62 protein-coding genes and 1 pseudogene (1 of these 63 running past the window's edge) are annotated in these 56621 nt (G+C 41.9%); 25 read left to right on the top strand and 38 right to left on the bottom strand.

Features of this window, described 5'->3' with window-relative positions; translation table 11 throughout:
- On the bottom strand, positions 1–418 hold the start of the coding sequence (locus PSH50_RS18280; protein WP_273587859.1) for a M14 metallopeptidase family protein. 2138 nt of this gene lie to the left of the window's left edge; the window shows 418 of its 2556 coding nt (coding positions 1–418); it begins with the start codon at positions 416–418; the stop codon falls past the left edge of the window.
- Between the two features lie 146 nt (positions 419–564).
- On the opposite strand from PSH50_RS18280, the gene nfuA reads away from it, so the two are divergent.
- Together nfuA and PSH50_RS18270 are read left to right on the top strand one after the other, a co-directional pair.
- Complete coding sequence (nfuA, locus tag PSH50_RS18275) at positions 565–1140, top strand: Fe-S biogenesis protein NfuA (RefSeq protein ID WP_096042447.1); 576 nt, start codon at positions 565–567, stop codon at positions 1138–1140.
- 6 nt (positions 1141–1146) lie between these two features.
- Entirely contained in the window at positions 1147–1416 is a 270-nt protein-coding gene (locus tag PSH50_RS18270; protein WP_273587836.1) for a hypothetical protein, read from the top strand.
- 9 nt (positions 1417–1425) lie between these two features.
- Here the strand turns inward: PSH50_RS18270 and PSH50_RS18265 are convergent, their stop codons facing one another.
- Positions 1426–2697, bottom strand: a complete 1272-nt coding sequence (locus tag PSH50_RS18265) for an MATE family efflux transporter (RefSeq protein ID WP_054983329.1) — start codon at positions 2695–2697, stop codon at positions 1426–1428.
- 42 nt (positions 2698–2739) lie between these two features.
- Between PSH50_RS18265 and PSH50_RS18260 the strand changes: the two genes are divergently transcribed.
- The gene (locus tag PSH50_RS18260) at positions 2740–3765 is read left to right on the top strand and encodes a polysaccharide deacetylase family protein (RefSeq protein ID WP_096042594.1); all 1026 of its coding nucleotides are present in this window, start codon (positions 2740–2742) and stop codon (positions 3763–3765) included.
- A gap of 3 nt (positions 3766–3768) precedes the next feature.
- Here the strand turns inward: PSH50_RS18260 and PSH50_RS18255 are convergent, their stop codons facing one another.
- From PSH50_RS18255 to PSH50_RS18195, 13 genes are all read right to left on the bottom strand, one after another.
- The gene (locus tag PSH50_RS18255; protein WP_273587835.1) at positions 3769–4800 is read right to left on the bottom strand and encodes a chemotaxis response regulator protein-glutamate methylesterase; all 1032 of its coding nucleotides are present in this window, start codon (positions 4798–4800) and stop codon (positions 3769–3771) included.
- An 8-nt stretch (positions 4801–4808) separates the two neighbouring features.
- Positions 4809–5432 carry a chemoreceptor glutamine deamidase CheD gene (gene cheD / locus PSH50_RS18250; RefSeq protein WP_024033904.1) on the bottom strand — a complete coding sequence of 208 codons (624 nt, stop codon included), beginning with the start codon at positions 5430–5432 and terminating at the stop codon, positions 4809–4811.
- Entirely contained in the window at positions 5416–6246 is an 831-nt protein-coding gene (locus PSH50_RS18245) for a protein-glutamate O-methyltransferase CheR (RefSeq protein WP_055255309.1), read from the bottom strand. Before PSH50_RS18245 ends, cheD begins: the two co-directional genes overlap by 17 nt.
- A 60-nt stretch (positions 6247–6306) precedes the next feature.
- Entirely contained in the window at positions 6307–9012 is a 2706-nt protein-coding gene (locus PSH50_RS18240; RefSeq protein WP_273587834.1) for a methyl-accepting chemotaxis protein, read from the bottom strand.
- Between the two features lie 48 nt (positions 9013–9060).
- On the bottom strand, positions 9061–9546 hold the full coding sequence (locus PSH50_RS18235) for a chemotaxis protein CheW (protein WP_248443680.1): 486 nt from the start codon (positions 9544–9546) through the stop codon (positions 9061–9063).
- Positions 9543–11630: a chemotaxis protein CheA gene (locus tag PSH50_RS18230; RefSeq protein ID WP_096042449.1), complete on the bottom strand. Its 2088-nt coding sequence runs from the start codon at positions 11628–11630 to the stop codon at positions 9543–9545. The genes PSH50_RS18235 and PSH50_RS18230 overlap by 4 nt, the downstream gene beginning before the upstream one ends.
- Positions 11631–11644: 14 nt before the next feature.
- Positions 11645–12007, bottom strand: a complete 363-nt coding sequence (locus tag PSH50_RS18225; protein WP_029773320.1) for a response regulator — start codon at positions 12005–12007, stop codon at positions 11645–11647.
- 8 nt (positions 12008–12015) lie between these two features.
- Positions 12016–12288 (bottom strand): STAS domain-containing protein, encoded by a 273-nt coding sequence (locus PSH50_RS18220; RefSeq protein ID WP_004588224.1) that lies wholly within the window; start codon positions 12286–12288, stop codon positions 12016–12018.
- Positions 12289–12451: 163 nt separating this feature from the next.
- A complete protein-coding gene (locus PSH50_RS18215) occupies positions 12452–13069 on the bottom strand; it encodes an SCO family protein (RefSeq protein ID WP_273587833.1) in 618 nt (205 codons plus the stop codon).
- Positions 13066–13995 carry a heme o synthase gene (gene cyoE, locus PSH50_RS18210; RefSeq protein WP_273587832.1) on the bottom strand — a complete coding sequence of 310 codons (930 nt, stop codon included), beginning with the start codon at positions 13993–13995 and terminating at the stop codon, positions 13066–13068. Before cyoE ends, PSH50_RS18215 begins: the two co-directional genes overlap by 4 nt.
- Positions 13996–14007: 12 nt before the next feature.
- Entirely contained in the window at positions 14008–14997 is a 990-nt protein-coding gene (locus PSH50_RS18205) for a heme A synthase (protein ID WP_024033913.1), read from the bottom strand.
- Positions 14998–15027: 30 nt separating this feature from the next.
- Positions 15028–15522: a transmembrane cytochrome oxidase associated protein gene (locus PSH50_RS18200; RefSeq protein ID WP_096042453.1), complete on the bottom strand. Its 495-nt coding sequence runs from the start codon at positions 15520–15522 to the stop codon at positions 15028–15030.
- On the bottom strand, positions 15512–16252 hold the full coding sequence (locus PSH50_RS18195; protein ID WP_273587831.1) for an SURF1 family protein: 741 nt from the start codon (positions 16250–16252) through the stop codon (positions 15512–15514). The genes PSH50_RS18200 and PSH50_RS18195 overlap by 11 nt, the downstream gene beginning before the upstream one ends.
- 14 nt (positions 16253–16266) lie before the next feature.
- Between PSH50_RS18195 and PSH50_RS21205 the strand changes: the two genes are divergently transcribed.
- Positions 16267–16578: a DUF2909 domain-containing protein gene (locus PSH50_RS21205; protein ID WP_337939369.1), complete on the top strand. Its 312-nt coding sequence runs from the start codon at positions 16267–16269 to the stop codon at positions 16576–16578.
- Here PSH50_RS21205 and PSH50_RS18185 read toward each other — a convergent pair.
- From PSH50_RS18185 to lexA, 5 genes are all read right to left on the bottom strand, one after another.
- Positions 16478–17353: a cytochrome c oxidase subunit 3 gene (locus PSH50_RS18185; RefSeq protein ID WP_004588217.1), complete on the bottom strand. Its 876-nt coding sequence runs from the start codon at positions 17351–17353 to the stop codon at positions 16478–16480. The genes PSH50_RS21205 and PSH50_RS18185 overlap by 101 nt on opposite strands.
- Positions 17354–17388: 35 nt before the next feature.
- Positions 17389–17919: a cytochrome c oxidase assembly protein gene (locus tag PSH50_RS18180; protein ID WP_004588216.1), complete on the bottom strand. Its 531-nt coding sequence runs from the start codon at positions 17917–17919 to the stop codon at positions 17389–17391.
- Positions 17919–19511 (bottom strand): cytochrome c oxidase subunit I, encoded by a 1593-nt coding sequence (ctaD, locus tag PSH50_RS18175; RefSeq protein ID WP_004588215.1) that lies wholly within the window; start codon positions 19509–19511, stop codon positions 17919–17921. Before ctaD ends, PSH50_RS18180 begins: the two co-directional genes overlap by 1 nt.
- Positions 19511–20647, bottom strand: coding sequence for a cytochrome c oxidase subunit II (gene coxB, locus PSH50_RS18170; protein WP_004588214.1), 1137 nt, complete (start codon positions 20645–20647; stop codon positions 19511–19513). The genes ctaD and coxB overlap by 1 nt, the downstream gene beginning before the upstream one ends.
- 472 nt (positions 20648–21119) lie before the next feature.
- The gene (gene lexA / locus PSH50_RS18165; protein WP_004588213.1) at positions 21120–21737 is read right to left on the bottom strand and encodes a transcriptional repressor LexA; all 618 of its coding nucleotides are present in this window, start codon (positions 21735–21737) and stop codon (positions 21120–21122) included.
- A gap of 177 nt (positions 21738–21914) precedes the next feature.
- On the opposite strand from lexA, the gene PSH50_RS18160 reads away from it, so the two are divergent.
- On the top strand, positions 21915–22355 hold the full coding sequence (locus PSH50_RS18160) for a PaaI family thioesterase (protein WP_004589367.1): 441 nt from the start codon (positions 21915–21917) through the stop codon (positions 22353–22355).
- Positions 22356–22365: 10 nt separating this feature from the next.
- On the opposite strand, the gene PSH50_RS18155 is transcribed toward PSH50_RS18160, so the two are convergent.
- On the bottom strand, positions 22366–22746 hold the full coding sequence (locus tag PSH50_RS18155; RefSeq protein ID WP_004589368.1) for a hypothetical protein: 381 nt from the start codon (positions 22744–22746) through the stop codon (positions 22366–22368).
- A gap of 228 nt (positions 22747–22974) precedes the next feature.
- Here PSH50_RS18155 and PSH50_RS18150 point away from each other — a divergent pair, with 228 nt between their 5' ends.
- Together PSH50_RS18150 and PSH50_RS18145 are read left to right on the top strand one after the other, a co-directional pair.
- Entirely contained in the window at positions 22975–23229 is a 255-nt protein-coding gene (locus PSH50_RS18150; protein WP_024033916.1) for a Rho termination factor N-terminal domain-containing protein, read from the top strand.
- A gap of 143 nt (positions 23230–23372) precedes the next feature.
- Entirely contained in the window at positions 23373–24089 is a 717-nt protein-coding gene (locus PSH50_RS18145; RefSeq protein ID WP_273609959.1) for a hypothetical protein, read from the top strand.
- On the opposite strand, the gene PSH50_RS18140 is transcribed toward PSH50_RS18145, so the two are convergent.
- Positions 24064–24414 (bottom strand): VOC family protein, encoded by a 351-nt coding sequence (locus PSH50_RS18140; protein ID WP_273609958.1) that lies wholly within the window; start codon positions 24412–24414, stop codon positions 24064–24066. The two genes, PSH50_RS18145 and PSH50_RS18140, sit on opposite strands and share 26 nt — an antisense overlap.
- Positions 24415–24540: 126 nt before the next feature.
- On the opposite strand from PSH50_RS18140, the gene PSH50_RS18135 reads away from it, so the two are divergent.
- The 3 genes from PSH50_RS18135 (at position 24541) to PSH50_RS18125 (ending at position 27296) form a co-directional block, all read left to right on the top strand.
- Positions 24541–25200 carry an endonuclease gene (locus tag PSH50_RS18135; protein ID WP_031289967.1) on the top strand — a complete coding sequence of 220 codons (660 nt, stop codon included), beginning with the start codon at positions 24541–24543 and terminating at the stop codon, positions 25198–25200.
- Positions 25201–25308: 108 nt separating this feature from the next.
- Positions 25309–26928 (top strand): S41 family peptidase, encoded by a 1620-nt coding sequence (locus PSH50_RS18130; RefSeq protein ID WP_273609957.1) that lies wholly within the window; start codon positions 25309–25311, stop codon positions 26926–26928.
- A complete protein-coding gene (locus PSH50_RS18125) occupies positions 26928–27296 on the top strand; it encodes a hypothetical protein (RefSeq protein WP_004589374.1) in 369 nt (122 codons plus the stop codon). The genes PSH50_RS18130 and PSH50_RS18125 overlap by 1 nt, the downstream gene beginning before the upstream one ends.
- A 60-nt stretch (positions 27297–27356) precedes the next feature.
- On the opposite strand, the gene hmpA is transcribed toward PSH50_RS18125, so the two are convergent.
- Genes hmpA through PSH50_RS18110 form a run of 3 tightly spaced genes read right to left on the bottom strand, consistent with a single transcriptional unit; the run spans position 27357 to position 30078 of the window.
- Positions 27357–28538: an NO-inducible flavohemoprotein gene (gene hmpA, locus PSH50_RS18120; RefSeq protein ID WP_337946904.1), complete on the bottom strand. Its 1182-nt coding sequence runs from the start codon at positions 28536–28538 to the stop codon at positions 27357–27359.
- A 20-nt stretch (positions 28539–28558) separates the two neighbouring features.
- The gene (locus PSH50_RS18115; protein ID WP_273609956.1) at positions 28559–29791 is read right to left on the bottom strand and encodes an NnrS family protein; all 1233 of its coding nucleotides are present in this window, start codon (positions 29789–29791) and stop codon (positions 28559–28561) included.
- On the bottom strand, positions 29791–30078 hold the full coding sequence (locus PSH50_RS18110; RefSeq protein WP_273609955.1) for a hypothetical protein: 288 nt from the start codon (positions 30076–30078) through the stop codon (positions 29791–29793). The genes PSH50_RS18115 and PSH50_RS18110 overlap by 1 nt, the downstream gene beginning before the upstream one ends.
- Before the next feature lie 142 nt (positions 30079–30220).
- Here PSH50_RS18110 and norR point away from each other — a divergent pair, with 142 nt between their 5' ends.
- The gene (gene norR, locus PSH50_RS18105; RefSeq protein WP_273609954.1) at positions 30221–31777 is read left to right on the top strand and encodes a nitric oxide reductase transcriptional regulator NorR; all 1557 of its coding nucleotides are present in this window, start codon (positions 30221–30223) and stop codon (positions 31775–31777) included.
- Here norR and PSH50_RS18100 read toward each other — a convergent pair.
- Positions 31770–32669, bottom strand: a complete 900-nt coding sequence (locus tag PSH50_RS18100) for a LysR family transcriptional regulator (RefSeq protein WP_004589379.1) — start codon at positions 32667–32669, stop codon at positions 31770–31772. The two genes, norR and PSH50_RS18100, sit on opposite strands and share 8 nt — an antisense overlap.
- Before the next feature lie 118 nt (positions 32670–32787).
- On the opposite strand from PSH50_RS18100, the gene PSH50_RS18095 reads away from it, so the two are divergent.
- Positions 32788–33354 carry an NADPH-dependent FMN reductase gene (locus PSH50_RS18095; RefSeq protein ID WP_029773331.1) on the top strand — a complete coding sequence of 189 codons (567 nt, stop codon included), beginning with the start codon at positions 32788–32790 and terminating at the stop codon, positions 33352–33354.
- 3 nt (positions 33355–33357) lie between these two features.
- Here the strand turns inward: PSH50_RS18095 and PSH50_RS18090 are convergent, their stop codons facing one another.
- Positions 33358–33801, bottom strand: a complete 444-nt coding sequence (locus PSH50_RS18090) for a TerB family tellurite resistance protein (RefSeq protein ID WP_121638126.1) — start codon at positions 33799–33801, stop codon at positions 33358–33360.
- A 98-nt stretch (positions 33802–33899) separates the two neighbouring features.
- Between PSH50_RS18090 and PSH50_RS18085 the strand changes: the two genes are divergently transcribed.
- Positions 33900–34274: a hypothetical protein gene (locus PSH50_RS18085; RefSeq protein WP_004589382.1), complete on the top strand. Its 375-nt coding sequence runs from the start codon at positions 33900–33902 to the stop codon at positions 34272–34274.
- Between the two features lies 1 nt (position 34275).
- Here the strand turns inward: PSH50_RS18085 and PSH50_RS18080 are convergent, their stop codons facing one another.
- Together PSH50_RS18080 and PSH50_RS18075 are read right to left on the bottom strand one after the other, a co-directional pair.
- On the bottom strand, positions 34276–34869 hold the full coding sequence (locus PSH50_RS18080; protein WP_029773333.1) for a hypothetical protein: 594 nt from the start codon (positions 34867–34869) through the stop codon (positions 34276–34278).
- Positions 34870–34912: 43 nt separating this feature from the next.
- Complete coding sequence (locus tag PSH50_RS18075; protein ID WP_273587827.1) at positions 34913–35899, bottom strand: hypothetical protein; 987 nt, start codon at positions 35897–35899, stop codon at positions 34913–34915.
- A gap of 341 nt (positions 35900–36240) precedes the next feature.
- Here PSH50_RS18075 and PSH50_RS18070 point away from each other — a divergent pair, with 341 nt between their 5' ends.
- On the top strand, positions 36241–37752 hold the full coding sequence (locus PSH50_RS18070; protein ID WP_024033931.1) for a DUF3360 family protein: 1512 nt from the start codon (positions 36241–36243) through the stop codon (positions 37750–37752).
- Positions 37753–37833: 81 nt separating this feature from the next.
- Here PSH50_RS18070 and leuD read toward each other — a convergent pair whose 3' ends face one another.
- The 5 genes from leuD to fabR form a co-directional block, all read right to left on the bottom strand.
- Positions 37834–38433 (bottom strand): 3-isopropylmalate dehydratase small subunit, encoded by a 600-nt coding sequence (gene leuD / locus PSH50_RS18065; protein WP_004589386.1) that lies wholly within the window; start codon positions 38431–38433, stop codon positions 37834–37836.
- Entirely contained in the window at positions 38433–39833 is a 1401-nt protein-coding gene (leuC, locus tag PSH50_RS18060) for a 3-isopropylmalate dehydratase large subunit (protein ID WP_024033932.1), read from the bottom strand. The genes leuD and leuC overlap by 1 nt, the downstream gene beginning before the upstream one ends.
- A 54-nt stretch (positions 39834–39887) precedes the next feature.
- Positions 39888–40964 carry a 3-isopropylmalate dehydrogenase gene (leuB, locus tag PSH50_RS18055; protein ID WP_004589388.1) on the bottom strand — a complete coding sequence of 359 codons (1077 nt, stop codon included), beginning with the start codon at positions 40962–40964 and terminating at the stop codon, positions 39888–39890.
- Entirely contained in the window at positions 40961–42514 is a 1554-nt protein-coding gene (gene leuA, locus PSH50_RS18050) for a 2-isopropylmalate synthase (protein WP_004589389.1), read from the bottom strand. The genes leuB and leuA overlap by 4 nt, the downstream gene beginning before the upstream one ends.
- A 392-nt stretch (positions 42515–42906) precedes the next feature.
- The gene (gene fabR, locus PSH50_RS18045; protein WP_126008557.1) at positions 42907–43539 is read right to left on the bottom strand and encodes an HTH-type transcriptional repressor FabR; all 633 of its coding nucleotides are present in this window, start codon (positions 43537–43539) and stop codon (positions 42907–42909) included.
- 127 nt (positions 43540–43666) lie between these two features.
- Here fabR and PSH50_RS18040 point away from each other — a divergent pair, with 127 nt between their 5' ends.
- Both PSH50_RS18040 and sthA read left to right on the top strand, forming a co-directional pair.
- The gene (locus PSH50_RS18040; RefSeq protein ID WP_054983308.1) at positions 43667–44800 is read left to right on the top strand and encodes a fatty acid desaturase; all 1134 of its coding nucleotides are present in this window, start codon (positions 43667–43669) and stop codon (positions 44798–44800) included.
- Positions 44801–44813: 13 nt separating this feature from the next.
- The gene (gene sthA, locus PSH50_RS18035) at positions 44814–46244 is read left to right on the top strand and encodes a Si-specific NAD(P)(+) transhydrogenase (protein WP_029774151.1); all 1431 of its coding nucleotides are present in this window, start codon (positions 44814–44816) and stop codon (positions 46242–46244) included.
- A gap of 68 nt (positions 46245–46312) precedes the next feature.
- Here sthA and hemE read toward each other — a convergent pair whose 3' ends face one another.
- Entirely contained in the window at positions 46313–47377 is a 1065-nt protein-coding gene (gene hemE / locus PSH50_RS18030; RefSeq protein ID WP_024033935.1) for a uroporphyrinogen decarboxylase, read from the bottom strand.
- 524 nt (positions 47378–47901) lie between these two features.
- Between hemE and rsd the strand changes: the two genes are divergently transcribed.
- Positions 47902–48372, top strand: coding sequence for a sigma D regulator (rsd, locus tag PSH50_RS18025; RefSeq protein ID WP_273609953.1), 471 nt, complete (start codon positions 47902–47904; stop codon positions 48370–48372).
- Between the two features lie 58 nt (positions 48373–48430).
- Here rsd and fkpA read toward each other — a convergent pair whose 3' ends face one another.
- On the bottom strand, positions 48431–49177 hold the full coding sequence (gene fkpA, locus PSH50_RS18020; protein WP_004589617.1) for an FKBP-type peptidyl-prolyl cis-trans isomerase: 747 nt from the start codon (positions 49175–49177) through the stop codon (positions 48431–48433).
- 204 nt (positions 49178–49381) lie between these two features.
- On the opposite strand from fkpA, the gene PSH50_RS18015 reads away from it, so the two are divergent.
- On the top strand, positions 49382–50380 hold the full coding sequence (locus tag PSH50_RS18015) for a WD40 repeat domain-containing protein (RefSeq protein ID WP_024033936.1): 999 nt from the start codon (positions 49382–49384) through the stop codon (positions 50378–50380).
- Entirely contained in the window at positions 50367–50579 is a 213-nt protein-coding gene (locus PSH50_RS18010; RefSeq protein ID WP_004589619.1) for a SlyX family protein, read from the top strand. Before PSH50_RS18015 ends, PSH50_RS18010 begins: the two co-directional genes overlap by 14 nt.
- Positions 50580–50603: 24 nt before the next feature.
- Here the strand turns inward: PSH50_RS18010 and PSH50_RS18005 are convergent, their stop codons facing one another.
- Positions 50604–50807: a YheV family putative zinc ribbon protein gene (locus PSH50_RS18005; protein ID WP_004589620.1), complete on the bottom strand. Its 204-nt coding sequence runs from the start codon at positions 50805–50807 to the stop codon at positions 50604–50606.
- A 132-nt stretch (positions 50808–50939) separates the two neighbouring features.
- Here PSH50_RS18005 and PSH50_RS18000 point away from each other — a divergent pair, with 132 nt between their 5' ends.
- The 6 genes from PSH50_RS18000 to PSH50_RS17975 all read left to right on the top strand — a co-directional run bounded on the left by PSH50_RS18000 (position 50940) and on the right by PSH50_RS17975 (position 56276).
- A complete protein-coding gene (locus PSH50_RS18000) occupies positions 50940–52862 on the top strand; it encodes an ATP-binding cassette domain-containing protein (RefSeq protein ID WP_055255261.1) in 1923 nt (640 codons plus the stop codon).
- The gene (locus PSH50_RS17995; RefSeq protein ID WP_055255260.1) at positions 52846–53268 is read left to right on the top strand and encodes a TIGR02444 family protein; all 423 of its coding nucleotides are present in this window, start codon (positions 52846–52848) and stop codon (positions 53266–53268) included. Before PSH50_RS18000 ends, PSH50_RS17995 begins: the two co-directional genes overlap by 17 nt.
- 245 nt (positions 53269–53513) lie before the next feature.
- Positions 53514–53660: a hypothetical protein gene (locus PSH50_RS17990; RefSeq protein ID WP_004589623.1), complete on the top strand. Its 147-nt coding sequence runs from the start codon at positions 53514–53516 to the stop codon at positions 53658–53660.
- Positions 53661–53771: 111 nt separating this feature from the next.
- Entirely contained in the window at positions 53772–54764 is a 993-nt protein-coding gene (locus PSH50_RS17985) for a hydrolase (protein ID WP_024033940.1), read from the top strand.
- The gene (locus tag PSH50_RS17980) at positions 54761–55015 is read left to right on the top strand and encodes a YheU family protein (RefSeq protein ID WP_004589625.1); all 255 of its coding nucleotides are present in this window, start codon (positions 54761–54763) and stop codon (positions 55013–55015) included. The genes PSH50_RS17985 and PSH50_RS17980 overlap by 4 nt, the downstream gene beginning before the upstream one ends.
- Before the next feature lie 64 nt (positions 55016–55079).
- Positions 55080–56276 carry a dipeptidase gene (locus PSH50_RS17975; protein WP_273609952.1) on the top strand — a complete coding sequence of 399 codons (1197 nt, stop codon included), beginning with the start codon at positions 55080–55082 and terminating at the stop codon, positions 56274–56276.
- A 224-nt stretch (positions 56277–56500) separates the two neighbouring features.
- On the opposite strand, the pseudogene PSH50_RS17970 reads toward PSH50_RS17975, so the two are convergent.
- Positions 56501–56621 (bottom strand): annotated as a pseudogene (locus PSH50_RS17970) (elongation factor Tu); the annotation flags it as partial.

Here is a 56621-nt window from a genome sequence, read left to right as displayed (position 1 = left end):
TGCTGCCTGATGACTCATTGCCATGCACACTGTATCCCATCCAAACTACGGCAGGCTCATTTTGTGTGTTTTTAGCTTGCTCACTGTTTGTTAAACGGGCTAAGTGCGCTTGGCGAATTTGCTCTAAGTTAGCTAGCTTTTCAGCGCTGCTAATACTTAGCATCACAAGTGGACGTTGCTCGTGTGTGCGCCCTATTACTTCAAAATTTATACGATTACTTTTTTGCGCTAGAATTTCCATGTAACGCACCAGTTGGTCGTGCCTTACATGCCACTCACCTACTTCGTAACCAAGTACGTCTTGTGGGGTGGGTATTGTTTTATCAAACTCTACATCTTGTTCAAAATAATACGAAAGTGGTTTTGCCATACTTGAAAAGCTAAGTATTGCCACCATTATAGTTACTATCCAGCGCATATAAATCACTCTAAAAATGTTTGTTATTTGCACGCTAGCATTGCTTAAAATAGATGCCAACTTTTTACGCTCAACACTAGCCGCAACACGATGAGCGGAGTATGATATGCAGTATCCGAGTAATTTAGTCAAGTATAGACGGTTTTATGATTTCTATTTCCGAAACAGCACAAGCGCATTTTGCTAAACTTTTAGCAGATCAAGCACAACAAACTAATATTCGTGTGTTTGTTGTAAACCCTGGTACATCACAAGCGGAATGTGGTGTTTCTTATTGCCCAGAAGACGCCGTAGAAGACAGCGATATTCGTCTTAACTTTAATGGTTTTGATGCCGTAGTAGATACAGAAAGCGCTCCTTTTTTAGAAGAAGCTGAAATTGATTTTGTTACCGACAAAATGGGCACTCAGTTAACTTTAAAAGCGCCTAATGCAAAGGCACGTAAACTAGGCGATAACGCATCGCTAAATGAGCGTGTTCAACACATGCTAGAAACCGAAGTAAACCCGCAGCTAGCTAACCACGGTGGCCAAGTAAGCCTAGTTGAAGTAACCGCTGAAGGTATTGCAGTACTTCAATTTGGTGGTGGTTGTAATGGCTGTTCTATGATCGATGTAACGCTTAAAGAAGGCATCGAGAAAGAAATGATTGCAAAGTTTGATGAAATCACCGGTGTTGCCGACATTACCGAGCACCAGGCGGGCGATCACTCTTATTACTAAGCAATAATGTTAAAGCCGCTTATTTATCGCTTAGGGAGTAACCCTAAGTTGAGTTTAACGCGCTTTTTTCGCGGCTTAGCACTGTTTGTGCTAGCCGTGATATTTATTGCCCTTGGCTACTACACTCACTTTAGTTTACAAATTATAGGTGTAGTTATTTTAATCCCGGCTTTATTTTTTGCTGCATGGGGTTATAGCGGTATTTTTGCCAATCGTTTCTCGCAAGTTTTAAAAAATATGGGGCCAAAAGATCACGACCCCGACCTATGGAAATGACACGTTCGCTTAATCTAGCAGCTGATTAGTTGCTTTTAACTGCAAATACTTAATAATTAACGTAACGCCGCGCATAAGCATAAAGCAACTCATAGCCAGCCATAACGCATTATTTTGCCACTCTATAAACACCCAAAACACCCCAAAAAAGCCAACAGCAGCAGAAAGAATCATACTGTTACGCATATTTTTTGCCCGTGTAAGCCCTACAAATACGCCATCAAACAAAAAACAGCTCATTGCTAACATAGGCAATACTATTACCCACGGTAAGTAATTTGTCGCAGCTTCTATTACCTCGGGTACATTGGTTAAAAGCTTAATAATAGCGCTGCCAAATACAGCAAAAAATACGCTGTATAACACGCCAAAAAGCATCCCCCAAAACACACTTATTTTTACCCACAATCTAATGTTATTAACGCTTCGCTGGCCTTTAGCTTGACCAACTTTGGCTTCGCTTGCATAGGCTATTCCATCAAGTGCAAAGCTTACTAACATTAAAAAGTTAAGTAACACGGCATTCGCTGCAAGCGTTGTTTCACCTATGCGGGCGCCATAAAAGGTCATAAAGCTAAAGCATAATTGCAAAATTAAAGAGCGAATAAATATATCTCTATTTAAACTAAGTAGCTCTGCCATTTTGCTAACACTGAGCCAGTTAGGCACGCTTAGCTCCACGCCTTGCTTTTTAGCGAGCTTAATCACTAGTAGCAACGCAAAAGCCAACGCGCTGTAATCTGCAATTAACGACGCCCACGCTGCTCCCGCTACTGCCCAGTCTAAATACACCACAAAATATATATCGAGCACTATGTTGGTAATATTGGTCACTAACAGCAAGTAAAATGGCCCTCGCCCATAATGTACGCCAAGCATCCAGCCAAGCAGCACTAAATTACAAAGTGCGGCAGGGGCACTAAATATACGAATACTAAAATACTGATATGCTTGAGCAAGAACCTCACTATTTGCGCCTGATAAAAATGCAATGGCTTGTTTTATCAAGGGCGATAAGGCAATAAGCGCTAACGCCACACACACGGCAAGTAATAAGCTGCGTTTTAAAAGCGCTGCTAACTGTGTTAAGTTATTTTGCCCGTATGCTTGGGCCACTAACCCTGTGGTGCTCATACGTAAAAAACCGGCGAGCCAAAATAAAATAGAAATAACAGCTGAGCCAAGTGCGATGCCCGCTAAGTAATGTGCGCTACCTAAGTGGCCAATAACAGCGGTATCAACAATTCCTAACAGTGGGACAGTAATATTTGATAATATCATTGGACCCGCTAGCAACAGCAAGCTTTTATGGTGTGCCTTATTATGTTTAAGAAATTGTTTCATTTAGTTTTAATTACTCTCATTTGTTTATCAGTACGTGCTCATGCGGCGGTTATTTTACAGTATCACCATGTAAGCGAAACCCTTCCGGCTGTGACCAGTGTAAGCGCAAATACGTTTACCAAGCATTTGAGCTACTTAAAAGAGCATAATTTTAATGTTATTGCACTAAATGAGCTAATAAGCGCTATACAACAAGGCAAAACCTTACCTGAGAAAACAGTCGCTATCACCTTTGACGATGGTTACAACAATAACTACGAACAAGCGGCGCCTATTTTAGAAAAATTTGGTTACCCCTATACTATTTTTGTAAACCCTACCCTTATTGATGAAGGCAAAGGCTACGTAATGGGGTGGGATAAATTAAAAGAGCTCGCAGGCAAAGGGGCGCTAATTGCCAATCACACTGCCCAGCATGACTACCTGCATATTAAGCTAAAAAATGAGAGTGATGCACAGTGGCAAGCACGTATTAAACAAGATATTTTGCATTCTCAACAGCGTATTAAAGAAGAAATAGGCCACGACTATAAATACCTAGCGTACCCGTATGGTGAGTTTAATAACAAACTGCAAGCGCTTGTAAAAGAGCTTGGCTTTATTGGCATTGGTCAGCACTCAGGCGCTGTAAATAAAAACGCTAACTTTACCCGCTTACCGCGTTTTCCAGCCTCCGGCTTTTACAGCAAATTAGATACGTTAATTACAAAATTAAACTCTCGGGCGTTTAGTATTAAAACCCTAGATTACCAAGACAGTGTAACCTCACAAAACCCACCAACGCTCAGCATTGAGTTTGAAATGGGTGATTTTCATAAAAGTCAGTTTGCGTGTTATGTATCAAGTGTGGGGCAGGCTAAGTTAACTTGGGTAAGCGACACAACTGTAAAAATTGACTCGCCAAAGGCGCTAAATAAAGGCCGTTCACGCTTTAATTGTACCGCCCCTTCTATTGATCACCCTGGTAGTTACTATTGGTTTTCGCAGCCGTGGGTTATTCAGTAGCAGTTACACCTTTATAGCCTGATGCAATAAGCGCTGGGTTACTTTATCAAGCGCAACAATTTCGTGAGCGGCGCCTAAATCAACCGCCGCTTTGGGCATTCCCCACACCACAGAAGAAAACTCATCCTGTGCAATGGTGTAACCACCCGCTTGTTTAATGCTAAGCAAGCCCTTTGCTCCATCGCTCCCCATACCGGTTAGTAACGCTGCCACAATGTTTTTTGCGCCGCACTCAAGTAACGAGTTAAATAATACATCTACTGCCGGTTTATGGCGGTTAACAGGCTCAGAATCATCAAGCTCGCAATATAAACTTGCCCCTCTTTTTTTTATATTTAAGTGCAAACCACCTGGGGCTATATAAGCCCATCCCGCAGTGAGCTTGTCGCCGTGCTGCGCTTCTTTTACGTTAATTGCACAGGTGCGGTCCATACGCTGGGCAAACGAGGTACTAAATACCGGAGGAATATGCTGGGTAATCACAATCGCAGGGCAATTGGTCGGCATTTTTATAAGCACTTCTTTTATTGCTTCTGTGCCCCCTGTTGAAGCCCCTATCGCTATTACCTTGTTTAATAAAAATTGTGCATTGCTAGGTAAAGGCTCACTCACGGTGCTTACCTTTTTAAAACTTCTTACCCTTGCACCTGCTGCCACGCGCACTTTTTGCTGCACAACATATGCATATTGACTCATTTGCTGCTTAACATTCACGGTCGGCTTGGCAATAAAATCCACTGCACCAAGCTCAAGCGCTTCTAAGGTGATAGGCGAGCCTTGCTGGGTTAGTGTAGAAATCATCACAACGGGCATAGGTCTTAAGCGCATTAGGTTTTTTAAAAAGCTAATGCCGTCCATTTTTGGCATTTCTACATCGAGGGTAAGCACATCTGGATTGAGCAATTTAATCATTTCTCGTGCTTGATAAGGGTCTTCAGCACAGCCAACAACCTCGATATCGCTAGCCTGAGATAATATTTCGCTCAGCAAACGCCTTATCAGTGGTGAATCATCTATTATCAGAACTTTAACCATTACGGCTCCTAAAACAGCTCTATGTTAGTCTCGGTGGCTTTATCTTGTTGCTTAAGGTTTTGCAGGTAGCGCACTTCGCGTTTTTCAATTGTATTGTTGTGCAAATTCTTCAGCTTTTTTACGTGGACTTTGCCCGTATGCGGATGAAAAAAAATTTTTCGAGGCCACGGCCCCCCCATATCTTTTGCAACAAGATTGAGCGACTCTTCCTGAATATACGCATTGGCAAAGCTAATATTACCTATCCCTATGTCGGTCATTGCGCTAATTATTTTGCCGCCACCAAAGAGTTTTATTTTTAAATTTTTTCGCGCAGCACCACCTTTGAGTACTTCGTTGATCAGGTATTCCATTGCCCAATTTCCGTAGCGACAGCTCAAACTATGGGCACTGTTTAATTCTAGGCCTTTTTTTACCGGCAACATAAAATGATTTACGCCACCTATACCGGCTTTTTCATCGTAAACACACGCGGCTATGCACGACCCAAGCACTGTAGAAATAAGCTCATCATTTTTCGATACATAAAATTCGCCAGGTAATATTTTTGCCACCACGCTTGTGCGCCCTGCATCCCAGTAACGTTTTATATGTTCAAACCCTGGGAGCACCGGCCTAAACTGTGCGTGCATTGTGTTGCTTTTGATACATGGTTTTCCCTAAATTTTTAAACTCAGAATGCTCTTTTCCCATACTCTCTGAGTGCCCTAAAAACAAATAACCGTCACGATTAAGTGCATTTGCATAACGTTTAAATAAGGTGTCTTTTGTTTCTTTATCAAAATAAATAACCACGTTACGACATAAAATTAAGTCAAACTGCCCTTTCATGGGCCATTCTTGTAAAAGGTTAAGGCGTTTAAAAAAAATGTGTTTATTTAACTGTGGTTTTACTTTATATGTTTGCCCATCTTTGCTTTTTAAAAACCACTTTTTAAGTACATTGTTTTCTAAGCCATTTACATTAGCCGCGGTATAAATACCCGCTTGTGCTTTGGCTAATACATTAGAATCTAAATCGGTTGCTAAAATTTTTACATCCCAAGAACTTGGGAATAAATCGGCAAGGGTTATTGCTAAGCTGTAAGGCTCTTCGCCTGTAGAGCAACCCGCTGACCATACGCGTACTCGTTTTGTTACTTTGTTACTGCTAAGTAACTGCGGCACTATGGTGTTTTTTAAAAACTCAAAGTGGTGGGGTTCTCTAAAAAAGGAGGTTAAGTTAGTGGTAATAGCATTAATAAATGCGTCAAACTCAGCCTCTTTATTATTGTGTAAGTACTCTAAGTATTGAGAAAAGTTTTTAAGTTTATGCTCTCTTACCCTTCTTGCTAAGCGGGAATACACCATTTCGCGTTTATGATCGCCAAGCACAATTCCGCACGCGTTATAAACTAAAGTGGCAATGTCTTTAAAATTTTTATCGGTACATAAAAATTCTTTCATTGTCATACCATCCCTTGTAAAGCAGGCTTGCTAGGGTATTAACTAGCAAGCCAGTAATGACTAAAACTCTTCCCATTCATCTGCTGAGTCTAGAAAGTTTTCGCCTTTGGGTTGGGTATTTTTTAAATAGCCACTAGGTTGGCGCGCAGGGGGCGCTGAGCGTTCAAAGTGCGTATTTGGCAATGTGTTCATGCCTTGCTGCCCGAGTGAAAAAAAGTGCAATAACTGACGCATCTCGTTTGCTTGCTCAGCCATTGACTCGCCCGCCGCAGACGCTTCTTCTACAAGTGCCGCATTTTGCTGGGTCATTTCATCCATTTGGGCAACCGCTTTATTAACTTGCTCAATGCCTGCGCTTTGCTCTTCAGAGGCCTCGGTTATATCCGAAATCATTTGCGTAACACGTTGTACGCTTGAAACAATTTCTCTGAGTGTTTCGCCCGACTCATTTACAAGCACTGAGCCATCGGTAACTTTTGCAACGCTGTCTCTAATAAGCTCTTTAATTTCTTTGGCTGCTCCAGCTGAGCGCTGCGCTAAGTTACGCACCTCACCAGCAACAACGGCAAAGCCACGGCCTTGCTCACCCGCTCTAGCTGCTTCAACGGCGGCGTTAAGTGCCAGTAAATTAGTTTGAAAGGCAATTTCATCAATCACGCCAATAATGTCTGCAATTTTTTTACTCGACTCGTTAATGGCCGACATACTCGTTACAGCTCTATTAACTACTTCACCACCTTGAATTGCTTTCTCGCAGGTTTCTTCGGCTAAATCGTTAGCGACTTTTGCGTTATCTGCATTTTGCCTTACGGTGCTGGTCATTTCTTCCATACTTGAGGCGGTTTCTTCAAGTGATGAAGCTTGTTCTTCGGTACGCTGGCTTAAATCGGCGTTGCCTTGCGAAATTTCCTCTGCGCCACTGGCTACTAACGTGGCCGATGAGTTAATTCGGTTAATCACATCGGTCAATTTATCTGCTGTAGTATTAGCATCTTGCTTGAGCTTATCGAACGAGCCTTGATACTCTTTTTCTATGCGTTTTGATAGGTCGCCATTGGCCATTGCATCAAGCATTTGCGCGGTATCACTAACGGCATCATCCACAATTTCAACTAAGCTATTTAAACCCTGCGCTAAGCGCAAGAAAAAGCCTTCTTTACCTTTTTCATCTACTCGGGTTTCTAAATCGCCATTACCTGCATCGCTGACTAATTGTGCAATTTCTTTTTCTATTGCAACTTCGCCCGTTCTATCTTCCCACTCAACTACGGTGCCTATGCGTTCTTGTTCTGGTGTAAAAATAGGGTTTGCAACTAAACCAAAGGTGCGCCCGCCTACTTTTATTTCGGCTCGGTAAGTTGTTGTAAGCTTAGCTAGTAGGTTTTGTTGATGAGCCGGATTTTTATGGAATATATCAATGTTTTGCTGCATTAAATTGGTGCTATCAAAGTTTGGCAGCTCCTTTTTCAAATCATCTTCAGCAATACTCATCATCGATTTAACCGCGTTGTTCATGTATACAATTACATTTGAAGCATCGGCTATCATGGTGTTTGTTGCTACGGTATCAAGCGCTTGTTTTACTCGTAAGTTTTCTTGTGCTTCAGCACGTTCTTGCTCTGCTTTTGCTACGCTATCGGTAATATCTTCCCACTCAACAATGGTGCCTAAATGCTTACCTTCATGATTTATCCACGGTGTAGCAATTAAACTAAAAATAAGCCCCGCTAAACGTAACTCAGTTTTATAAGGTTGTTTTAAGTTTTTTAATAGTTCGCGTTGATGAGCTGGGTGCTTATGAAAATCATCAACACACGTGCCTATTAAATTATCAACAGAAAAACTAGGTAGCACACCTTGCAACTCAGTTTCTCGCGCTTTGAGCATTAACTTAACCTGATCGTTTACAAATACAATATTTAGGTCTTTATCGGCAATCATTACATTGGCTTGGCAAACAGTTAACGCACTTGCTAAATCGGCAGCCTTTTTAGACTCGCGCTCTAGCTGTTTTTGCGCGGTGATATCACTGGCGTATTTAATAACTTTATAAGGCTTGCCGTTTAAATCGAAAATAGGGTTATAAGAGGCTTGAATCCATATTTCTTGCCCTTGTTTGCCTATTCGCATGTACTCGCCCGAGTCGTACTCGCCTCGTCCTAACTTATCCCAAAATTGTTTATACTCGTTTGTTTTAGCGTATTCTGGGTCGACAAATAATTTATGATGCTGGCCTTTTATTTCGCTAAGTTGATAGCCTAAACCATTTAAAAAATTATCATTGGCAGTAATAATTGTGCCATCAAGATTAAACTCAATCACCGCCTGAGATTTACTAATTGCCTCAAGTTGGCCTTGCGCTTCAGCGGCCTGTTTCTTTTGTTCGGTAATGTCGGTAGCAAATTTAATTACTTTTAGCACTTGCCCTTGGCTATCAATAATTGGGTTATAGGTAGCTTGGATCCATACCTCTCGCCCTCCATTAGCAAGACGCTTAAACTCATTAGAAATAAACTCACCACCGCGCAAGCGTTGCCAAAAATTTTTATACTCGCTGCTTTGTGCTTCATCTGGTTCAACAAACATAGAGTGGTGCTGCCCTTGCACTTCCTCTAAACGGTATCCCATTGCATTTAAAAAGTTTGAATTAGCCGTAATTATTCTGCCACTGGGTTCAAACTCAATAACCGCTAATGATTTATTTAATGCATTTACGATTAAGTCATTACTTGATTCTGACTGCTTCGGATTACTAAACCATCCCATGCCCATCACCACCTTTATGTTTGTTTTTGTTGCTACATAGCGCTGTGGCTATATATCCATTGTTCTTTGTAAATCAATTAACGAGACCATTTTTTCGCCCACGTTCACCAACCCTGCGACATATTCACAATTACTCGAATCAGACAGGCTAGGGACGGGCTTGGCGTCTTGCTCTGCAATGCTGTAAACATCTGACACCGCATCTACTGCGATGCCCATTATTTTTGAATCGTTTTCAAAAATAACTTTTACAACAATAACAACCGTTAATGGCCCATATTCAGTGCTTGGCAAGCCAAAACGTAAGCGTAAATCTATTATTGGCACTATGGTGCCGCGAAGGTTTATCACTCCTTTAACAAAATCCGGCGCGTTGGGCAGTACGGTAATTTCTTCCCAACTTCTGATCTCTTGCACGGTTAATATATCTACGCCGTATTCTTCGCTAGCCATAATAAAGGTTAAAAACTGCTTAACGCCTTGCTGTTGCCCTAAATCAATTTTGTTGTTTAGCTCGCTTTGTTCACTAATCATGAAGCCTCCAGAGGTGTTTTAGATTCTATGATTAACTCTTGGCTACCTGGTTTTTTAAGCCCTGATAATTTTATTAAGCCGCTAATATCAACAATTAACGATACACGCCCGTCGCCTAAAATAGTTGCTCCAGACACCCCATCTACTTTTTGGTAATTAGCCTCTAAACTTTTTATGACTACCTGCTGCTGCGAAAGTAAGTCATCTACCAGCAAACCCACTTTTTGGTTGTCGGTTTCAACAACCACCAACAAGGTTTTGTCTAATGACTCTATGGCGTTTTGATGATTAAAAATTTGATATAAGCGTAAAATAGGAATGTATTCGTCACGCAGCCTTAGTACATCTAAGTCTTTACCCACTCGGCTTACTTTAGTGATATCAATCTGTAGTGATTCAACAATAGAAATAAGCGGAATAATATAAGTATGCTGGGCAACTTTAACTAATTGACCATCTAAAATGGCAAGTGTAAGGGGCAGCCTAATTGTAAAGGTAGAGCCAACGCCAGGCGCTGATGAAACCTCAACCGAGCCATTTAAAGATTGAATATTGCGCTTAACAACATCCATTCCTACACCACGCCCAGATAAGTCGCTAACCGCATCGGCGGTAGAAAAGCCGGGCATAAAAATAAGCTCGTTAATTTCATCATCTGTTAAATTACAATCAGCGGTGATCAGCTCATTAGCAATGGCTTTTTCTTTAATTTTTTGCGTATTTAAGCCTTGCCCATCGTCCATTATTTCTATCACGATATTGCCGCCTTGATGAAAGGCATTTAAGGTCACGGTGCCCACTGGGTCTTTACCTGCGGCAACCCGCTGTTCAATTGTTTCAAGGCCATGGTCGAGCGAATTTCTGACAAGGTGCACCATAGGGTCAGATATTTTTTCCATTACCGTTTTATCTAGCTCGGTTTGCTCACCTAATAATTTTAACTCCACCTGCTTATTTAGTTTTTGCGCTATATCGCGCACTAAACGCGGAAACCGGCTAAATACAAAGTTAATCGGTAACATACGAATACGCATAACATTTTCTTGCAGGTCTCGGGTATTGTGCGCCAGTTGTGCCAAACCTTCTTGTAATGACGTAATGGTTGATTCGCTAATTTCTTGCTCGCTCAACTGATTTAACATGGCTTGTGTTATCACCAGCTCACCGACCATATTTATTAACGAGTCTACTTTGTCTATTCCTACTCTTATGGAGGTAGACTCTGGTGCTGATGTTGGCTTTTTATCGGCTGTGGGTTTGCTTTTAGGTTTGTCGGGTGCTTTTTGAGCATCGCTAATAGGCGGTGTTTGAGCTGTGCTATCGCTGCTCTTTTCATCAGCGTTTGCGGTGTGAGAAGTGTCTTCATCAAATAACCCGCCACAGAGCTCTATTTTTATATCGGCATCATCTTCTACCCATTCAAATACCTCTTTAATGGCGGCTTCTTTTTCGCTGGTATTTAAAAAAAAGCGCCAGTGTAAATAGCACTCGTCACTGCTTAAATCTTTAATATCTGGGATATCGTCTAAAAATGCCTGTGTTTCAAGCTCGCCGAGTTCAGCTAATTCGCTGATCATAAATAAAGGCTCGTTGCCTGTTTTAAAAAGGTGATGATGCGGTTTGAAATCAATTTGAAAGGTATTTACCTCAGCAGCAGCCGTGACTTCGCTTGCCTCGCTTGGGGCTGAATCGGCTTGCATTTCCAGTACAATTTCAAACTGTTTTTTTAAGGTTGTAGCGTGTGATAAATCAGGCTCTTGCTCTGCTTGCAGCTCACCGAGTAACCCACGCAAGCAATCAACAGCTTTAAGCAATAAATTAACGTGCTCGGTGGTGAGTTCGCGCTCACCTTGGCGTATTTGATCCAGTAGGGTTTCTAGCACATGGGTAAACTCAGCCACAGAGTTAAAGCCAAAGGTGCCACTGCCCCCTTTAATTGAGTGCGCAGCTCTAAAAATAGTATTTATTGTTTCTAAGTCTTCTTCGCCGGGCTCTAAATTTAATAGCTCGGCCTCCATTGTATCTAGGCCTTCAAAACTTTCTTCAAAGAACACTTCAAAAAATTGACTTAAATCTATACTCACGCCGCACTCCTCAGTTAACGAATTACTTTTTTAAGTACCGCTAGTAACTGATCCGGGTTGAAAGGCTTTACAATCCAGCCTGTTGCGCCAGCTGCTTTACCTTCTACTTTTTTATCTAATCCTGACTCTGTGGTTAGCATAAGTAGCGGCGTAAATTTGTAATCAGGAAGACCCCTGAGCTCTCTGATAAGCGTAATGCCATCCATAATGGGCATATTTACATCTGAAATTACCGCATCAAAACTTTGCTGCTTGGCAATCGCGAGGGCTTCGCTGCCATCTTTTGCTTCGGTAACATCAAACCCTGCGGTTTTAAGCGTAAAGCTCACCATTTGACGCATTGACGCAGAATCATCAACCGCTAAAATTTTCTTCATATAAACCTCTAACCTTTACTTTCAAGTGTTAAATATTGACTTAAGCCAAGTTGATTAATGGCGTTTTGAAGTGCATCACTGCTGCCTACCCATACAATTTTATGATGTATGGTAAGTAGGTGTTTTTGTAAGGCACACAAAAGTTGAATTGACGCGGTATCGGCTGAAACAACCTCACTGACATCTAAACAAATATCGTTGTTGCTATTGAGTTCTTGTAATAAATCTTGGTGAAGAGTCTCTACTTGCATAATCGCAAGTTCGCTTGGAAGTTTTAGCATTTTTTCAGGACTTTCCCTGTCAATTCAATTCATAACAAAAGCTTAGCCTTAGTTATTAAAATTGCCATAAAAGGCTCAAAAAAATTAATAAAACTTTTAAAAGTGGCGCTAAAAAGCAAAAAAGGAGCCTAAGCTCCTTTTAAAATGCGTGAAAAGTTTAAAACTAGTTTTTATAGTAATCCGCTATTTGTTTAAATTCGCTAATGAGTTGAGTGGTATTAATAAGGGGCACATTCCCTTGTTGGAACTCAGGCTTAAATATGGCTCTTACCGCTCCATTTGCATCAACTAAAGCCACCGAAGCACTATGATCGACCGCATATTCTGATTCTTGTGAGTCACTAATGGCATAAATTAGACCAAGCTCTCTAACCACCGGGAATAGGTTTTTGTGCTCACCCGAAACAGCTAAAAAGTCAGGGTTAAAATAATCAATATACGCTTTGCGCTTTACCGGCGTATCGCGTTGAGGGTCTACCGACATAAACCAAATTTGCAGTGGGTATTCGTTATGTAACTTTTTATACACGCTGTTTAGTTTAGCAAGCGTTAATGGGCAAATATCTGGACAACTGGTATAGCCTAAAAACACTAAGTTCCACTGCCCCAAAAATTGCGCTTTGGTGACTAACTCACTGTTTTGGTCGTTAAGAGTAAAATCAGAAAGAGGCTTTGCTTGCTCATACACTAAGGCTTGCACATCGGGTGTACTATTTTGCTCTGAGCAAGCGACTAGTAAAAACGAAAAAATTACAACTAAGCTAATCCGTAACTGCTTCATAAAGGGAGCCATTTATCTATAAATAAGACCACGAAGAGTACCATTAAATGCACAATTGAAAAGCGAAATAAGTCCATTGCGGTGTCATCGGTAGGGGCTAATTTAAGCTTAACCGCTTTATACAAAAAGAGTGCATTGAGCACGCATGCGCCTACTAAATAAATACCGCCCGACATACCAATTAAATAAGGTAATACACATACAAGCGCCAGTAATATGGTGTAAGCCACAACACAGGTTTTGCAAAAATCGATACCGTGAGTCACTGGCAACATAGGAATTTTAGCGCGTTCGTAATCGCTTTTGCGTGCTATTGCCAGTGCCCAAAAATGCGGTGGGGTCCACGTAAATATAATCATTACGAGTAACCATGGCGCGGCTGCCATTTGATTGGTTTCAGAAACCCAACCCAATAAAGGCGGCATTGCCCCAGCCAAGCCACCAATCACAATGTTTTGCGGTGTGGCACGCTTTAAAAAAGAGGTATAAATAAAAGCATACCCAACTAATGCAAACAAAGTAAGTACGGCTGTTAGAGTGTTTGCCCAAAGCATTAGCATTATAAAACCAGCAACCCCTATCACGCCTGCAAAGCTTAGCGCATGGGTTTTACTAAGCCGGCCTTTAGCTACAGGGCGGTGGCGTGTGCGCGCCATTTTTGTATCTATTTCGCTATCAACAACATGATTTATTACCGCCGCAGCGCCAGAGAGCAAACCAATGCCTAATAAACTAATAAATTGTACTGCAATGCCTCGCCCTACATCAGGCGCCAGTGCCAAGCCAACCCAAGCAGTAAGTACCAACATAGCCACTACTTTAAACTTGCTAATAGCTAAGTAATCTTGCAGTAAATTATAAGCACGTTGAATAAAAGGGTGTGCGCTAATAACCTGTAGGTCTTTTTTATCGAGTGTGAGTGCCATAATTATTCCCCTTTAAGTGCGTGCTTTTAGGTAGTAACACAACCTAACCATAGTCAATAACAAGATAGCTGCCATTAAATTGTGCGCCAGCGCCACTCCAAGCGGAAAGTGCCAATGCACCACCGCAAGCCCCAAACTAATTTGGCAAAGTAGCGCAACAAGCACGCTGACAGTACAGTGTTTTATTTTTGCAGATTGCGCCTGACTGTATATACGCCACATAATTAGCGCCAACACAATACATGTAACTAGCGCCCAAATTCTGTGTAGTAGATGAATAGACATACGCGCCTGTTGCGATAGCACTCCGTACTCATAATTACTGTGCTCAAGCGGCAGCTGAAACACACTACTGAGTGAAAATGGCTGCGCATAACTACACAGCGGTAAGCCATTACAGTGTGGCGCCGCATAATTTGCTGCAAGCCACCCACCTAATGCAATTTGAATAACCAACACAGCCAATGCAACTAAGCTCAATGAAAAATAGCCTTTAGCGCTACTATCTCCGCCCTCTATGGGTTTAGTAGTTAAACGTAGGTATAAAAGAGTGATTAGCGATAAAATACTAAATCCCCCCAGCAAATGCCCCATTACAATGAGCGGTTGTAAGTTCATAGTAACGGTCCACATACCCAGCGCAGCCTGAAATATAACTAACAACAATAAGGCTAGCGGTAATTTAACCGGCGTGTTTGAGTAATGGCGCTTTACAAAAGCCAATACAAATAGCGCTAAAATAAGCAACCCCAGCGCGCCTGCAAAGTAACGGTGGATCATTTCTTTCCACGCTTTGGCGGTTTCAAACATCATATCTGGATAACTTTGGGTAGCCAGTGCGATATCGGCTTCATGCTTTGGTACAGTTAAAAAGCCATAGCAACCGGGCCAATCAGGACAACCAAGCCCTGCGTCACTTAAACGTGTATAAGCACCTAGCCCTACCACCAACAGCGCAAGTAACCCCGTTGCAAGTACCCAGTTTTTATAATTTTTATACATAGGAATCTCCCATTAACAATGCGCTATTAATTAGCTTGAACGAGAATAGTTAAGTAGTTTTTTTAAATCTTTTAATAAACCTTTTTGCACTAAACGGTTTTCTTGTGGCTGCTCTTTAAACGGATATTCAAGCACCACTAACCCCATATGATCGATTAAATATAAGCTAGCGGGCTGCAAATTTTGTTGCGCGTTAAAGGTTTTCCAAGGAATGTTTTTAACTTTAGGCGCCCCCATTACAGCCATATCAACCTTGCCCTGATTTTTTCCTAAGGCGATATATAAGTTATCAAGCGCATTGAGCTGCTCATTGCACGAAGCATTACATTTATTGGAGTAATTAAGCGCAATTGTCCATTGCTTAGGGTTATGTTGCTGCCAGTTTTCAAGCTTTACTTCGTGCTGTAAAAACTCGCCATTATTGGTAATAGCGCTCGGCAACCAGTCTAGTTTTAGCGCACCATATGCAAGTATTAGCGGTACAGCGCAACATACAACAAACAAAACTAAGGGGTTATTTTTCATTGTTAGTCCTCTTTTTACTGGCAAAAATGGCCACCACTACACAGGCTAAGGCTATTAAAAACCATTGCACTGCATACGCTTGGTGCTTTTGCGGACTCATCACCACCGCTTTATAATGCGGTATAGCTAGCGCATCTCCTACACCTTGACGATAAGCCATAAAATTAAATAACGATTGATTACTCTGCTCACTTAGCTTTTGTAAATCTATTGATTGAATTCGTTTTTGAAGGTCTTGTTTTGTCGCATTGGTTTGTAAGTTAAAGCTCGTTAAATTTCGCTCTTTTATCTGCGCTTTAAACGTAATATTACGTTTAGGAAGTTGGATGTTCGGTAGTTCGCTGCGTGAAATAGGCGCTTTTACCCACCCTAAATTAACGAGTAAAGCGTCACTTGCTTGGCTTGGCTTAAATAACACCAATAAATCGTAACCGACTTGCCCTTGGTAAACTTGGTTATCTAAAAGCCAGTATTGCTGATTTATTATTTTTCCGGCAAGCTCAACCACTACACCTGTTTTATTCCACTTTGAAGGCATTGCCTGTAATTGCTGCCAGCTCATTACGCCTTGGGTTTGCATGTTAGCTATAGCTGTTAACTGTTGCTGCTTTTGCTCAGCCCTTGCTAATTGCCAATACCCTAAACGTACACATACCAGCACCACAGCTACCACAACGCAAAGTGCGATAAATGAGCTAAGCTTTTGTTTACGCCTTAAAATTAACTGCATAAAGGGTCAACCCAGTGATTATTAAAATTATTATTGTGCTGCTGTTACTATTTATACTTTTCAACTTGTTTAGAGCGCTATTTATTATGGTGACCGATAAATCTGGCGGTCGGCCTATGTCGCATTTTTTAGGCCGTCGCGTACTGTTTTCTGTGGTGGTTTTGGTGATGGTGATAGCCGCTGTAAAACTTGGTTTTATAAAGGCTAATCACTCACCATTAACCGTTACAACACATACACAAAAACAAATAAACACAGCCACACCACATCAACAAAATGCCAGTACCAAGCCGCTGCTTGAAACGCAAAATGTTTATCTTTCGTAAAGTGGCCTTTTAAAATACGCACAAATACAACAAACAAAATAATGGCGCCAAGGGTCACATGCATGCCATGAAAACCTGTCAGCAAAAAGAATGTATTCCCGTAAATGCCTGCATCTAGTGTTAAGTTTAAGTCGTTGTAGGCATAAATATATTCTTCCACCTGCAGTGCTAAAAAGCACACACCCAATAAAATGGTTGCCCCCAGCATCACTTTTAGCGGTTTACGTTTATTGTTTTCAATGGCTACGTGAGCAAAATGCAAAGTAACCGAAGACGCTAATAAAATAAGCGTATTAATAAGGGGTAAGCCTTGCCACCCCATAGCTTGCGTGGTTTCACCTGCTGGTGTGGTTAGTAGTGGCCATACGGCCTCAAAGGTCGGCCAAAGCACCTCGTTGGTCATCGCATTATTCCCAGCGCCGCCAAGCCAAGGCACCGACAGTATGCGGGCGTAAAATAATGCGCCAAAAAAGGCCATAAAAAACATAACTTCAGAGAATATAAACCAGCTCATTCCTTGTCGAAATGAGCGGTCCATTTGCGCTGAATATAAGCCTTGGTCAGACTCGCTAATTACATTTTTAAACCAGCTAAAAATCATATACAGCAGCACTGCAATGCCTGCATATAGCAGGTACACACCGCTGCCCCCTTCACTTTCTAAGTTCATGACTGTTAAAGCCGCACCCACTGCAATAAAAAATAACGCCACCGCGCCCACTATGGGCCAAGGACTTTGCTCGGGTACGTAGTAGTTTTCATAATCTTGATTCATGTTACTTGCTCCTAGTTTTACACTAGACATGCAGGCTAGTTATTACTTGCTACTAGCTGCTCACTAATATCAAATACGGTGTAAGATAAAGTTAGCTCTTCTACATCGCTCGGCAGTGCAGTATCAACATAAAAAAGCAGCTTAAACTCAAGCTCTTCACCCGCTTTTAGCGGTTGTTGATCAAAGCAAAAGCACGCTATTTTATGTAAGTACTTGGCTGCCTTTCCGGGCGATACAGAAGGCACCGCTTGCATTACTTTATCAATATCACTGGTGTTTTTTGCGCTAAACATCACCTCACGCATGGCACCTGGTTTCACATCAACACTGTATTCTTTAGATTTAACAATAAACGGCGCACCACTTTGCGCATGGGTTGTAAAGCTCACACCTATTTCTCGGTTTTGTGCAACCTGTGTACTTTGTTTAGCTTGCTCAAGTGATGGCTTGCCATTAAGCCCAGTTATGTCGCAAAACACGTCATATAAGGGCACTAAGGCAAATGCAAAAGCAAACATACCTATACAAATAAGAATTAGGCGCTTTAATAGCGGTGCATGTGTCATTATTTAATTTCCGGCGGCGTAGAAAAAGTATGATACGGCGCAGGAGAGTCCACTTCCCACTCTAAACCTTCAGCACCATCCCATACTTTTGCAGGGACTTTATCGCCCCCTCTGGCACATTTAATTACCACCGCCACAAAGAGTAACTGCGATAAACCAAAGGCAAACCCACCTATGCTTATGATTGCGTTAAAATCAGCAAACTGCAGGGCGTAATCGGGAATACGGCGCGGCATGCCTGCCAGCCCTACAAAATGCATAGGAAAAAACAATACATTTACGCTTACCAGCGATAACCAAAAATGCCACTTAGCCAAGGCAATGTTGTACATATTGCCCGTCCACTTAGGCAGCCAATAATAAGCCCCCGCCATAATCGAAAATATTGCCCCCGTAACTAACACGTAATGAAAGTGTGCCACCACAAAGTAAGTATCGTGATACTGAAAATCAGCAGGGGTTATAGCCAACATCAGCCCCGAAAAGCCCCCTAAAGTAAACAGCACAATAAAGGCAATACTAAATAGCATGGGCACTTCAAAACTTATTGACCCTCGCCACATAGTGGCTACCCAGTTAAATACTTTTACCCCTGTAGGCACCGATATCAGCATGGTCGCGTACATAAAAAATAGCTCGCCAGCAACGGGCATACCGGTCGTAAACATATGATGCGCCCACACTATAAAGCTCAGTAATGCAATAGAGGAGGTTGCGTAAACCATTGAGGCATAACCAAATAGTTTTTTACGTGAGAATGTAGGCACTATGGTCGAAATAATACCAAAGGCGGGTAAAATCATGATGTACACTTCGGGATGGCCAAAAAACCAAAATATGTGCTGAAACATCACCGGATCGCCGCCACCTGCCGCATCAAAAAAGCTGGTTCCAAAGTATTTATCGGTGAGCACCATAGTGACCGCTCCGGCCAGTACGGGCATAACAGCAATTAATAAAAATGCGGTTATTAGCCATGTCCAAACAAATAATGGTAGTTTCATCCATGTCATGCCTGGGGCACGTAAATTAACAATGGTCACAATTACGTTTATTGCGCCCATAATTGAGCTAATCCCCATAATGTGCACTGCAAACACAAACATTGCAGTGTTATCGTTACTATACGTTGTTGAAAGCGGCGCATAGAATGTCCAGCCAAATGCGGGGCCGCCTCCAGGCATTAATAACGAGGCCAATAAAATTAAAAAAGCGAAGGGTAAAATCCAAAAGCTCCAGTTGTTCATTCTGGGCAGTGCCATATCTGGCGCGCCAATCATGAGCGGTACCATCCAGTTAGCAAGTCCCGTAAAGGCTGGCATTACAGCACCAAACACCATAATTAAACCGTGTACTGTGGTCATTTGGTTAAAAAAGTGTGGGTCTACCAATTGTAATCCTGGCTGAAATAACTCAGCCCGAATAACCATGGCCATTGCACCGCCAATTAAAAACATAGTCAGCGAAAAAATTAAGTACATGCTGCCAATATCTTTATGGTTTGTTGTGTATAACCAACGCTTAAAACCTTTGGCTGGGTGATGGCCGTGGTGAGCGTCATTGGCGTTAGGTTGTTCTACTATGCTACTCATTAGTTCGCCTCCGCATCAAGTGCTGCCTGAATTTCACTAGGTTGGATGACATCACCCGTTTCATTACCCCACGCATTACGTTTATAGGTAATTACCGCTGCAAGTTGTTTAATTGAGAGCTGCTTTGCAAATGCCTGCATTGCAGTTCCTGGGCGGCCATGAATCACTACATCAATGTGATCTTTTATATCACCCAAAACAATGGGGCTGCCTTTTAGCGCAGGAAATACGCCCGGTAACCCCATACCAGTAGGTTGATGACACGCAGCGCAACTTGCCATATACACTTGCTCACCTAGTGTCATTAGCTCTTCTTTAGGAATTGTTGTCTCAAGCAATGCGGCATCAGCAAGTGCGGCTTTTTGCTTAGCTTGCTTAGCATCTGCAAGCCATGCGTTAAAGTCCTCTTGCGATTTAGCTTCAACCACCACGGGCATAAAACCATGATCTTTACCGCACAGCTCTGCACACTGCCCTCGGTAAATACCTTCTTCGTTAATGTTGGTCCACGTTTCGTTGATAAACCCCGGATTGGCATCTTTTTTAACGGCAAAATCGGGGACCCACCAAGAGTGAATAACATCATCAGAGGTCATTAAAAAACGCACCTTTTGATTAATTGGCAGTACTAAAGGTTTATCAACCTCAAGTAAATAATTAGGGTTTTTATTAGCAAGGTTGGCTATTTCGTCTTGAGGGGTAGATAAAATAGAGTAAAACTCTACGTCTTCGCCCATATATTCATAATGCCACTTCCACTGTGACCCTGTAATTTTAATGGTTAAGTCAGCCTTACTGGCATCTTCCATCGCAATGAGGGTTTTAGTGGCAGGGATTGCCATGGCAATTAAAATAACAAACGGAATGGCAGTCCAAAGAATTTCTACTTTGGTACTTTCATGAAATTGGGCAGGAACTGCCCCTTTAGATTTACGGTGATGAATCAGTGCCCAAAACATTATTGCGAACACTATCACCCCAATCACACAACATATTAAAAATATGGTCATGTGTAGCTGATATACATTATTACTTATATCGGTTACGCCCTTGCGCATATTGTATTGGCTATTAGCCAGCACTTGCTGCGGGAACATAATCAACACAAGCCACAAGGTAGAGGTTAGTTTACCCATGTGACGGCTCCTTTGATGCTATTGCGAATGCAAAGCGAAGAGGCATACGGCTTAAACGCCAATTCGTTATTTTTATTTTTTAACCAATCTTATTTTTGATTGGTATCGCTAGGACAACAAAAGGTTTGTGTATATTGTGTGTTCTCATAACTAAAAAGCTGTGAGTTATTGTTAGTCCAGCACATTAATGATTAGCTAAAAAACGTACAACAAGCAAGTTTTAGTATAAAAAACAATCAAGTGATATTTTAAAATTGACTAAATGACGGCGTATTAAATTGTTATTTAACAGCCAAGATACGAGCAAAATTAAGGGATGTAACACGCTTAGGAAGATAAAAGTATGAGTGAAAAAAAGTTTACAGCCTAAATAATTTTAGGGCGTTTTGAGATGGCGGAAGGTTTGTTTTTAAAACAAAAATGCACACTAAAAAGTGCGCATTTATAAATATTAATTAAAAATCGTTAAAAATTACATCCAGTCGGCATTTCTTATTACGCCAACAGCTAACCCTTCAATATTAAACGATTCGTTTTCAAGGTCTACCTCTATAGGCGTAAACTCTTCGTTTTCGGCGTGCAATAATACTTTTCGGCCTGCTTTTTCTAGGCGTTTTACGGTTACGTCTTCATCTACTCGTGCAACCACAACTTGGCCGTTTTCTGCTGTTTGAGTACGATGTACCGCAAGTAAGTCGCCATCCATAATACCTATATCTTTCATACTCATGCCGTTAACACGCAGTAAAAAGTCGGCGGCTGGTTTAAACATAAGTGGGTCTATTTTACAGTGACTCTCAACATGTTCTTGCGCCAAAATAGGCGAACCCGCTGCAACTCTACCTATTAATGGTAGACCTAGTTGCTCAGGCTCCTCTTCTTCAACCAATTGAATACCACGGCTTGCGCCTGGTTTCATTTTAATAACACCTTTTTTGGCAAGCGCTTTTAAGTGCTCTTCTGCGGCATTGGCACTTTTAAAACCAAGTGTTTGCGCAATTTCGGCACGTGTAGGAGGCATACCAGTGTCTTTAATAAAAACTTTTATTAGTTCGAGTATTTGAGCTTGGCGTTTAGTTAATGGTCGCATACAACTGGTTTTCCATACAGTACATTTAACTGTGAGTATATACAGTTAAATAAAAATCGCAAATTTAAATTGTGCTTTAAAATAGCTAAATACACCGCACCTGGATAAATTTTAGGTAATTACAGACGTTCAGTATTTAAAATGCTATAAATTTGCTTTCAATATAAAGGAGTAATTATGAGTATTTGGCATCAACCCATCACATTAGAGCTTTGCAAACAGTTAGATGAGGGAATAAACGGCCAAGGCACGCTGATGAAAACCATGGGCATAGAAATAACCGAAATAGGAGATGATTACCTAGTGGCTACCATGCCTGCTATTCCTGAGCATCATAATCCTATTGGTATGGTACATGGTGGCGCAAATGTGGTACTTGCCGAAACCGTAGCAAGCTACGCCGCTAACTTTGTAGTGGACTTTACAAAATTTTATTGTGTTGGACAGGAAATTAGCGCCAGCCACTTAAAGGCCTCTCGAAATGGCACTTTAACCGCCGTTACTCGTGCATTTCATATTGGTAAGCGCAGTTCTGTATGGGAAATAAAAATAACCAATAGCCGCGGCGAGCTTTGCTGCGTATCAAAAATGACCGCAGCGGTTGTCGAGCGCAAATAATTAACTATGGCTACTTTTCGATAGGGTAAATCGTTATTTCCATACCAGCGCCAATGGCAGATATACGTAGCAGTGTATCTGCATGTAGAGCTTGGTTAAAACACTTAGGTGACGTGCCCGACTCAAAGCCTATATCAAACGTTCTGCGCGAACAGCTTAGCCACTGCTTAAGCGCATTACGTGAACACGACTCTATTAATTCACATAAGTGGTTGATTGCTTTGTCTGGCGTGGTTATATCACCTGAGGCTTCAATACGCGCCAATTGACGATATTCGTCTTTGTCATAATGCAAAACCATCGCGTTTTTCTTTAAGTCTGCCACTAGGGCGCTAATATCTTGTTTAGACTCAAGCTCTAGATCTACATTTAAAAATTGAATTTCCGACATTGTCTGCTTTTTACCCTCTTATAGTTTCATCGCAAACTTTAACGCAGTTTTACTTTTATACCAAATCAACTAAGCGCTAAACATGGCTTTATTCATAGAAAATACCTGTTTAAACGCCATTGGCACCTAATTTGCCTTATAAAACGGGTTAGGCTAATTACGCTTAATTTTACCGTTTATGTATAAAAGTTATACACACTCTGTGTAATTAAACGCTTCAGGAGGACAATTATGGTAGATCATGGCCCGCAAATTAAAAACGACGATCAGTACGATGCGCTTCGAGATGAAGGCATGAGCAAACAAAAAGCCGCGCGCATTGCTAATAGCAATACTCATAAAACCGCTGTCAAAGGCGGCAAAGCCTCAAAGTATGAGCAGCGCACTAAAAAGCAGCTGTACAATAAAGCTAAAGAGCTCGGCATTAGTGGCCGCTCTAAAATGAGCAAACAAGGGCTAATAAATGCCTTACGTGAGCATTAAACACAGCCTCACTGATTTTTTAACGCTCCTTTTTATTATTTTTATAAAGTTAGAGTAAGCTTATGAATAACTGCGACAAAATGCCGCAGTAAAAGCATGGGCTGCTGTAATACACTAACGCAAAAAATAATAAGAAGCACAAAATGAGAAAACAACTATTTAAGCGCGCTCGAAAACTACATAAGTGGCTAGGCTATTTACTTGCCTTACAAATTTTAGCTTGGCTTTTAGGCGGCTTAGTAATGAGCGCGATACCACTTGAATACGTACACGGTAAGCACCTTGCTAAGCGCATACTTACAAACCCATTTACTCAAGCAGATTACCCCACATCACTCGATAATATTACTGCGCAAGTGCCTAACCCCACGCAAATAGTGTTTGAGCACTTTTTAACGACCCCGCTTATTACTGTTATTAATACTGACGAGCAGCAAAGCTTTAATGGTTTAACGGGGCGCCCTTTTCAGCCACCCACTAAAATACAAATTACCGCTAATGCACAAGCGCATTTACTCATCGACGCTAAGCCAATTAGCACAACGCTTTTAAAACAAGGCACTCGAGAGGTGGGATATAAAACAAATGTGTGGCAAGTACAATTTAACGACACCTTTAATACCACGCTGTATTTAAATGCAATTAACGGCAAAGTTATCACCGTTCGCAGCACACTATGGCGCATATTCGACTTTTTTTGGATGCTACACATAATGGATTACGATGAGCGAGAAGATTTTAACAACCCGCTTCTCATCAGTTTTGCAGCCACCAGCGTACTTTTTTGTTTATGCGGTATTATTTTATTAATACAAAACGTTAGGCTAAAAAAACTTACACGTGTTGGTCAATCAAAATAGGGTTGCCGTCTGGGTCGGTAATAATAAAACTTTTATCACCCACAGGCTCAACCTGGATATGAGCGCTTTGAAAATATTCGCTAAGCGCATCAACATCCTTAAACTCTGTAACGGTTTGTGCGTTTTGATCCCAGCCAGGATTGAAGGTCAGCATGTTTTTATCAAACATACCCGAGAACAAACCAATTAAATGCTCACCGTTTTTCATCACTAGCCAGCTTTGCTCTATCTTACCTGCAAACTCGCTAAAGCCCAGCTTTTCGTAAAACGCTTTTGAGGCTCTAATATCTTTAACCGTTAAACTTATTGAAAAAGCACCTAGCATAGTCATCTCCTCGCTATTTTTTATATCAGTATAGAGTGTACTAAACATTGCGGATTAAAATTTGCTCAGGCTTTATCTTTTAGCAGCAAAACTTTAGACTAGCGCCTCCTGTAGTTCACGTATGTGATGGATATGCTTAAATTTATTTTGGCCTTTGTGGCTTGTTGTATTTGTTTTTCTGCATCGAGTGAAGAATTTACCCGTTTTTCAACGGCTAAAAGGCACTTAATTAAAACCCTACCCGAAAACGCCAAAAGCCTTTACTGCGGCTGCGACATTAAAAAGCAAGGTAAAAAGCTAATCCCCGACCCTAGCAACTGTGGTTATATTCCGCGTAATACGTTAACTTCCTCTGGCAAGGTTAATGTACGTGCACTGCGTATAGAGTGGGAGCATATAGTGCCGGCGTGGGAATTTGGTCACCAGTTACAATGCTGGCAAAACGGTGGTCGTAAAAACTGTCGCAAGGTTAGTGCTAAATTTAGAAAAATGGAAGCCGATATAAACAATTTAGCCCCTGCTATTGGCGAAATTAACGCAGATCGCTCTAACTATCGCTTTGGTATGCTTAGCGAAAACGCTACCCAATATGGCCGCTGCCAAGTAAAGGTTAACTTTAAACAACGCGTTGTAGAGCCTCCTTTTTATGCCCGTAAGCGCATTGCCGACACCTACGCTTATATGCAAAAAACATACGGCTTAAAAATATCAGCTAAACAGCAAAAGCTATTTAATGCCTGGCAAAAACAAGCATTTGCAGATAAAAACAGCGCAAGTAAGCTGTAGCACACCTAAGTGTATACACTCATTTACATAATTTAGGGGCTAATACGTTGAATAAATGAACGGGTGTTGTAGTATTTCAAACAACTTATTTACAAAAAGTAGTTTTGTATGTTTAAAAATAATAAAGCAACACTCGCTATTATTGCTGCACTTTCAAGCCTAACGCTTGTGGGCTGTGGCGGTGGTAGCAGCATGAATGAAACGCCCGACCCAGTCGTCACACCTCCTGCAAGCACAGCCCCAACATGGACGGCAGGTGTGTTTGAGCCATCGGATGAGTTAAAAAACTTTTGCGAAAACCCACGCACAGGTAACGATCCGTTTAATAATAATGAGCCCTACCCTGACCAAGCGGGTTCGGCCCTTTACGAAAAGCTTTGGCTTCGCTCGTGGAGCGACGAAACCTACCTTTGGTATGATGAAATAGCTGATAACGACCCTGAAAACTTTGCTACAGTGGCCGATTATTTTGCCCAACTAAAAACCGAAGAACTAACCGACTCTGGTGCTAAAAAAGATAATTTTCATTTTTCAGAGCCTTCTGAGGACTACTTTCAAGAAGCGCAATCAGGTGTAACCTCAGGCTATGGTATAAATTGGGCATTTATTGGCGACCCAGCTGATAGAATTTTACGTGTTGCCTACCTAGAAGACGCCTCACCAGCAAGCCAAATTGGTTTTCAACGTGGCGATACTGTACTTGAAGTTGATGGCGTAAGCATTAATACCAGCACGCAAGCAGGCGTAGATACCTTAAACGAAGGCTTATTTAGCCCCACTAATGGCGACTCGCACACCATCGTGGTGCGCAGTAACGATGGCGCTGAAAAAACCTTTAACGTAACTGCCGGCAACATAGAGCAAACACCGGTTCAAAACGTAAAAACCATTACCACTGCAAATGGCACTAGCGTAGGGTACATGCAGTTTAATAGCCATATAGGTATTGCCCAAGAAGGCTTAATTGCTGCAGTTAATAAATTTAAAACCGATAACGTAGAAGAGCTTGTTATCGACTTTAGATATAACGGAGGCGGTTTATTAGCGCTTTCTTCGCAGCTGGCTTACATGGTGGCGGGCAGCGCCAACATTCAAAACCGTATTTATTACCAAACTCAGCAAAACGATAAACAACCGGTAGAGTCGCCTTTTCCGTTTATAGATGAAGAAATTGATTACTCAACTTTTTTTAGCACTGGCGAAAGCCTCCCCGATTTAAACCTATCTAAGGTGTATGTGCTTAGTACATCGGGTACGTGTTCAGCCTCAGAAGCCTTTATTAATGGCTTAAAAGGCATTGACGCCGAGGTAGTGCTCATTGGCGACACAACCTGCGGTAAACCATACGGTTTTACCCCAACACATAACTGTGGCACCACCTATTACACCATTCAATTTAGCGGTATTAACAGTAAAGGGTTTGGTGAATATGCAGCAGGCTTTACGCCAACGCCTACACCACAGTTTGATGCTGATGTAAAAGGCTGTGTAGTCAGTGACGACTTTGATAATCAACTAGGCGATCCAAACGAAGGGATACTCTTTACTGCGCTTTATCATATTGATAATAACGGCACGTGCCCTGTTAGCACCGCCTCTGCAAGTATTAAAACGCAAGTACAAAGCGCTGCTGGCGATAGCAAGCAGCTATTACCTTTAAACGCACCTAATAACGTTAACCGTGGCAATATGGATTTAACCTGGCCTACGTTAAATAAGGATAAGTAATGGCTAAACTACTGGCAATATTAACCTTATTATTTATTGGAGGCTGTAACAGTATGAGTAATGCCACTGCTAAGCCTGCACTACTAACCGAGGTAAACCCAGGCGTTATAGCCACGCTCCAGCAAGCGATTATAAAAGCAAAGGGCGGCACACTAGTTACGCTGGCCGACACCGTTTTTACTAAACGCAGCGAGTTATTACTAAGCCATGGAAATAGTAAAGACTCAAATGGTATGCCCATAATGGGCGCGCATAATATCAAGCCAGAAAAGTTTGTTTTACAAATAATCGGCAAGCAGTGCGTGCTTTATTATCCTAAAAAAGATATGTCTATTGAGCTTAAAAACGTAAGCTGTAAAGCACAATAAAATACTATTAAAAAGGCACACAGCATTTATGCTGTGTGCCTTTATCATTTTTCTCTTGGTTTATAAGTCTTGATGCGGACCAAACACTTCGTAATGAATATGCTCGTTTTTAACGCCTAGTGCCAGTAACTGGCTTTTCACAAACGCCATAAACCCAGCGGGGCCGCATAAGTAAAAATCGCCATTTGTAAGAGGTAACTGTGTTTTTATGGCAGCTAAGTCCATTAACCCTGTAAAATCAGCCCTATCACTACTTTGATTAAACCACGTAATAGTTTGCAAGCTGTTATAAGCCGCACTTAATTCATTTAAATAGTGTGCAAATGAGTGCTGCTGCGTATTTTCGCACGCATGTAAATACATAATATTTTGCTTAGGGTTATCGCTTAATAGCGTTTCGAGCATCGCAAGCATTGGGGTTTGCCCTACACCTGCTGAAATAAGTACCGCTGGTTTTTTACTATTTCGTAAAAAGAAATCTCCTGCAGGCGGGTACAGTTCAACTACGTCGCCTTGAGCTAGTGAGTGTAAATAATTAGACACCATGCCAGGCTTTGGCTGTAGCTCTTTTTTAACGCTAATACGGTAGTTTTTACCATTGGCTTTTTGTGAAATAGAATACTGGCGAATCTCTTCATATTCAGCGCCCGCTGGTTTAACTTTAACCCCTAAATATTGGCCAGGTTTATGGGTAATAACCGCTTTGCCATCTATAGGCGTAAGTGTAAAACTTGTTACGAGTGCTGATTCAACCTGTTTGTTGGTTATTTCAAATTGGCGCGTGCCCGCCCAACCACCGTGTTTATTTTTACTGTGCTCATATAAAGCCGCTTCTTCGGTAATACAAATATCAGCAAGCAGTGTGTAAGCTTCACGCCAAGCGTATTCTACATCCGGCGTAAACTGCTCTGGTATTAGCTCTTTTAAGGTGCCAATTAAGTGAGCACCAACAATGGGGTAGTGCTCTGGTAAAATATTTAAACTGGTGTGCTTATGGTTAATGCGCGCTAATGCCTCTTTTAACACCGCTAAGTTATCAATATTTTGGGCGTATGCCGCTAAGGCGTTAAACAAAGCAAATTGCTGGCGCCCGGTGTTTTGGTTAGCCATATTAAAAATATTTTTAAGCTCTGGGTTATGGCTAAATAGTCGCTTATAAAAATGATCGGTCACAACCGTGCCGGCTTGCGCTAATAACGGAACAGTGCTTTTAACAATCTCAATGGTTTTATCAGATAACATAATGTAGTCCTGTAGGTAAACTAACCACGGCGCCCATCAACACGACGGCGCGTTAATATAGGTGTGCAGTAAATTAAAAATAACAAAAAAGCCACTAACCACAGCAAGGCACTGAGCTGCCAAGTAAAGTGTGGCCCAATAATTAAGGGGAGTATGGAGCGAGTAATAGCTGCCACCAGCACAAGCGCAAAAGCAACAGATATATATTTAGGTATATTAAGCCTACGCCCTGTATGCCCTAGTGATACACGGGTCATCATGGCTAAAATCATCATCCCTATTGTGCCAATAGTGATAAGGTGGAGCGCATCTTTAAAATGTATTTCGCTAATGTAAAAGCTCAGTGCAATCATCATTAAGCCAACACCTAAAGCAAAATAAGAAAAATGCAAAGACCATAATAAAGGCACTTTTAGCACGTTTGCATGCCACCAAAGTTTTGCTCGAATTAAGTGAAGCACAGCCACTATTGCAACAATGAATGCAGGGCTAATTGAGCTTAAAAATAATTTACTGATAAAAAATAAAGTAATTGCCAATATTGATAAATATAGCAGCGCTTTATCAATTTTAGGAGTGCGTACTTGCTCGCTAAGCGCTAAACCTTTAGCTGTAAAAAAAGGAATAACCCGCCCTGCTACAATGCCGACCAGTAAGCTGACAACCAATACCGCAGTGTCAACTACAGCTAATGCAAGCTGCATGTTGTTATTTAAAACAAGTAGTAAATAAAGAGTATTAAGGGCGCACAACACGCTTAAAATAACTAAAAACGGGTAATTATTTTTACTGCGTGCTGTTATTAGCATATTAGCCAGTGCCGTAATTGCCCCTAGCCACCATGCTAGCTGTAGCACAGTAACAAGCCATAAATTAGCATTAGCAAAATCAGCCAGCTTTATAAAAAACGCTAAACGAGCACTTATCCATACAAAAGTAAGCAGCATAAGTGCTTTGCCACTTATACTTTCAACGCCCGTCCAAGTTTGTGCCGCCGTAAGTAAAAAACCGACTGCTACCACTCCTGCAAAGCCAAATAGCATTTCGTGCGCGTGCCAAAGTGTGGCTGGCATGGTTAAGTGCCAACTAGCATAGCCCGTTAAAATAAGTAGCCAATACCCTATCGATAAAAATGCCAGCAAACCGCCTGCTAAAAAGTAGGGTCTAAATGCAAGCATCCATAACGGCCATTTTGTTACGTGATGAATAGCCACGCGTGCAGGCATTGGCTTTGTTAAATTTAGTGGGCGCATTAGCGTACTTCCTGCCCTAAACCATGTTGAGCAACACAACGCAGCACATAACTAACTTTTAAAATAGCTGCCACTACAATCGTACTAATATGCGCTGATATTTGTACCTGCATCGAAAAGTGCTCTGCGTACGGGTAACTAATTAAAATGCTAACAACCATACAAATAGCGCTAAGCCCTAATACTGTATTAGCAGTAAATAATAGCGTTCTAAAAAATGCGCCTAACTCAAGCTGGTTGTTTACATTATTTAGTGTAAGTGTGTACATAACTACCTCAGTAACCATTAACGTCACTTAGCTATTACACATAGCGTGCCAATAAAATAAAACATTAATATTCAGCAAGTTAACTATAAACGCTTTACAAATTGAGTCTTTATGACACACTCTAATTTAAATCATAGAAACACGAATAGGTCATTTTGACATGAACCAGCAATTCAACCTTACCCAAGTGGCTTTAGAGCTTGCCCAAAGCACGCTGCACGAGCACAGCTTTGATCAATTATTGGCAACGGTTGAGCGTGTAATACCTAGCGATGCCAGTGCATTACTTGTCGTGCAGGGCGAGCAACTTAAACCCTTAGCCATCAAAGGTCTGATGCCCGACAGCCTTGGCAGGCGTTTTAAAATAGCTGAGCACCCACGATTAGCGGCCATTTGTAGTGCAAGCCACGCATTACAGTTTGCACACGACTGCCCCCTGCCCGACCCATACGACGGCCTATTGCTGGCTAAAACGGGCGATATTCCTGTGCATGCTTGCTTAGGGTTACCCCTTTACGATAAAAGCACTTTGCTAGGCGTGCTTACATTCGATAGCTTAAACGCAAATGCCTTTAGCAGTATCAGCGTGGATACGCTAAGCACCTTACAAACACTGTGCAGTGCGCATTTTAAAACAGCCCTAGAGCTTGCCCATTACAAACATCATGCTCAGCATTCAAACGCCCTTGTACAAGCGCTAACGCGTGATGCACTTACTCGCGATGGCGGCGAAATTATTGGCCAAAGCCCTGTAATGCAAACGCTAAAAAATGAAATAAAACTCGTTGCAGCCTCTAATTTTAGTGTATTGGTGTTAGGAGAAACGGGCGTAGGGAAAGAGCTAGTAGCGCGTAATATTCACTTAAATTCTGCCCGAAAAGATCAACCGCTGATTCACTTAAATTGTGCCTCACTCCCCGAAAACCTTGCAGAGAGTGAGTTTTTTGGCCACGCCAAAGGCTCATTTACTGGCGCACAAAATGCCCGCCAAGGTAAGTTTCAGTTAGCTGATGGTGGCACGTTATTTTTAGACGAAATTGGCGAGCTACCATTGGCTATGCAAAGCAAACTATTACGGGTGTTGCAAAGTGGTGAAATACAAACAGTGGGAGAAGACACGCCAAAATATGTGGATGTAAGGGTAATAGCAGCCACTAATCGTGATTTAAAACATGAGGTAGCGCAAGGCCGCTTTAGAGCCGATTTATATCACCGGCTAAGTGTTTACCCTATTACCGTGCCGCCACTTAATAAACGCGAGCACGACATAACTTTATTGGCTGGTTATTTTATTGAACAAACTGCCCGTAAATTAGGTATTAAACAATTAAAGCTAAGCACTGAAGCGCAAGTATTGCTCAACCAATACAGTTGGCCTGGTAATGTACGCGAGCTTGAGCATGTTATTAGCCGCAGCGCATTAAAAGCTAAACAAAGCCAGTGGCAAAACCCAATAATAACAATTACAAGCGAGCACTGCGATTTAGCCCAACAACCAAACAACAACGCGCACGTTAGCACGTCAATTACCGCCCACATTGCTCATCATCAGCCCTTAAAACAGGCCGTTGAATCTTTGCAATTTACGGTTATTACCGAGCAATTAAAACAGCATAATTATAATTGGGCAGCTACTGCACGAACCCTTGAACTCGACAGAGCCAACCTAGTTAGGCTTGCCAAACGCTTAGGCATTAAAGTTAAAAAAACTATTTAACGTGTGGCATGTTACTAAAGTAGGTTTTTAATAACGCAGCAAAGGCTTGCACTTTGGCCGTGCGGTGCACTAAATGGTGAGTAACCAACCAAGAGTCAAACTCCCAATGTAATTTGTCGTGCAATATAGGCACTACGTCGGGGTTATTTTCTATCGCGCTTTGATGCAACCCCCCTATGCCTAAGCCTTTAATAACCGCGCGCGCCGCTTCTGAGGTTTCTGATACTCTTAATTTAATTTGCGACTGAGGAATAAACTCATCAACCCAGCTAAAGTAAGGTACACGCGCATTAAACCCCGCAATACCCGATATAAAATTATGCTGCTTTAAGTCATCTAAGGTTTTTGGCATGCCGTGTTTAGCAATATAACGTTTGTGGGCATATAGGCCGGCCGATAGCTTAGCTAAGTGCTGCGCTATATAGTCGCCTTCATCAGGTTTAGGGCCTACACGTATTGCTATATGAGCTTGTCCGTGGTCAAGCCTTAGGCGCTTTTGCTCTAAAATCACTTCTAGCTGCACTTGTGGGTGCAATGTTTGAAACTGCTCACACACGTTGCTTAGCATATCCATAAAACCACTTACGGTAGTCAGTAACAAGCTCCCTCTGAGCTCACTATCGGCTGCGGCAATGGCATTATGTAAACCTTCGAGTGAGTTATCTATTGCTTGTGCGGTTTCAAATAATTTTGCCCCGCTTTCGGTTACTTTATATCCGCGCGCATGGCGATGAAATAACCGTACATTTAAGTTTTTCTCTAAGTTATTTATGCGCCTCAACACTGTGCTATGGTGCACACTCAATGCCTCTGCTGCGGCGGTCAAAGTACCTAGCCTTGCCACTTCAAAGGCAACTTTTACGTCTTGCCAGTCGTCAAATTTTATTGCCACGCTACCCGCCTTCTACTTATGTGCATATAAGCACATAAGTGTTGCGTTTATTCGGGTTTTCTACAAGCAAAAATTTGCTACATTAGTGTCATACCCAACCAATAAAAAGGTCTAAATTATGTCAGCACCAAAAATTATCGCGCTCGCGGGTAGCCTGCGTAAAGATAGCTTTAACCAAAAACTCATTAACGAAGCAGCTCGTTTTGCTCTGCAAACCGGTGCTGAAGTGGAAGTAATTACACTCGCTGAGTTAAATTTGCCATTATTTAGCGAAGACATTGAAGCGCAAGGCACACCCACCGATGCCCAACTATTGAAAGATAAACTGCGTAATGCTGATGGTATTTTACTAGCAAGCCCAGAGTACAACGGCTCAATTACTGCTGCACTTAAAAATGCAATTGATTGGGCATCGCGAACTGAGCAAGGCGCAGTACCCGCATTTCGCAACAAGGTAGTGGCGTTATTTGCTACATCACCGGGCGGTTTGGGTGGGCTGCGCGGCTTAAACCATGTACGCGATATTTTAAGCGGGATTGGCTCGTTAGTACTTGCCGATCAGCTCGCTATCCCATCAGCATTTACTGTATTTGACGAAGATGGAAAAATTAGCGACCCTACCACAGCAGAAAAAGTGAGCGTATTAACGCAGCAGCTCGTTTCTGTTGCTAGTAAATTAAGCTAATTTTTACGATTGTGTCGCTGCTAATTTAGCAGCGATAAAATCGGTGTGCGCTACATATAAAAGCCCAGCCACTTTGCGTATTACATACTCTTCTTGAGGGTCTATCTCTCCATCGGCATACGCCAATCGCCATAGTAGCTCAATTATTTCAATGCGCTGCGCCGCACTGCAGTGATCGTTAATTTGCTTAGAAAATTGAAAGTAATCAATAGCCCCATCTAAGCTACCAGCGGCATTAGTGGTGAGCTCATCAACTTCCGATTCTGTTAAATTAAAGTATTTTTTTAAGGTTACAGTCAGGGTGTGTTGTTCATTATGGTCGAGCTTAGAATCAGCACGCATTACTTCAATAAGCAGCGCAGCAACCGCTGTTTTTAGATCATGCTGCTCTATGCTTGGCTGTTGCTCGTCAAAAGCGGCAAACAGTTGTTTTATTTGTTTGAACATCACATATTCTCTTTTTGGGTGTTAGACTTAACTTAAATACATCGCACTTAATGCTTTATTAATGGGTATTAAGTTCGCAAATTAAAGGATACATTTTTATGAAAGGCTTATACACACCGCATTTAGTTGTTGGCGCTGCATTGCTAGCCTTTTCTGGTATAGGGAGCGCCTTTGCAGAAGTGGGCGAAAAAGAAAAGTCATACGACTTTGATAACAAAGTACATTACTACCAAACCAAAATTGGTGAAGACAACTATAAAATAGAAATACAATCAGACGACTACAAACACTTTGCTAATCAAAGTATGTTTTTACTGCGCCACGCAGACAGATTATGCCGCGGCAGAACCTTTATGTTAAAAGTGCTTGAAGGCGTGCAAGAGTACGAACGTTTTCCTACTAAACCACGCGCTTATCAACCACCATTAAACGTTTTACTACAATGTGACGCACCCGAGAAAAAAGAAAAATAGTTTATTTTTCGTAGCCCCACGGCGCTGCTGGTGGAGTAATTGGTTTAGTTAAATCAAAGTCCACCTTAAACTCGCGCCCTTGGCGAATTAACCGATACGTAAATACCTCAGGATAAATATACATTTGCCATGTATTACCTGCCGACTGCGCTATCCCTTGTGCTACAAATAACTCTTTAGAGTATTGATCGGCCGGGAAAGACTGCATTTGTGCAAAACCCGCATCAAGAGTATGACCGCCATACATAGTTGAAGCATCGTCGCTGCCATCTTCATGGCGATGATCATGCTTTAAGCTCAAACCACTGCCCGTTTTAGTAATGATCCATGTACGCGATGCATCATCTCCCACATGAAATGGTACTTGTAGCTCGCTATCTGTGCATTTACGAACATGCATAATTAGTTTTTTATTCTCGAATGAACTTGGGCCTTTTGCGTTATCTACGCTTACTTTGCCCTCAAACGCTTTACCACAATGCGCAGCTATATTATTAAAAAATGCATCGTGTGTTGGTATAGATACCAAAGGCGCAGGGCGCGCAATAGCCGCTGATGAGGCAAGTAATAACGTTGCTGCCGTTAATAATTTCATAAAGTACTCTTATAATAGTTTTTTAATACCATAGCGGTTTAAGTTAATAATGGGAAATAGCTGCGACAAGTGGCTTTTCTGCTCTGTTTTTCATTAATGTTAAAAGTGAATAATGGAAGTCTTGAAAAATCACCTCACCCCATATTCGCGAATAAACACCAAAATTTGTATTATCTTGCACAGTCGTTTTTAAAGTTAAAATCGTATTGCCGCTTTTATCTTCACTTAACGCATACCCACCATAAAGAGGTGAAAAGTATTCGCCGCCTAGTTTTACGTGTTTATCGAGTGCGTCATCGGGAATAGCATCAGGGTCTATCTCAAATCTATATAGCATCTGTTTATTTGGCTGCCAATCCGTAATCACTTCTTTAAATGTAACTCCTTTTTGCCATTTACTGGTTCTAACAGCCCCAACCCCCGTAGCATTCATATTTGCCTCTAAAGGTTTAGGTACACCTATTAATTGGGTAAGCGAAAATGGCAATTCTTGTGGCTCTATGGTGCTTACATTAGCAAGCTGCTGCCACACACGGTTTATAGGCGCTTCAATAACTATAGAGTTGGTGACTTCATACGTTTTTGATAAGTGTAAATAATTTACTTCAATAGGTGAGAGCAATACAGGAAGCAAAACTATTGAAAGTAAAGGCCTGTTAGCGTTTTTTGTTTGGCGGTTTTTAATAAAGCCTGCCAGTAAACCACCCATACTTGCAAAGAGCATAAAGGCAGGCAAAGCCATTGCCACACAAATACTGCCTTCCAGTAGTGTAATAACGCTTACAAGTAAAAAAACAAAAATTGGCTGCCAAGCAATTGTCACCATTTGCCTTTTAGTTAATGTATTTGAGCTTTTAAATTCAAAATGAATACGAATATAGCCAATTGCAACGGGCACTAAAAACATAAATGAAATAGATACAAGGCTACTTAAATTATAAGTATCAAGCAGCTCCACAAACAGCCGCATAAATATACCGTAAAGCGTACCAAGTAAAATACCAATTGATTTAGGAGATTGAATTTGCATTGAATTTCTTATTATTTGAGTAACCATTGAACCTAGCAGATGCGCTATTTCAGTTCAATTAAAATACATAAACCACTACTTAGACTAAAGGATAACAGCCTTGTTTTTACAATGTTTCACCAAATTAGAACACACATAAAAATAAATCAACACACTGATTTTAAACAAAATATACTTTACATTTAAGAATACCAACACAATGATTTAGCATAAAATAAAACCATACACGACCTTTTGCCTATACATTCCTAAGTAAAAGCTGATCTACTCTGCTCCTTCACTATTCATTTGCTTTAACAAAAGCCGTATTAATAAATAAGCAACGAGTAACAGGAGGGACTATGTCAGTAACCCCAAAGGGTAACGAGCCAGAAAAAACAAGCGCATCCCACGTAGATGATGCCAACAGCTATCAAAATAAGCATAAAGCTAGTTCAGAGTTTAATACCCGCGACGAATACCTAGAGCACGAGCTGCAAATTATGCAGCCTAAGCGCTGGCGGCCTAATTTACCATTTAGAGACTACCGCTTTGAATTTGAAGACACGATTCCTGCCATGGCGGGCACCATTGGTAAAGTCGTTATGGTGGGTGCTATTGCCGCTACTTTTGCAGCGCCACTAGGTTTAAGCGATGCGTTTGTGTTAGAAAACGTACGCTATGAATTACTGATTGTTTCTATTTTTATTATTTTGTTTTCGGGCTTTATTTTACCCACCGCTAACTTAGCAGGTACTCATGGGCCACTTATTCCTCTTATTCCTATTGTGGTTGCCGCTGGTGGCCACCCTATGGCGTTTGGCTTACTGATTGGTGCCTTTGGCTTTATTTTAGCCATAACCAAAGGAGGGAGCTTGCTGGCACGCTTAACGAGTAAAGGCGTGTGCGGGGGCTTACTTATATATTTAGGCTTTATTGGCACAATTTCGCAGGTTAAAAAGCTGTTTGCATGGGCTGAGGCCATTGATATGGCGCACATTGCATTTATTGTTATTTTGGCGACCATTTTATTGTATGCGTTACTTGAGCACTTTAAAAAGCGCTGGTTGGCTGTGCCGCTTAGCTGCCTTATTGGCGGTGTGGTTGCATTTGCACTCGGTGCGCCGTTTGAATTTAATACTGCGCCGGGCTTACCAAATATGAACCCAGCTTATTGGTGGGGCGAAAACACAGGCTGGATGCTTGGCTTACCTACGCTTGAAAGCTTTGTGGTTGTGCTGCCGTTTGCGGTATTGGCTGTGGCTATGTGGTCACCGGATTTTTTAGGGCATCAAGTATTTCAAAAAATTAGTTACCCGCAACGCACTGAAAAAGTTCAAATGAACATAGACGACACCATGCTAAGCGCATCGGTTAGACAAACCTTTGGCTCGCTGGCCGGTGGTGCTAACTTTACCTCATCGTGGGGGACTTACATTGTCCCTGCCGCTATTGCTAAACGCCCTATCCCGGCGGGCGCCATTTTAACAGCCGTATTTTGTATTATTGCGGGTTTATGGGGCTACCCAATGGATTTAGCCATTTGGCAACCTGTGCTGTGTGTTGCGCTTATTGTAGGTGTGTTTATTCCGCTGCTTGAGGCGGGTATGGAAATGACACGCGAAGGTAAAACAACGCAATCGGCCGCTATTGTTGTATTTGCGTCAAGCTTGGTTAACCCTGCTTTTGGTTGGTCACTGACTATGCTGCTTGATAACTTAGGCTTAATTGGCTGTAAAGAGCGCAGTGCTAATTTAACTAAAATGAGCCGTTGGGTTATTCCGCTCATTATGTTTGTTATTTTAACTACCGTTATGGCTATTGTTGGTATGCTGCCAGGCATACCTGCGCTAATGGCAGATTTTAGACATTAATAATTAGAAAACTTAAACATAAAAAAAGCGCGGCTTATACTCAGCCGCGCTTTGTTTTCATATGTAATTAATAGCTTTTCGTTACTGCCAAGGGCGCTCAGCAGCAAGTTGTTTTTCAAACGCATCAATTTGTGGATTTAGCGTTTCGGTCACACCAATAAAATCTAAGCCACTTAATAAACGCTCTTTTACGTCTTTACGAATATCAAAGCTAATTGGCGCAAACTTATCGCTTGTTAGTGTTTGGTTTTCAAGATCGATTTGAATGTTTATATCGTCGTGTTGCTCACTAAGTACAAACAATTGCTCAAGCGTATCAGCCGGTAGCGCAATGGCTAACATTTGGTTGTTGCCACAGTTATTAAAGAAAATATCAGCAAAGCTTTCCGCTAAAATTACTTCAAAACCATATTGCTTAAGTGCCCACGGTGCATGCTCGCGTGATGAGCCACAACCAAAGTTGTCGCGGGTTAATAATATTTGCGCGCCTTGGTAGCATGGGCGGTTTAAAATAAAATCAGGATTTGGTTCACCGTTTTCTAGGTAACGCCAATCGTAAAACAGTGCTGCATCAAAACCATCACGGCTAGTTGATGTTAAAAACTGCTTAGGAATAATTTGGTCTGTATCTACATTGTTTTTATCAAGTGGGGCCATTAAGCCACTAAAAAATACGCTCATTAGGCTTCTCCTCTTATATCAACAAAGTGACCATGTATTGCAGCAGCGGCTGCCATTGCAGGGCTCACTAAATGCGTGCGCCCGCCACGACCTTGGCGGCCTTCAAAGTTACGGTTAGACGTAGATGCACAACGTTTGCCCGCCTCTAAGCGGTCGTCGTTCATTGCTAAACACATTGAACAGCCCGGCTCGCGCCACTCAAAACCTGCCGCTTTAAAAATATCTGCTAAGCCTTCGTCTTCGGCTTGCTTTTTAACAAGGCCAGAGCCCGGTACGATAAGTGCTTCAATGCCAGCTACAACCTGCTTGCCTTCAACAATTTTTGCCGCTGCACGTAAATCTTCGATACGGCTATTTGTACATGAGCCAATAAAGACCGTATCTACTTTTGCGCTTGATAATTTATCGCCCGCTTTTAAGTCCATGTATCTAAGTGCGCTGCGAATAGCATCGGCTTTAATTAAATCTGGTTCTTGGTCAGGATCTGGTATGCATTCATCAACGCCAATTACTTGCTCTGGGCTTGTACCCCACGTAATTTGCGGCTGAATGTCGTCAGCTTCAAGCTCAACACTCAAGTCAAACTCTGCGCCTTCATCTGATTTTAAGGTTTCCCAGTATTCAACTGCAGCGTCAAAGTCAGCGCCTTTAGGTGCAAATGGGCGACCTTTTAAGTAATCATACGTAATTTGATCTGGTGCTATTAAACCTGCTTTTGCACCCATTTCAATACTCATGTTACATAACGTCATACGGGCTTCCATTGAAAGCGCTTCAATGCCTTCACCACAAAATTCAGCAACATACCCTGTACCGCCAGCTGTACCTAACTTACCAATAACCGCCATAATTAAATCTTTAGAGGTTACTGTTGGGCGAAGCACACCGTTAATTTGAATTTTTAACGATTTTGCCTTTTTTTGCTGTAGCGTTTGCGTTGCTAATACATGCTCAACCTCAGAAGTACCAATACCGTGCGCTAATGCGCCAAACGCGCCATGCGTAGAAGTATGGCTATCACCACATACAATGGTAGTGCCAGGCAGGGTAATACCTTGTTCAGGCCCCATTACATGCACTATGCCTTGGTTAATTGAGTTTAAATCGTAAAGTACAATGCCAAACTCTTTACAGTTAGCATCAAGTGCCATTAACTGGTTTTTAGATACTTCGCTTGCGGCATCAAGTGATCGGCTTTTAGTCGATACGTTATGATCCATTGTTGCAAAGGTTTTTTCTGGGCAACGTACCGTACGGTTTTTTTCACGTAGGCCTGCAAAAGCCTGCGGTGATGTCACCTCGTGTACTAAATGACGGTCAATATAAAGTAAATCAGTTTGCTCGTTTATGCTGGCAACGGTATGTGCTTGCCAAATTTTGTCGTATAACGTTTGGGCCACTTGCTAATTCCCTACTTTGTTAAGTCGCAGCATAACGGTGCTGCGATTTATATATTAAATACGTGAAACGATGGCAGCTGCCACATCGCTTGTGCTGTATCCACCTTGTGGGTAGATATCTGGCGTGCCAACGCCTGCTTCTACGGCTTCGGCTACGGCTTTTTCAATAGTGCGCGCTGCTTCGTCTTGGCCTAATGAGTAACGTAGCATAAGTGCGGCACTTAAAATTTGCGCAATCGGGTTTGCAACGCCTTTGCCTGCAATATCTGGCGCGGAGCCACCAGCAGGTTCATACAAACCAAAGCCCGATTGATTCAAGCTTGCCGATGGTAATAAGCCCATTGAGCCTGTGATCATCGCACACTCATCTGACAAAATATCACCAAATAAGTTATCGCAAAGTAGCACGTCAAACTGGCTAGGCTGTTTAACTAATTGCATAGCTGCGTTATCTACGTATATGTAATCTAGGCTTACTTCTGGGTAGTCTTTGCTTACTTCGGTAACGACTTCACGCCATAATACGCTTGATGCAAGCACGTTTGCTTTATCAACCGACGTTACATGGTTACTACGTAATTTTGCTGCCTCAAAGGCAAAGCGGGCAATGCGTTCAATTTCTTTACGCGAGTAAGTTTGTGTATCAAATGCAGCTTCTTCAGCGCCTTCGCCGCTTCGGCCTTTTTCACCAAAGTAAATGCCGCCTGTAAGCTCGCGTACGCATAAAATATCAAAGCCTTTTTCGCTAATATCTGCACGTAATGGCGATGCTGCGCTAAGCGCCGGTAAAAGCTGTGCTGGGCGTAAGTTACAAAACAAACCAAAGTGCTTACGAAGCGGTAAAAGCGATGCACGCTCAGGTTGCTCGTTAGGGGGTAGGTTTTCCCATTTTGGGCCACCTACCGAGCCAAATAAAATGGCATCGGCGTTTTCACACGCGCTTAGCGTTTTTGGTGGTAATGCTTCACCAAATTCGTCAATGGCTGCGCCACCAATAGCATGATGCTGACGGTTCAGGGTAAAACCAAACTTATTGCTTACAGCATCAAGTACTTGCTCTGCTGCTGCCATTACTTCTGGGCCAATACCGTCGCCTGCTAATACGGCAACGCTGTAGTTTGTTTTACTCATCCTGCTTTCCTTTGTTGTTTTAAATCAGACACTTTTTGTGCACGATAAATTAAGTTGTAAACACGGATCATGGCGCGTACCGACGCCTCTACCACATCCGCAGCAATACCCGCACCGTGATAAGGGCGGCCATCGTATTTAGCAATAATGTTTACTTGACCAAGCGAGCTTGCGCCTTGGCCAGTGGCTTCTAAATTGTATTCAATCATTTCAACGCTCATACCAGTTAAACGCTCAATAGCCGCAAATGAGGCTTCAACAGGGCCATTACCTGTAGCAGCTTCTTGTTTTGCTTCGCCATCAATTAACATCCCAATGGTAGAGCTGGCTACCGACTGTGAGTTAGACGCTGAGTTTACAAACTCTAATTGGTATTTTTCGTCTTTGTCGTTAATTTGATTAAAGTAAATCATGGCTTCAAGGTCGTAATCGTATACGGTACCTTTTTGATCAGCTAACGCTAAAAAGCTCTCGTATAAGCTGTCCATATCGTAGTCAGCTTTTTGATAACCTAACTCTTCTAAGCGGTGCTCAATAACATGACGACCCGAACGTGAGGTCATATTTAATTGGTTATTTGGCACACCGACGCTTTCTGGCGACATAATCTCATAAGTATTTTGCGCTTTTAATACGCCATCTTGGTGAATGCCCGAGCTATGTGCAAAGGCGTTTTCGCCCACAATGGCTTTATTTGGCTGTACCGGCATATTGCATATTTTTGCCACTTGGCGAGATGCGCGATAAATTTCTTCGCTTTTAATATCGGTGTGTACGTTTAAGTGGTCTTTGCGCATTTTCATGATCATCGCCACTTCTTCAAGCGAGCAGTTACCCGCACGCTCACCAATACCATTTATTGTACATTCAATTTGGCGAGCACCGGCTTGTACCGCGGCTACCGAGTTAGCTACAGCTAAACCTAAATCGTTATGACAATGTACACTTAAACGCGCTTTATCTATATTCGGCACGTTATTCATTAAATGGCGGATCATTGCGGCGTATTCGTCTGGCGTTACAAAGCCAACGGTATCAGGTAAATTAATAGTAGAGGCACCGGCGTTAATTGCCTGCTCAACAATTTTACATAAATCCCAGTGCGGCGTACGCCCGGCATCTTCACACGAAAACTCAACATCATCAGTGTAGTTACGCGCTAATTTAATTGATTTAACCGCCATGGCCGTTGCATCGTCTAGGCTCATACGTAATTTGTGTTCAAGGTGCAAAGGGCTTGTGGCAATAAAAGTATGAATACGGCTTTGCTGTGCTGTGCGAAGCGCCTCACCACAGGCTTCAATGTCTTTTGCTACTGAACGTGCTAAACCACAAATAATTGGGCCTTTAACCTCGGTTGCAATACGTTGCACCGAGCGAAAATCAGCGGGGCTCGAAACCGGAAAACCCACTTCCATCACATCCACGTTCAAGCGGCTAATAGTATGCGCTAGCTGAATTTTATCGTCTTCTGTAAGGCTTGCTTTAAGTGCCTGCTCGCCATCACGTAAGGTGGTATCAAAAATCCATACTTTATCTTTGTCTTGCATAACTGCCCCTCATTCCTCTGTTACCCAAATTTCAATTTATCCCAGCCGCGAGATAATAAAAAACCCCGCAATTGCGGGGTTTTTAGTGTTTAACTCGATGCAAACACACTAATCCCCGCTCACTGACCATAGCAGTAAGAGGTTAAGTTTTAGTGTAATTAAACGAATATTTTGCATCTTGTTTCTTGTGTGTGTGTTCAGTGAGGCCTATTTTTAACATTACAAAGCAGTTGGTGCAAGCATAAATATTCCAAACAAAGGAATAAAAACCCCACATTGAAGGAATTTATATACCTAAAAATAGCATATTCAGGTTTTATAAATCACACGGATACACTTTTTAGCTTAAATTAATGTGTTGAGTAAACTTGCGTGCTTAGATTAACTTATTGCTAATTTTTTAAGCTAACCTGATTATTTGTTTCCCGAATATAATGACCTGCACCGCGGGTAATATAACGTAGCTGCCAAATAACCCGCTCAATGAGTTCTTCGCGTTGTTGACCTTCTATATCGAGTGCTTCAGCGCCGGCATTAAATACTAGTGTTACCATGGCTTCGGCCTGAATATAAGCATGAATTGAATCACACTTGGTTTCGCTTTCTAAATAATGCGCAAGCTCTAAAATAAAGTGTTTTACCTCACGCGCTACGGCGGCTCTAAAGGCTTTTGAGGTGCCTGAACGTTCTCGCAGCAGTAATCTAAATTGGTTGCTTGAGTTATCAATAAACTCCATAAAGGTAACAACCGAGGTATTTATCACGCTACCACCACTGGCTATACGTCTGCGAGCTTGGCGCATAAGCTGGCGAAGGGTTAAGCCTGCTTCGTCGACCATGGTTAAACCTAGCTCGTTCATATCTTTAAAGTGGCGATAAAAAGAGGTGGGGGCAATACCGGCTTCGCGGGCAACTTCGCGTAAGCTTAAATTAGAAAAACTATGATCAGCACTAAGCTGATTAAATGCCGCCTCAATTAAGGCTTGTCGTGTTTTTTGTTTCTGTTGTGCTCTAACACCCGACATCCACAGCTCCCTGAGTAATTTTATATGAAGTTTTAATGATAATTAGCCGAATTGTCTAGTCTAATACTTGACGCCAAGAGTTTGAAACACTATTTTAGCTTACAGTTGTACGCTGAGAGTAAAAACGATGAATAAACCACCGATTATTTGGACAAACGTCCTATTTTTTAGCCTAACCTTTTTGGCGGCTGTCACACTTGTACCTTGGTACGGCATTAGTTACGGATTTACCAGCGCGCATTGGATTGCATTTGTAGGCTGTATGTTTTACGCAGGCCTATCTATCACTGCCGGATACCACCGATTATGGGCGCATAAAGCCTATAACGTACACCCTGCAATAGAATTTATTTTTGCTCTTGGTGGCGCATTTGCTTTGCAAAACAGTGCGTTGCACTGGAGTAGCGATCATCGTATACACCACGGCCAAGTAGATGACCCAGTAAAAGACCCTTACGCCGCAACTAACGGCTTTTGGTACAGCCATATTGGCTGGATGCTACGTGATTACCAAGGCGACAGTTATAACGATTACAGTAATTGTCGCGATTTACAGCGCAATAAAATTGTTATGTGGCAACATAAACACTACTTAAAGCTTGTTATAGCCATGAATGTCGGTTTACCGCTTGTGCTTGGTTTATTAGTAGGCGATGTGTGGGGTATGCTACTACTTGCAGGTTTATTACGCTTAGTATTGAGCCAGCACTTTACCTTTTTCATTAATTCATTGGCTCATATTTGGGGCTCACGCCCATACACTGAGAAAAACACTGCACGCGATAATGGCTTTTTAGCGTTATTTACTTATGGCGAGGGTTACCATAACTTCCACCATATTTTTGCAAGCGATTACCGTAACGGTATTAAGTGGTTTCATTACGACCCAACAAAATGGATGATTCGCTCTTTAGCAGCGCTCGGTTTAGCCAGTAAATTAAAGCGCACCCCGGTTGAGCGCATAGAAAAAGCCAAAGCCGAAACGCTAATGAGTAAAACGCAAACGCGCCTTTCAAAATTGCCTTTAGCGCAAGATAAGCTTACATTATTACAACAAGAGTACGATTTACTGCTGAAAAAGCTGCAAAATTACTGTTCACTACAAAAACAAGTGTTAGAAGCTAAAAAAAATAACATGGCAAAGCAGTGTGAACAATCAGCATTAATGACACAATACCATGAGCTGGAAGCCGCCTGGGAAAATCAAAAACAGGCATGGCTAGCACTTAATGCGAGGTTATTAAAAGCCTCTTTTAATTAATTTAGGAGTGGCTGTGGCCAAACAACCAGAACAAAAAAAAGCACCCGTAGTTTACCAATATGACGCAATAATTATTGGTACGGGCCCTGGCGGTGAAGGCACCGCCATGAACCTATCTAAAAACGATAAAAAAGTAGCGGTTATTGAGCGCCAACAAGCGGTTGGCGGTGGCTGTGTACATTGGGGAACAATTCCTTCAAAAGCATTACGCCACTCGGTTAGCCGCTATATTGAATACAAAGCAAACCCACTTTTTAATGTTGGCGAGCGCCCTAGCCGCTTAACGTTTCCTGATATTTTAAGCCATGCAAGCTCTGTTATTTCTAAGCAGTCAAACTTACGTAGCAGCTTTTACGACCGTAACCGCATTCATATGTACCAAGGCGATGCGAGCTTTGTAGATAAACACACGGTTGAAATTAAGCGCCTTGATGGCTCAGCAGAGCGTATTACCGCTAAAACCATTGTAATTGCTACTGGCTCACGCCCATACCGCCCACCTGAGGTCGACTTTAGCCATTCACGTATTTACGACAGCGATACTATTTTAGGCCTAGAGCACGACCCACAACGTGTACTTATATACGGTGCGGGTGTTATTGGCTGTGAATACGCTTCAATCTTTAAAGGCTTAGGCGCTAAGGTAGATTTAGTAAACACACGCGACCGCTTATTAGCCTTTATGGATGCAGAAATTTCTGACGCGCTTAGCTACCACTTTTGGAACAGCGGTATTGTTATTCGTCATAACGAAGAGTTTGACCGTATAGAAACGCGCTCAGATTGCGTTGTAATGCATTTAAAATCGGGCAAGCGTGTAAAAGCCGACTGTATTTTATTTGCTAACGGGCGCACAGGTAATACCGATACGCTAAACCTTGAAGCTATTGGTTTAAAAGCCGATGGTCGAGGCCAACTTAAAGTCAACGAAATGTACCAAACTGAGGTAGACAACGTTTACGCAGTAGGTGATGTAATTGGCTACCCAAGCTTAGCGAGTGCAGCATTTGATCAAGGCCGTATAGCTGCCGATGCTATTGCCTGCGGTAATTGCGAAGATAAGCTAATTATAGATATACCGGCCGGTATTTATACCATTCCTGAAATGAGTTCGGTAGGTAAAACAGAGCAACAGCTAACCGCTGCAAAAGTACCGTATGAAGTTGGTCGTGCTCAGTTTAAGCACTTAGCTCGTGCGCAAATTGCGGGTACAGAAGTTGGTAGTTTAAAAATATTGTTTCACAGTGAAACAAAAGAAGTACTTGGCGTGCATTGCTTTGGTGAGCGTGCCTCAGAAATTGTTCACATTGGCCAAGCCATTATGGAACAAAAAGGGGCAGGCAACACCGTTGACTACTTTGTAAATACCACATTTAACTACCCAACGATGGCAGAAGCCTACCGTGTTGCGGCGTTAAATGGATTAAATAGGTTATTTACTTAACCCGATTACTACACAGCAAAAAGCCCGCTAATTAGCGGGCTTTTTAATAGCTATTAATACTACGGTTGTTATTTGTGGTATTGCGCGCTTAGCTCATGTACTGCATTAATAAATACACCGGCGTTTTCTGGGTCTACATCTGGTGTAATACCGTGGCCTAGGTTAAATACGTGGCCATCACCTGTGCCAAAGTCTTCTAAAATAGTGCCTACTTCCTGGCGGATACGATCAGGCGTACCGTGAAGCATTGACGGGTCCATATTACCTTGCAATGCAACTTTATCGCCTACACGGCGTTTAGCGTCGCCAATATTAATAGTCCAATCAAGACCTACTGCATCACAGCCTGTTGCTGCAATTGCTTCAATCCACTGGCCACCATTTTTGGTAAATAGCGTTACCGGCACTTTACGGCCGTCGTATTCGCGAATTAAACCATCAACAATTTTATGCATGTATTGCAGTGAGAATTCGTTGTAATCGCGCGGGCTTAATACGCCGCCCCACGAGTCAAATACCATTAACGATTGCGCACCAGCTTTTACTTGCGCGTTTAAGTAATCAATGACTGAATCAGCTAGTTTATCTAGTAATAAATGTAGTGTTTGCGGCTCTGCAAACGCCATTTTTTTAATTTTACCAAATACTTTACTGCTTCCACCTTCAACCATGTAAGTTGCTAGTGTCCACGGTGAACCCGAAAAGCCAATTAGTGGCACTTCGCCTTTAAGTTCTCGGCGAATAGTACTTACTGCGTTCATTACATAGCCAAGCTCGTCAGTTGGGTCTAGCTTAGGAATCTTTTTAACATCAGCAAGTGACGAAATAGGGTTTTCAAATTTAGGGCCTTCACCGGTTTCAAAGTACAAACCTAAACCCATAGCATCGGGAATAGTTAAAATGTCACTAAATAAAATAGCAGCATCTAACGGGTAACGGCGAAGGGGTTGTAGTGTTACTTCACACGCAAGCTCAGCATTACGGCACAGGCTCATAAAATCGCCCGCTTGTGCACGTGTAGCACGGTACTCTGGTAAATAGCGTCCTGCTTGGCGCATCATCCATACCGGTGTTACATCAACGGGTTGTTTTGCAAGTGCACGTAAATAACGGTCGTTTTTTAATTCGCTCATAGCGTAAATAATCCTGAGGCTTATAGAAATTGTTCAAGATTGTACCACCATATTCTCCGGCTCTCTATCGCTAAGCTCGTAAAACATGTGTTACAGCTAACAGAACCTAGTTTGTTGCTTATTTAGTCACGTTTGAGTGTTAAATAACCAAAAAGAACTAACAATAAAAACTTTTTGTTAATATGTTTGCAACATAACAAAAACCTTGGTATTGTTTGTCCCGCGTTAACAAGAACAATAATAAAAATCTTAAACAACAATAACAAAAATATTTATAATAAAAATAACAAAAATCTTCTATAACAATAAGAAAGCTTGTATTAACAGGCCAAAACAAGAAATTAAGCCACCTTAACCGGTGGTTTTTTCTTGTCTGCAATAAAATAATAATTTACCTACAATAAATACACACATGCACCAGCTCATACCTTTTACTTGTTGATATACACTTAAATAAAATATATCTTGATGTATAAGAAAATTTAAATTTAACCATAAAAGTGACCCAGCTTAGGAGAACAGTAATGCTGACGCGCGTAGAGAAAGCTCAACGAAAATGGGGTGGTAGCCATACTGTCATTGATAAATGGTTAAACGAGCGCCAAGAGTTAATTGTACTTTATTGTAAAATGGCTGGGTTTTCGCCATACGACAAAAAAGATCACGCCTTACCAGAGCCAGAACAAATTCAATCATTTTGCCAAATTTTAATGGATTACTTATCTGCCGGCCATTTTGAAGTGTACGATGACATTGCAAAAGCCTGTGAAAGCAAAGGCCTTGAAAGCCAAGAGCTGGCAAATACAATTTACCCGCGCATTTCTAGCACAACAGATATTGCTTTAGATTTTAACGATAAATACGCAGAAGTAGATAAAGAGGACTTATTAGCAGAGTTTGATAACGATTTGTCGGTACTTGGCGAAACGTTAGAAGCGCGTTTTGAACTAGAAGATGAGCTAATAGATAATTTATTTTCTAACCACACAGATTAATAAAATAGCCAACAAAAAAGGGACCGTTATGGTCCCTTTTTGCGTTATAAGCTACCGCTTATTGCGCAGGTGCTTCGTCATCTTGTATTTCAAGTAGTTCTACTTCAAAAACAAGCGTTGAGTTAGCTGGAATTTTACCTAGGTCACGATCGCCGTAAGCAAGTTCAGAAGGAATAGTGAACTTGTACTTAGACCCTACTGACATAAGCTGTAAACCTTCAGTCCAACCCGCAATTACACGGTTAAGAGGGAAAGTAGTTGGCTCGTTACGCGCATAAGAGCTATCAAACTCAGTGCCGTCTAATAAAGTACCTTTGTAATGTACTTTAACTACGTCTGTTGCTGCTGGCTTTTCGCCTTCGCCTTCGCTAAGTACTTCGTACTGTAGACCTGACTCAGTTACTGTTACGCCTTCTTTTTTAGCATTTTCTTCTAGGTATTTTTTACCTGCTTCTTTGCTTTTTTCAGACTCAACTTTAGCTTTAGCTTCTTGCTTTGCACGCACTGATGTATCTAGCTCAGTTAGCACTTCACGGATTTTTTCTTCATCGATTTTTGCATTACCAGCAAGCGCGTCTTCAAAACCACGAATTAATAGTGCTTGGTCTAGTTCAATACCAATCTCTGACTTATCAGCTAGGTCTTTATTTAAAAAGTTACCTACTGATGCACCAATACCGTATGCTTGTTGCTGCTCTACAGTGTCTAATTTAACTTCAGCTTGTTCTTGTTTTGCTTCTTGATTACAAGCTGTAAGCGCTAAAACCGACGCTGCAATCAATGACAATCTAATCGTCTTTTTCATTTTAAATCTCCGACACACTTTGCAGTTGTCATTTATTGTATTATTACTAGTTAAAGATTAACGGCCTACATGATAGGCTGCTTGTTTAATAACTAACTAAATTAAAACCTAACCTATTATAGTGATTAGACAAACACCCTAGGCCTTCAACGTGACCTAGTCTAACCTCTCAGTCACTAAGAGTTAAGAGGAAATACCTGTAATATGTCGATATTTCGTACTTTTTTAATCGCTTTTAGCTGTTTATTAGCCCTAGCTTGTAGCGATCAAAAACAGCAAGCTGCACAACGCTTTGAACACGCAGCACAGGGTGCGTTTTCCTCGGCAGTATCTAACGATGGTAAATACAGCCTAGTCTCCTCCATTCACCATGGGGTCGCCCTGTGGGATAATCAACAGCAGGTGCTAAAATATCAATGGTTTCAACAGCAATCACAAGAAAGCCTAGTGTATGCTGTGGCTATTGCCTTTGATAATAGCGTGGCCGTTACCGCAGAAAAAACCACCTTTGCCGTGTGGGATATTAGCAGCGGCGAAAACCGCGGCTATTATAAAATTCAACAAGCCACTATTCGCGATATTGCGATAAGTAACCAAGGCCGCAGTGTTTTATACGGCAGAAGCGACGGCGTAGTGGTATTTTTAAACCTAGAAACCGGACGCCGCATTGAGTTTTTAGGCCACCAAGACAAAGTAAACACCGTTGATTTATCGCCTAATGGACGCTATGCCTTAAGCGGCTCAAACGATTACGTTGCTTATTTTTGGGATACACGTACAGGGCAAGTAATTCATCGCTTTAATCACCCGACGCGTGTTACCCAAGTAACCCTAGACCCACAAGGTCGCTACGCATTTACCGCAGATAGTATGAAGCAAGCACATGTATGGAAGCTGACTACAGGTGATCTTGTGAGTAAACTGGCGTATATTGCGCGTCAGAAAATTTTTACTGCGGTACGCTTTAACGAACAAGGCACATTGCTGGCCACAGGCTCGCCCAATAAGCGCGTTGACTTATGGCAGTTACCCAGCGGAGAAAAAATTCAAACTTGGCAAGTCACACCACGTGAAGGCAGTAAGCCTAAATCGGCTGTGGTGCTAGATGTAACGTTTATAGATAACGGCAAGTCGTTGTTAACCGAGAGCTCGAGCGGAATTGCAGAGCACTTTACAATACGAGAAGCAAATGAACACAATTGAAAATCGTTTAATGGAGCTTGAGGCAAAAGTTGCTTTTCAAGACGAAACAATAGAAATATTAAATGACGAGCTAAAAGCACACCAACAGCAGCTTGCAAAAATGAAGCGCCAAACTGAGTTACTAGCAGAAAAACTTAAAGAAGCGCAGCAGCCGTCGCTAATGTCGCAAATGCAAGAGCCGCCTCCGCCACATTACTAAGGTGGGTAAAAAATAAAAACCGGGTTAATCGCCCGGTTTAAATACACCAATTACTTGTTCAAATTGGCGAGTAGATGCCTGAACAGCGTTATCGGGTTGCGCCATTTTGTGGCCACACTCTACACACTCTACTTTTTCAACATCATGTTCTCTGTATAGCATCATGGTATCCATGGCTTTACACTCAGGGCACGATGCACCAGCAATAAATCGCTTCTTTTGTCTCACAACATTTTTCCTGTGGTTTGAACTGCACATATTTTATCGTATAACTTCCTACGTTGATACGCTTGATAAGAGCAATACGTTCTATGGTATGATAGCGCCAACTTAACCAGGGCACAGTAAAGTAACGCATTCATGATCCAAATCTCAGAAATAGAACTACTTCGTGGCGGAAAAGCCTTATTAAAAAATGCCTCGGCTACTTTATTTCCACAGCACAAAGTGGGCTTAGTTGGCGCTAATGGCTGTGGTAAATCTACCTTATTTAGTTTATTAAAATCTGAGCTGCAACTCGATGCGGGTGATTGCAATATACCTAAAGATTGGTCTATTGCCTCTGTAAAACAAGAAACCCCAGCCCTTGAAATAAGCGCCATTGATTATGTACTTCAAGGTCACCCTGAATACTATGCATTGCGCATTGCCCTGCGTGAAGCTGAGCAAACAAACGATGGTGACACCCAAGCCAAAGTACATATTCAGCTTGAAAATATTAAAGGCTACAGCATAGAGTCAAAAGCAGGCGAATTGCTGCACGGCTTAGGCTTTGCTAATCACCAAATAGAAAACCCTGTAAGCGCGTTTTCTGGTGGTTGGCGTATGCGTTTAAACCTTGCACAAGCACTTATTCGCGATGCCGACTTACTATTACTCGATGAGCCTACCAACCACCTTGATTTAGACGCCGTTTACTGGCTTGAGCGCTTTTTACGCGCCTACACAGGCACCTTGGTACTTATATCTCATGACCGCGAGTTTTTAGACGCCGTGGTTGATCAAATTTGGCATGTCGATAAACAGCTTATTAATGTGTACAAAGGTAACTACTCACAGTTTGAACGCCAAAAAGCAGAGCGCTTATTGCAACAACAAGCAATGTTTGAAAAACAACAAGAGCAAATTGCCCATCTTGAGCAGTTTATAACTCGCTTTAAAGCCAAAGCCAGTAAGGCCAAACAGGCACAAAGCCGTGTTAAAGCGCTCGAACGTATGGAAAAACTGGCACCTGCGCATGCCGACTCACCGTTTGACTTTGAATTTTCCGAGCCAACAGCCCTGCCTAACCCGCTAATGACCCTAGATAAAGCAAAAGCAGGTTATGGCGATGTCACTATTTTAAATAATATCGCGCTAAACCTAGTTCCTGGCAGCCGTATTGCGTTACTCGGTCGTAACGGCGCGGGTAAATCAACGCTTATAAAGCTATTAGCGGGCGAGCTTGAGCCGCAAGCAGGTAAAGTGGTTCAGCACCATGGCTTAAATATAGGTTACTTTGCGCAGCACCAACTTGAATCGCTTGATTTAAAAGCAAGCGCAGTGACCCATATTCAACGCTTAAACCCACAGGCCACTGAGCAATCATTACGTGACTTTTTAGGTGGCTTTGCATTTATTGGCGATAAAGCACTTGAACCCGTGGCGCCGTTTTCGGGCGGTGAAAAAGCCCGCTTAGTGCTAGCCATGTTGGTGTATCAAAAACCCAATTTACTACTACTTGATGAGCCAACTAACCACCTTGATTTAGAAATGCGCCACGCGCTAGTGATGGCACTGCAAGGCTTTGAAGGCGCCATGGTTACCGTATCGCACGATCGCCATATGCTTAAAAACACCGCCGATGAATTTTATTTAGTCGATGATGGCAAAGTGACTCAGTTTGGTTACGACTTAGATGCGTATTACCAATGGTTACTCAATGCCAATAAAGAAGCCGCTAAAAGCCAGCAACCTGACGAGCCAAAAGCAAATCCAAGCGTTAATCGTAAAGAGCAAAAGCGCCTAGAAGCTGAGTTTAGAAAAGCCATTCAACCGCTTAAAAAACAAATTGAAAAGCTTGAAAAGCAGCTCGATAAATTTACTGCAGAGCTTAGCGAAGTTGAAGTAGCCCTTGGCGACAACACACTCTACAACGACGACAATAAAGCCCAGTTAAAAGAGCTAATTGCTAAGCAAGCAACGCTTACCCCTAAAGTAAACGACACTGAAGAAGAGCTACTGATGGCGCTTGAAGAAATGGAAGAAAAAGAGCAGGCCTTTGCCGATGAACTTGCTCAATAAAAACGACTTTTGGCAATTTGCCTGCGCTTTGTACGCAAAGCCAGGGCAACAACAAACCTTGCTGGCACTGCAAAACCAGCAGGGTAAAAACGTTAATCTGTGCTTATTTTTGCTGTACTTAGATTCACTTAAACTAAGCATTAATGCCGAGCAGCTCAGTGCGTTAATAGCGTCGATTAATGAGTTTGATACGCAGGCACTTAAGCCTCTGCGTGCCACACGCAAGTATTTAAAAGCCAATCAAGAAAGTATCAGCGACTATGCAAAAATACGCCAAGAGCTATTAAGCGCCGAATTAAAGCTTGAAAAGCAACAACAGCAAATACTGATTGATACAGCGAATAAACTTAGCTTTTTAGAAGCTGTAAAGCCAAACAATATCGAGCTGTATGTGAAAGCCACTTAGGCTGTCAGTTTTTACACCCTCTTCTAAATGTTCATTCTATTTTCTTTGTGCAAAAGATCTTTAAGCCAATTGATTATTCAAAGCCTATAGGCGCTGTAGTAGGAACTGAATAACCCCAAAAACATGATCTACATCAACTTTACTTGGTTACTTTTTCCACGCAGGGGAATAGTTTGATCTCGATCACATTATGCTTTGCAAAGTCACTTTATGATGTCTCCATCAACTGAACGAGGAGATTAATCATGAACGTATTCTTTAGAGACTTTTTTAGCGACCCAGTTTTATTTATGTCTTTTGGGATTTTAGGCGTAGTGATTTCTCTTTGCCTATTTTACGCTTTTTACTTTATTAAAAAAATTAGCGAGGCTGAAGTTCCCGAGCATCATTAAGCACGACGCACAAAGCGCCTACTCAGGTTACTGATTAGGCGCTTTTTATTTTATAAAGCGAAAAATTTGGTACACTAACGTTTCGTTTTTTTCATAGTGCGTAGTACAAACATGATCAATAAGTTTAAACCAGCATGGTGGATGACCAATCGTCACGTTCAAACCATAATGCCGCGTTTTTTCCGTCCATTTCACAATACGTCCTACGAACTTGAGCAACTTGATACGCCCGACGGCGATTTTATTGAACTTGCATGGTCGCTGCCTCATAACGAAAACGCTCCCCTTGCTGTGGTTTTACATGGCCTTGAAGGCAACATAAATAGCTTTTATGCCAAAGGCATGATGAAAGCCTTAAAAAAGCAAGGCTATGCCGTAGTACTTATGCACTTTAGAAACTGCTCAAGTGAAGTTAACCGCTTACCGCGCGCTTATCATAGTGGCGATACCGCCGACTTAGCTTTTTTTATAAATCATTTAAGGGAGCAATTTCCCAGCCGCCCTATTATGGCTGTTGGTTTTTCGTTAGGGGGCAATGTACTGGCTAAATACCTAGGCGAAGAGCGAGAAAACTGCCCATTAAGTGCTGCAGCCGTGGTTTCGGCTCCTTATGATTTATCATCATCAAGCGATGTTATTCGTAAAAGCTTAGGCAAAATTTACCAAAAGTATTTGCTCGATAGAATGAAAAAATCAATGCAGCGTAAATTGCCACAAATTAAGCAGCAAATACCTATTACCTCTGAGCAGTTAATGAAAATTGATGATTTGCTGGAGTTTGATAATCAACTAACTGCTCCACTGCATGGCTTTGAAAACGCACATGATTACTATCGCCAAGCCAGCGCAATGCCTTACTTAAAACATATTGCGATTCCTACGTTAATAATTCATGCCAAGGACGATCCAATGTTGTCGATTAAAGCCGTGCCAAGTAGGCAAGATGTGAGTGAGCATGTTACCCTGAGCGTCTCTGAAAAAGGCGGCCACGTAGGGTTTATTAGCGGTAATAATCCGTTTAGGCCAGTATTTTGGCTTGAACAAGCCGTCCCTCATTATTTTGGCCAGCACGTCCCCACTAAAGCGAGCAGTAAGCAGTTATGATTATCCCTTTTGAACAACTTGATAAAGACACCCTCTACAACCTAATTGAAAGCTACGTGCTTCGTGAAGGCACCGATTATGGTGAGCAAGAAGTGAGTATTCAAAGTAAAGTAGCGCAGGTTAATCAGCAGCTTAGAAATGGTGAAGCGATGGTGTTTTTTTCTGAGCTACATGAGTCGGTCACTATTATTTCAAAAAATGAATTTAAAGCACTGCAAAGCGAAGAGCATGAAGCACAGTCGTTTGATTAGCGCCTAACACTTGTAACTTTTGAGCTGAACGTACACAATGGCTTTTTACCCAAAGAGCCAAAACATGATAAAACTCAGCACTCTAGTGGTAGCCATATCACTAGCTTTAACACCACAAGCCTTTGCAGAGCAAGTAAAAAGCCCGTCAGACAAAGCAGTAAAACTAGCAAAAGACACTATTTTAATCGACACCCATATTGATGTACCTTATCGTATCCACGAAAAATGGGTTGATGTAACTAAAGCCACCGACGGCGGCGACTTTGACTACCCTCGCGCAGTTCAAGGGGGGTTAAACGCCCCTTTTATGTCGATTTATATTCCTGCTCACTTAGAATTTGAAGGCAAAGGTAAAAGCTACCAGCTAGCCAATCAAATGATTGATAGCATGGAAGCCATTGCACAACGTGCCCCTGAAAAATTTGCTATTGCTAGCTCAACAGCGGATATAGAAGCGCAATTTGAGCAAGGTAAACTGTCAATTGCGATGGGCATGGAAAATGGCTCGCCAATTGAAGGAAAAATGGAAAACCTTCAGCACTTTTTTGACCGCGGTGTACGCTACATCACGCTTGCGCACTCGCAAAGCAACCATATTTCTGACTCATCATACGATATTCGCCGTAAATGGAAAGGTTTAAGCCCATTTGGTAAAAAGCTAATTACTGAAATGAACAACGTCGGTATGCTAATTGACGTATCACATATATCAGATGATGCGTTTTATCAGGTAATGGAGCTATCTAAAACGCCGGTTATTGCTTCACACTCTTCACTGCGCAAATACACGCCAGGCTTTGAGCGTAATATGAATGATGACATGTTATTAGCGCTTAAAAAGAATGGCGGGGTTATTCAAATTAACTTTGGCTCAAGCTTTGTAACCTCTAAAGCCGGTGCGTGGTACAAAAACCTTAAAAGTACTAAAGAGACCGTTAAAAAAGAAGGCACTAAGCCAAGTAAAGACTTTGATGCAGCGTACCGCGCTAAAAACCCATTCCCGTTTGCAAGCCTTGAGCAAGTACTTGATCATATTGATCACGTTGTAGAGCTTATTGGCATTGATTACGTGGGCATTGGCTCTGACTACGATGGGGTTGGCGATTCGTTACCGATTGGCTTAAAGGATGTATCTAGCTACCCTAACCTAGTACAAGGCTTAATGGACAGAGGCTACAGCGATTCAGACATTAAAAAGATTTTAAGCGAAAATACGCTAAGGGTTTGGAAGCAAGCCGAAGCATATGCGAAAAAGCACTAAGCTGTAAGCTGTAAGCTGTCAGTTGTCAGTTGTCAGTTGTCAGTTGTCAGTTGTCAAAAAATTTAATTAATAGCACGGCTTAAAGTCGTGCTTTTTTATGTGTTAAGTATAATTTAACACCAAGCGACTAATAGCTGATAGCTGAAAACTAAACACTTTTCTTCAGGCATTAAAAAAGGCCACCGAAGTGACCTCTTTTTAGTATTAATTAGCTAGGCTAATTATTACTCTACGATAGTTGCTACAACACCAGCACCTACAGTACGGCCACCTTCACGGATAGCGAAACGAAGACCTTCGTCCATCGCGATTGGCGCGATTAGAGTTACTGTCATCTTAACGTTA

This window comes from Pseudoalteromonas sp. Angola-7 (genome assembly GCF_028599255.1).
Lineage (GTDB): Bacteria > Pseudomonadota > Gammaproteobacteria > Enterobacterales > Alteromonadaceae > Pseudoalteromonas > Pseudoalteromonas atlantica.
Note: the sequence above shows the minus strand (reverse complement) of the source record. Positions and strands in the feature narration are given on the sequence as shown.

Excerpts from the sequence above, each read along its gene's own strand:
- PSH50_RS18040 (WP_054983308.1), top strand. The coding sequence starts at position 43,667 with ATGAATAAACCACCGATTATTTGGACAAACGTCCTATTTTTTAGCCTA.
- PSH50_RS18215 (WP_273587833.1), bottom strand. The coding sequence starts at position 13,069 with ATGAAGCAGTTACGGATTAGCTTAGTTGTAATTTTTTCGTTTTTACTA.
- PSH50_RS18080 (WP_029773333.1), bottom strand. The coding sequence starts at position 34,869 with ATGAAATTATTAACGGCAGCAACGTTATTACTTGCCTCATCAGCGGCT.
- PSH50_RS17995 (WP_055255260.1), top strand. The coding sequence starts at position 52,846 with ATGAACTTGCTCAATAAAAACGACTTTTGGCAATTTGCCTGCGCTTTG.
- PSH50_RS17985 (WP_024033940.1), top strand. The coding sequence starts at position 53,772 with ATGATCAATAAGTTTAAACCAGCATGGTGGATGACCAATCGTCACGTT.
- PSH50_RS18095 (WP_029773331.1), top strand. The coding sequence starts at position 32,788 with ATGTCAGCACCAAAAATTATCGCGCTCGCGGGTAGCCTGCGTAAAGAT.
- PSH50_RS17975 (WP_273609952.1), top strand. The coding sequence starts at position 55,080 with ATGATAAAACTCAGCACTCTAGTGGTAGCCATATCACTAGCTTTAACA.
- leuD (WP_004589386.1), bottom strand. The coding sequence starts at position 38,433 with ATGAGCGTATTTTTTAGTGGCTTAATGGCCCCACTTGATAAAAACAAT.
- PSH50_RS18255 (WP_273587835.1), bottom strand. The coding sequence starts at position 4,800 with ATGGTTAAAGTTCTGATAATAGATGATTCACCACTGATAAGGCGTTTG.
- cyoE (WP_273587832.1), bottom strand. The coding sequence starts at position 13,995 with ATGGCACTCACACTCGATAAAAAAGACCTACAGGTTATTAGCGCACAC.
- PSH50_RS18200 (WP_096042453.1), bottom strand. The coding sequence starts at position 15,522 with ATGAAAAATAACCCCTTAGTTTTGTTTGTTGTATGTTGCGCTGTACCG.
- PSH50_RS18015 (WP_024033936.1), top strand. The coding sequence starts at position 49,382 with ATGTCGATATTTCGTACTTTTTTAATCGCTTTTAGCTGTTTATTAGCC.
- PSH50_RS17980 (WP_004589625.1), top strand. The coding sequence starts at position 54,761 with ATGATTATCCCTTTTGAACAACTTGATAAAGACACCCTCTACAACCTA.
- PSH50_RS18180 (WP_004588216.1), bottom strand. The coding sequence starts at position 17,919 with ATGACACATGCACCGCTATTAAAGCGCCTAATTCTTATTTGTATAGGT.
- coxB (WP_004588214.1), bottom strand. The coding sequence starts at position 20,647 with ATGGGTAAACTAACCTCTACCTTGTGGCTTGTGTTGATTATGTTCCCG.
- PSH50_RS18085 (WP_004589382.1), top strand. The coding sequence starts at position 33,900 with ATGAAAGGCTTATACACACCGCATTTAGTTGTTGGCGCTGCATTGCTA.
- lexA (WP_004588213.1), bottom strand. The coding sequence starts at position 21,737 with ATGCGACCATTAACTAAACGCCAAGCTCAAATACTCGAACTAATAAAA.
- fkpA (WP_004589617.1), bottom strand. The coding sequence starts at position 49,177 with ATGAAAAAGACGATTAGATTGTCATTGATTGCAGCGTCGGTTTTAGCG.
- PSH50_RS18010 (WP_004589619.1), top strand. The coding sequence starts at position 50,367 with ATGAACACAATTGAAAATCGTTTAATGGAGCTTGAGGCAAAAGTTGCT.
- PSH50_RS18245 (WP_055255309.1), bottom strand. The coding sequence starts at position 6,246 with ATGAAAGAATTTTTATGTACCGATAAAAATTTTAAAGACATTGCCACT.
- leuB (WP_004589388.1), bottom strand. The coding sequence starts at position 40,964 with ATGAGTAAAACAAACTACAGCGTTGCCGTATTAGCAGGCGACGGTATT.
- PSH50_RS18130 (WP_273609957.1), top strand. The coding sequence starts at position 25,309 with ATGTTTAAAAATAATAAAGCAACACTCGCTATTATTGCTGCACTTTCA.
- PSH50_RS18220 (WP_004588224.1), bottom strand. The coding sequence starts at position 12,288 with ATGCTAAAACTTCCAAGCGAACTTGCGATTATGCAAGTAGAGACTCTT.
- PSH50_RS18110 (WP_273609955.1), bottom strand. The coding sequence starts at position 30,078 with ATGGTTACTGAGGTAGTTATGTACACACTTACACTAAATAATGTAAAC.
- PSH50_RS18265 (WP_054983329.1), bottom strand. The coding sequence starts at position 2,697 with ATGATATTATCAAATATTACTGTCCCACTGTTAGGAATTGTTGATACC.
- PSH50_RS18135 (WP_031289967.1), top strand. The coding sequence starts at position 24,541 with ATGGATATGCTTAAATTTATTTTGGCCTTTGTGGCTTGTTGTATTTGT.
- fabR (WP_126008557.1), bottom strand. The coding sequence starts at position 43,539 with ATGTCGGGTGTTAGAGCACAACAGAAACAAAAAACACGACAAGCCTTA.
- PSH50_RS18075 (WP_273587827.1), bottom strand. The coding sequence starts at position 35,899 with ATGCAAATTCAATCTCCTAAATCAATTGGTATTTTACTTGGTACGCTT.
- norR (WP_273609954.1), top strand. The coding sequence starts at position 30,221 with ATGAACCAGCAATTCAACCTTACCCAAGTGGCTTTAGAGCTTGCCCAA.
- PSH50_RS18125 (WP_004589374.1), top strand. The coding sequence starts at position 26,928 with ATGGCTAAACTACTGGCAATATTAACCTTATTATTTATTGGAGGCTGT.
- PSH50_RS18185 (WP_004588217.1), bottom strand. The coding sequence starts at position 17,353 with ATGAATCAAGATTATGAAAACTACTACGTACCCGAGCAAAGTCCTTGG.
- leuA (WP_004589389.1), bottom strand. The coding sequence starts at position 42,514 with ATGCAAGACAAAGATAAAGTATGGATTTTTGATACCACCTTACGTGAT.
- hmpA (WP_337946904.1), bottom strand. The coding sequence starts at position 28,538 with ATGTTATCTGATAAAACCATTGAGATTGTTAAAAGCACTGTTCCGTTA.
- ctaD (WP_004588215.1), bottom strand. The coding sequence starts at position 19,511 with ATGAGTAGCATAGTAGAACAACCTAACGCCAATGACGCTCACCACGGC.
- PSH50_RS18195 (WP_273587831.1), bottom strand. The coding sequence starts at position 16,252 with ATGCAGTTAATTTTAAGGCGTAAACAAAAGCTTAGCTCATTTATCGCA.
- PSH50_RS18260 (WP_096042594.1), top strand. The coding sequence starts at position 2,740 with ATGTTTAAGAAATTGTTTCATTTAGTTTTAATTACTCTCATTTGTTTA.
- hemE (WP_024033935.1), bottom strand. The coding sequence starts at position 47,377 with ATGAGCGAATTAAAAAACGACCGTTATTTACGTGCACTTGCAAAACAA.
- PSH50_RS18155 (WP_004589368.1), bottom strand. The coding sequence starts at position 22,746 with ATGTCGGAAATTCAATTTTTAAATGTAGATCTAGAGCTTGAGTCTAAA.
- PSH50_RS18145 (WP_273609959.1), top strand. The coding sequence starts at position 23,373 with ATGAGAAAACAACTATTTAAGCGCGCTCGAAAACTACATAAGTGGCTA.
- PSH50_RS18235 (WP_248443680.1), bottom strand. The coding sequence starts at position 9,546 with ATGATTAGTGAACAAAGCGAGCTAAACAACAAAATTGATTTAGGGCAA.
- PSH50_RS18090 (WP_121638126.1), bottom strand. The coding sequence starts at position 33,801 with ATGTTCAAACAAATAAAACAACTGTTTGCCGCTTTTGACGAGCAACAG.
- PSH50_RS18225 (WP_029773320.1), bottom strand. The coding sequence starts at position 12,007 with ATGAAGAAAATTTTAGCGGTTGATGATTCTGCGTCAATGCGTCAAATG.
- nfuA (WP_096042447.1), top strand. The coding sequence starts at position 565 with ATGATTTCTATTTCCGAAACAGCACAAGCGCATTTTGCTAAACTTTTA.
- PSH50_RS17990 (WP_004589623.1), top strand. The coding sequence starts at position 53,514 with ATGAACGTATTCTTTAGAGACTTTTTTAGCGACCCAGTTTTATTTATG.
- PSH50_RS18140 (WP_273609958.1), bottom strand. The coding sequence starts at position 24,414 with ATGCTAGGTGCTTTTTCAATAAGTTTAACGGTTAAAGATATTAGAGCC.
- PSH50_RS18205 (WP_024033913.1), bottom strand. The coding sequence starts at position 14,997 with ATGTATAAAAATTATAAAAACTGGGTACTTGCAACGGGGTTACTTGCG.
- PSH50_RS18070 (WP_024033931.1), top strand. The coding sequence starts at position 36,241 with ATGTCAGTAACCCCAAAGGGTAACGAGCCAGAAAAAACAAGCGCATCC.
- PSH50_RS18000 (WP_055255261.1), top strand. The coding sequence starts at position 50,940 with ATGATCCAAATCTCAGAAATAGAACTACTTCGTGGCGGAAAAGCCTTA.
- PSH50_RS18160 (WP_004589367.1), top strand. The coding sequence starts at position 21,915 with ATGAGTATTTGGCATCAACCCATCACATTAGAGCTTTGCAAACAGTTA.
- PSH50_RS18115 (WP_273609956.1), bottom strand. The coding sequence starts at position 29,791 with ATGCGCCCACTAAATTTAACAAAGCCAATGCCTGCACGCGTGGCTATT.
- PSH50_RS18270 (WP_273587836.1), top strand. The coding sequence starts at position 1,147 with ATGTTAAAGCCGCTTATTTATCGCTTAGGGAGTAACCCTAAGTTGAGT.
- cheD (WP_024033904.1), bottom strand. The coding sequence starts at position 5,432 with ATGCACGCACAGTTTAGGCCGGTGCTCCCAGGGTTTGAACATATAAAA.
- rsd (WP_273609953.1), top strand. The coding sequence starts at position 47,902 with ATGCTGACGCGCGTAGAGAAAGCTCAACGAAAATGGGGTGGTAGCCAT.
- PSH50_RS18240 (WP_273587834.1), bottom strand. The coding sequence starts at position 9,012 with ATGGGATGGTTTAGTAATCCGAAGCAGTCAGAATCAAGTAATGACTTA.